Source organism: Pseudomonas oligotrophica, assembly GCF_021726475.1.
In the GTDB taxonomy this organism is placed as follows: Bacteria; Pseudomonadota; Gammaproteobacteria; order Pseudomonadales; family Pseudomonadaceae; genus Stutzerimonas; species Stutzerimonas oligotrophica.
On record NZ_JAKJRU010000009.1, the window covers coordinates 108,195 to 153,719 of the forward strand.

At 68.8% G+C, this 45,525-nt stretch carries 35 protein-coding genes and 1 pseudogene (1 of these 36 cut by a window edge); 24 read left to right on the forward strand and 12 right to left on the reverse strand.

Features of this window, described 5'->3' with window-relative positions; all coding sequences use genetic code 11:
• The 3 genes from L3N39_RS18030 to L3N39_RS18040 all read right to left on the reverse strand — a co-directional run.
• Positions 1-671, reverse strand: partial view of a ribose-phosphate diphosphokinase gene (locus tag L3N39_RS18030; RefSeq protein ID WP_237258798.1) — the 5' portion only. 226 nt of this gene lie to the left of the window's left edge; the window shows 671 of its 897 coding nt (coding positions 1-671); it begins with the start codon at positions 669-671; its stop codon lies off the left edge, out of view.
• Positions 671-2,251: a thymidine phosphorylase family protein gene (locus L3N39_RS18035; protein ID WP_237258799.1), complete on the reverse strand. Its 1,581-nt coding sequence runs from the start codon at positions 2,249-2,251 to the stop codon at positions 671-673. The genes L3N39_RS18030 and L3N39_RS18035 overlap by 1 nt, the downstream gene beginning before the upstream one ends.
• Positions 2,252-2,616: 365 nt before the next feature.
• On the reverse strand, positions 2,617-4,017 hold the full coding sequence (locus tag L3N39_RS18040) for a sigma-54 interaction domain-containing protein (protein ID WP_237258800.1): 1,401 nt from the start codon (positions 4,015-4,017) through the stop codon (positions 2,617-2,619).
• A gap of 303 nt (positions 4,018-4,320) precedes the next feature.
• Between L3N39_RS18040 and L3N39_RS18045 the strand changes: the two genes are divergently transcribed.
• Entirely contained in the window at positions 4,321-4,752 is a 432-nt protein-coding gene (locus tag L3N39_RS18045; protein WP_237258801.1) for a DUF192 domain-containing protein, read from the forward strand.
• A 199-nt stretch (positions 4,753-4,951) separates the two neighbouring features.
• On the opposite strand, the gene L3N39_RS18050 is transcribed toward L3N39_RS18045, so the two are convergent.
• Positions 4,952-5,419, reverse strand: a complete 468-nt coding sequence (locus L3N39_RS18050; protein ID WP_061339970.1) for an Lrp/AsnC family transcriptional regulator — start codon at positions 5,417-5,419, stop codon at positions 4,952-4,954.
• A 198-nt stretch (positions 5,420-5,617) separates the two neighbouring features.
• Here L3N39_RS18050 and L3N39_RS18055 point away from each other — a divergent pair, with 198 nt between their 5' ends.
• The 10 genes and pseudogenes from L3N39_RS18055 to L3N39_RS18095 all read left to right on the forward strand — a co-directional run bounded on the left by L3N39_RS18055 (position 5,618) and on the right by L3N39_RS18095 (position 19,621).
• On the forward strand, positions 5,618-9,088 hold the full coding sequence (locus L3N39_RS18055) for an indolepyruvate ferredoxin oxidoreductase family protein (RefSeq protein ID WP_237258802.1): 3,471 nt from the start codon (positions 5,618-5,620) through the stop codon (positions 9,086-9,088).
• Positions 9,089-9,371: 283 nt separating this feature from the next.
• Positions 9,372-10,457, forward strand: coding sequence for a Glu/Leu/Phe/Val dehydrogenase dimerization domain-containing protein (locus tag L3N39_RS18060; RefSeq protein WP_237258803.1), 1,086 nt, complete (start codon positions 9,372-9,374; stop codon positions 10,455-10,457).
• A gap of 78 nt (positions 10,458-10,535) precedes the next feature.
• The gene (locus L3N39_RS18065) at positions 10,536-11,945 is read left to right on the forward strand and encodes a sodium-dependent transporter (protein WP_237258804.1); all 1,410 of its coding nucleotides are present in this window, start codon (positions 10,536-10,538) and stop codon (positions 11,943-11,945) included.
• A gap of 370 nt (positions 11,946-12,315) precedes the next feature.
• Positions 12,316-13,410, forward strand: a complete 1,095-nt coding sequence (hppD, locus tag L3N39_RS18070) for a 4-hydroxyphenylpyruvate dioxygenase (protein ID WP_237258805.1) — start codon at positions 12,316-12,318, stop codon at positions 13,408-13,410.
• Positions 13,411-13,525: 115 nt separating this feature from the next.
• Positions 13,526-14,509, forward strand: coding sequence for a fumarylacetoacetate hydrolase family protein (locus tag L3N39_RS18075; RefSeq protein ID WP_237258806.1), 984 nt, complete (start codon positions 13,526-13,528; stop codon positions 14,507-14,509).
• 87 nt (positions 14,510-14,596) lie between these two features.
• On the forward strand, positions 14,597-15,247 hold the full coding sequence (maiA, locus tag L3N39_RS18080; RefSeq protein ID WP_237258807.1) for a maleylacetoacetate isomerase: 651 nt from the start codon (positions 14,597-14,599) through the stop codon (positions 15,245-15,247).
• A gap of 82 nt (positions 15,248-15,329) precedes the next feature.
• Positions 15,330-16,793, forward strand: coding sequence for a sodium-dependent transporter (locus tag L3N39_RS18085; protein WP_237258808.1), 1,464 nt, complete (start codon positions 15,330-15,332; stop codon positions 16,791-16,793).
• 169 nt (positions 16,794-16,962) lie between these two features.
• Positions 16,963-17,994 (forward strand): annotated as a pseudogene (locus L3N39_RS19080) (HAMP domain-containing protein); the annotation flags it as partial.
• Between the two features lie 93 nt (positions 17,995-18,087).
• Entirely contained in the window at positions 18,088-18,852 is a 765-nt protein-coding gene (locus L3N39_RS19085; RefSeq protein WP_431978047.1) for a methyl-accepting chemotaxis protein, read from the forward strand.
• A gap of 85 nt (positions 18,853-18,937) precedes the next feature.
• Positions 18,938-19,621, forward strand: coding sequence for a type 1 glutamine amidotransferase domain-containing protein (locus L3N39_RS18095; protein WP_237258810.1), 684 nt, complete (start codon positions 18,938-18,940; stop codon positions 19,619-19,621).
• Here L3N39_RS18095 and L3N39_RS18100 read toward each other — a convergent pair whose 3' ends face one another.
• The 4 genes from L3N39_RS18100 to phhA form a co-directional block, all read right to left on the reverse strand.
• Positions 19,622-20,410: an EAL domain-containing protein gene (locus L3N39_RS18100; protein WP_237258811.1), complete on the reverse strand. Its 789-nt coding sequence runs from the start codon at positions 20,408-20,410 to the stop codon at positions 19,622-19,624.
• 171 nt (positions 20,411-20,581) lie between these two features.
• Entirely contained in the window at positions 20,582-21,775 is a 1,194-nt protein-coding gene (locus L3N39_RS18105) for an amino acid aminotransferase (RefSeq protein ID WP_237258812.1), read from the reverse strand.
• A complete protein-coding gene (locus L3N39_RS18110; RefSeq protein ID WP_011914586.1) occupies positions 21,775-22,131 on the reverse strand; it encodes a 4a-hydroxytetrahydrobiopterin dehydratase in 357 nt (118 codons plus the stop codon). The genes L3N39_RS18105 and L3N39_RS18110 overlap by 1 nt, the downstream gene beginning before the upstream one ends.
• 223 nt (positions 22,132-22,354) lie before the next feature.
• On the reverse strand, positions 22,355-23,140 hold the full coding sequence (gene phhA / locus L3N39_RS18115; RefSeq protein ID WP_237258813.1) for a phenylalanine 4-monooxygenase: 786 nt from the start codon (positions 23,138-23,140) through the stop codon (positions 22,355-22,357).
• A 435-nt stretch (positions 23,141-23,575) separates the two neighbouring features.
• On the opposite strand from phhA, the gene L3N39_RS18120 reads away from it, so the two are divergent.
• From L3N39_RS18120 to L3N39_RS18145, 6 genes are all read left to right on the forward strand, one after another.
• Entirely contained in the window at positions 23,576-24,550 is a 975-nt protein-coding gene (locus tag L3N39_RS18120; protein WP_237258814.1) for a Bug family tripartite tricarboxylate transporter substrate binding protein, read from the forward strand.
• A 171-nt stretch (positions 24,551-24,721) separates the two neighbouring features.
• Positions 24,722-25,654, forward strand: coding sequence for a LysR family transcriptional regulator (locus L3N39_RS18125; RefSeq protein ID WP_237258815.1), 933 nt, complete (start codon positions 24,722-24,724; stop codon positions 25,652-25,654).
• 130 nt (positions 25,655-25,784) lie between these two features.
• Positions 25,785-27,239, forward strand: coding sequence for an FAD-dependent tricarballylate dehydrogenase TcuA (gene tcuA / locus L3N39_RS18130; protein ID WP_237258816.1), 1,455 nt, complete (start codon positions 25,785-25,787; stop codon positions 27,237-27,239).
• On the forward strand, positions 27,220-28,407 hold the full coding sequence (gene tcuB / locus L3N39_RS18135; RefSeq protein ID WP_237258817.1) for a tricarballylate utilization 4Fe-4S protein TcuB: 1,188 nt from the start codon (positions 27,220-27,222) through the stop codon (positions 28,405-28,407). Before tcuA ends, tcuB begins: the two co-directional genes overlap by 20 nt.
• A gap of 31 nt (positions 28,408-28,438) precedes the next feature.
• Positions 28,439-29,413, forward strand: coding sequence for a D-2-hydroxyacid dehydrogenase family protein (locus L3N39_RS18140; RefSeq protein WP_237258818.1), 975 nt, complete (start codon positions 28,439-28,441; stop codon positions 29,411-29,413).
• A gap of 121 nt (positions 29,414-29,534) precedes the next feature.
• The gene (locus L3N39_RS18145) at positions 29,535-31,106 is read left to right on the forward strand and encodes a sigma-54-dependent transcriptional regulator (protein WP_237258819.1); all 1,572 of its coding nucleotides are present in this window, start codon (positions 29,535-29,537) and stop codon (positions 31,104-31,106) included.
• On the opposite strand, the gene L3N39_RS18150 is transcribed toward L3N39_RS18145, so the two are convergent.
• The 3 genes from L3N39_RS18150 to L3N39_RS18160 form a co-directional block, all read right to left on the reverse strand.
• Positions 31,075-33,438 carry a hybrid sensor histidine kinase/response regulator gene (locus L3N39_RS18150; RefSeq protein ID WP_237258820.1) on the reverse strand — a complete coding sequence of 788 codons (2,364 nt, stop codon included), beginning with the start codon at positions 33,436-33,438 and terminating at the stop codon, positions 31,075-31,077. The genes L3N39_RS18145 and L3N39_RS18150 overlap by 32 nt on opposite strands.
• 86 nt (positions 33,439-33,524) lie before the next feature.
• Entirely contained in the window at positions 33,525-34,901 is a 1,377-nt protein-coding gene (locus L3N39_RS18155; RefSeq protein WP_237258821.1) for an L-serine ammonia-lyase, read from the reverse strand.
• Between the two features lie 30 nt (positions 34,902-34,931).
• Positions 34,932-35,900 (reverse strand): NAD(P)/FAD-dependent oxidoreductase, encoded by a 969-nt coding sequence (locus L3N39_RS18160; protein WP_237258822.1) that lies wholly within the window; start codon positions 35,898-35,900, stop codon positions 34,932-34,934.
• 298 nt (positions 35,901-36,198) lie between these two features.
• Between L3N39_RS18160 and L3N39_RS18165 the strand changes: the two genes are divergently transcribed.
• A complete protein-coding gene (locus tag L3N39_RS18165; RefSeq protein ID WP_237258823.1) occupies positions 36,199-37,194 on the forward strand; it encodes a TRAP transporter substrate-binding protein in 996 nt (331 codons plus the stop codon).
• Between the two features lie 57 nt (positions 37,195-37,251).
• On the opposite strand, the gene L3N39_RS18170 is transcribed toward L3N39_RS18165, so the two are convergent.
• Positions 37,252-37,647 carry a DUF488 domain-containing protein gene (locus L3N39_RS18170; protein ID WP_237258824.1) on the reverse strand — a complete coding sequence of 132 codons (396 nt, stop codon included), beginning with the start codon at positions 37,645-37,647 and terminating at the stop codon, positions 37,252-37,254.
• A gap of 188 nt (positions 37,648-37,835) precedes the next feature.
• On the opposite strand from L3N39_RS18170, the gene L3N39_RS18175 reads away from it, so the two are divergent.
• The 6 genes from L3N39_RS18175 to L3N39_RS18200 form a co-directional block, all read left to right on the forward strand.
• Entirely contained in the window at positions 37,836-38,183 is a 348-nt protein-coding gene (locus tag L3N39_RS18175; RefSeq protein WP_237258825.1) for a hypothetical protein, read from the forward strand.
• An 82-nt stretch (positions 38,184-38,265) separates the two neighbouring features.
• On the forward strand, positions 38,266-38,706 hold the full coding sequence (locus L3N39_RS18180) for a CopD family copper resistance protein (RefSeq protein ID WP_237258826.1): 441 nt from the start codon (positions 38,266-38,268) through the stop codon (positions 38,704-38,706).
• 163 nt (positions 38,707-38,869) lie between these two features.
• Complete coding sequence (locus L3N39_RS18185) at positions 38,870-40,117, forward strand: acyl-CoA dehydrogenase family protein (RefSeq protein WP_237258827.1); 1,248 nt, start codon at positions 38,870-38,872, stop codon at positions 40,115-40,117.
• Positions 40,118-40,390: 273 nt separating this feature from the next.
• Entirely contained in the window at positions 40,391-42,514 is a 2,124-nt protein-coding gene (gene nosR, locus L3N39_RS18190; protein ID WP_431978045.1) for a transcriptional regulator NosR, read from the forward strand.
• A 71-nt stretch (positions 42,515-42,585) separates the two neighbouring features.
• Positions 42,586-44,496 (forward strand): TAT-dependent nitrous-oxide reductase, encoded by a 1,911-nt coding sequence (gene nosZ / locus L3N39_RS18195; protein ID WP_237258829.1) that lies wholly within the window; start codon positions 42,586-42,588, stop codon positions 44,494-44,496.
• A gap of 95 nt (positions 44,497-44,591) precedes the next feature.
• Positions 44,592-45,525: NosD domain-containing protein (locus L3N39_RS18200; RefSeq protein WP_431978046.1), on the forward strand; the 934-nt coding region annotated here is incomplete at its 3' end.

The following is a 45,525-nucleotide window of genomic DNA, read 5'->3' on the forward strand; positions in this document are numbered from 1 at the left end:
GCGACGTCATCGAGCAGCACCACCCGGCGTCCGGCAAACGGCAGCTCGGGCAGGGCGATCTCCACCTGATGGTCGCCGTGGCGCACCTTGTGGCACACGCCATGCTCGAAGCCATGCTCGGCCGCGGCCGCCTCGATCCATTGTTGCGCCTCGGCATCCGGGCCGATCAGCAGCGCGTCGGGGTGCCGCTCGGCGATCAGCCGCGCCAGCGCCGGCGCCGCGCAGAGGGTCACGGCATCGGCCAGCGGCACGGCTTCCTGCAGGGTGGCGACGCGGTGCAGGTGCGGGTCGACGGTGATCAGGCCGTCGAAATGGTCGGCGAGGAGGCGTCCGATCACCCGCTGGCTGACCACTTCCCCCGGGTTGAAGGCGATGTCCTGGCGCATGTAGGCCAGATAGGGCGTGACCAGCAGCAGCCGCCTGGCGCCCAGGCGGCGCGCTTCGCCGGCCACCAGCAGCAGTTCGACGAGCTTCTCGTTGGGATGGTCGAGGCCGCGGTAGAGCACCAGTTGCCCGGCGATCGCCTGGCCCTCGGCCAGCGGCAGGCGCAGGCGCAGTTCGTCGTCAGGGAAGCGGTGGCGCTCGACCGCGGCAGCGGGCAGGCCGCAGGCCTCGGCCAGGCGCAGCGCGGCGGCGCGTTCGTCATCGAAATACAGCAGCAGGCTTTGCATCAGAACTCCACGAATACGGTCGGCACCTGGTCGGCGCGGCCGAGGCTGACGCCATTGGCCCGTTCGGTGGCCTGGCGGGCGAAGGCGAGGTCGGCGGGAAAATCCGCGTAAACGCGATACAGACAGTCGCCCGCATGCACCGGTTCGCCGAGCTTGCGCAGCAGGTCGACCCCGGCGCCCTGCACCTTGGGCGCGCCGGCCAGGTTGGCGATGCGCGCCAGCTGCAGGTTGTCGATGCCGGTGACCACGCCGTCGCGCTCGGCGAGCACGTCGAAGCTGAGCCTGGCGAGCGCCGGCTGGTTGTGGTCGAACGGACGTGCGCCCTGGGCGACGATGATCGATTGCATCTTCTTCAGTGCGCGGCCCGACTCGAGGATGTCGCGGGCGATGGCGTAGCCGTCGCCGCCGCGCACGTCCGGGTCGAACTCGAGCATGCGCCCGGCCAGGCGCAGGGCCTTCTGCCGCAGGTCGTTCGGCGCGCGTGGGTCGTTCTGCAGCACGCGCATCACATCGCGCGCCTCAAGCACCGGGCCGATGCCGTTGCCGATCGGCTGGCGGCCGTCGGTGATCACCACGTCCAGGGCCAGGCCCAGGCGCGCGGCGACGAATTCGAACAGCTTGCGCAGGCGCTGCGCCTCGGCCATCGAGCGCACCTTGGCGGTCGGGCCGATGGGGATGTCGAGCAACAGGTGGCTGGAGCCGGCGGCGACCTTCTTCGACAGGATCGAGGCGACCATCTGCCCGGGCGAGTCGATCGACAGCGGGCGCTCGACGGCGATCAGCACGTCGTCGGCCGGCGACAGGTCGCTGCTGCCGCCCCAGGCCAGGCAGCCACGTTCCTCGCGGACCATCTCGCAGAGGCGCTCGAACGGCAGTTCGACGTTGGCCAGCACTTCCATGGTGTCGGCGGTGCCGGCCGGCGAGGTGATCGCCCGCGAGCTGGTCTTCGGGCAGAGCATGCCGTGCGCCGCGACGATCGGTACCACCAGCATCGAGGTGCGGTTGCCGGGGATGCCGCCGATGCAGTGCTTGTCCACCACCGGGTGCTCGCGCCAGTCCAGCTGGCGGCCGACGCGGATCATCGCGTCGGTGAGGAAGTACACCTCCTCGCGGTCCAGCTCGCCCTGGTTGCAGGCGACGACGAAGGCGGTCAGTTCGATCTTCGAATAGCGGTGCTCGGCGACGTCGCGCACGATCGCCAGGAAGTCCTCGCGGCTCAGGCGCTCGCCGGCGATCTTGCGGTGCAGCGCCGGGATCGACAGCGCCGGCTCGGCCTGGGCGATCGAGGCGGGCACGCCGGCCTCGGCGCCGAGCTGGGCGAAGGCGTCCTCGGACAGGCCCAGCTCGTTGCAGCCGACGATGCTCGGGTCGTCCACCAGGTTGAGGCTGGCCAGGATGCGCTTGCCGTTGACCCGCACCTCGACCTTGGCCAGCGCCTGGAAACCCTCGGCACGGCAGGCCGCGCAATCGCGGTGCAGGTAGGCGACGTTCTCGCGGTAGGTGTCGATGGCGACCCGCCGCAGCGCCAGGTGCACGGGTTGCAAGCTGGCGCTCGGGGTCTGGTTGGAAAGGCTGGTCATGGCAAAGGTCCCTTGCGGTTTCGGCGCGGCCGCGTGGTGGCGCAGACGGAGCGCAACGCGCCGGCCGGCCTGGATCGTCGTCCAGCGGCATGGCGCCGGGTGGCCTGCCGTTGCGCCGAACGCCGGCCCGGCAGCGAAGGCTTCGCTGCTATGTAACGCCAGCGCAACGGCTTGCCAAGCGGCACGGCGTGTTTTTCGCGGCCGTGCTTGTTCCATGTCATGAACCGGCATCGTCGCGGCCCCGGTGACGGCTTGGATCGGGCTATCGCGGCGGCTCTATGGTGCGCATGGCGCACCCTGCGGGAGTGGGTGACGGCGCGCCGCGCACGCCGACGGGGCAGGGCTGGTTCGGCGTAGCGCTGTGTTCAGCTGCCGAGGCCGAGCTCGGCCATCTTGCGGTACAGCGTCGAGCGGCCGAGGCCGAGCGCGCGGGCCGCCGCGACCACGTTGCCGTCGTGCTGCACCAGGGCGCTGGCGATCAGCTCGCGCTCGAAGGCCATGCGCGCCTGCTGGAAATCGCCGACCGGCGCCGCGCTCGCCACGCCCGGGGCGATGTCCAGCGGTTGCAGCGTGCCGATGGCTCGGCGGATGTCCGCCTCGCCCAGCTCGGCGGCATCGGCGTGCAGCGCGGCGCGCTCGAGCACGTTGCGCAGTTCGCGGATGTTGCCCGGCCAGGCGTGGCGGGCGAGCAGGGCGAGGCCGGCCGGGTGCAGCCCGTGGTCGCCGGGCAGCTCGTCGAGGATCGCCTCGCACAGCGCCGGCAGGTCGGCCAGGCGCTCGCGCAGCGGCGGCACGCGGATCGGCAGCACGTTGATGCGGTAGTAGAGGTCGGCGCGGAAGCTGCCGCGGGCGACCGCCTGTTCCAGATCGATGGAGGTCGCGGCGATCAGGCGCACGTCGCTCTGCAGCATCTCGTCGGAGCCGACCGGCTCGAACTCCTTCTCCTGCAGCACGCGCAGCAGCTTGCTCTGCAGTGCCAGCGGCATGTCGCCGATCTCGTCGAGGAACAGCGTGCCGCCCTGGGCGATCTGCAGCTTGCCCGGGCGGCCCTTGCGCGTGGCGCCGGTGAAGGCGCCCGGCGCGGTGCCGAAGAATTCGGCCTCCAGCAGGCTCTCGGGAATCGCCGCCGCGTTGATGCTGACGAACGGCTTGTTCGCCCGCGGCGAGGCGGCATGGATGGCGTGCGCGAGCAGCTCCTTGCCGGTGCCGGTCTCGCCGAGCAGCAGCACCGGCGATTCCACCGTGGCGCTGCGCCGGGCGTGGCGCTTGACCTCCAGGCTCTGGGCGCTGGTGCCGATGAAGTGGGCGAAGCTGTACTTGGCCTGGCGCGCGCGCAGCAGCGAGCGGGTCGAGGCCAGCTCCTCCTGCATGCGCTGGTAGCGGGTCAGCAGCGGCGACAGCGCGCGCAACTCGTCGAACAGGGCGAAGCCGATGGCGCCGATGATCTGCCCGTCGTCGTCGTGTACCGGCAGGCGCATGACCACCACGGGGCTGTCCGGCGTGTCGAGCATGTCCAGCAGCATCGGCTTGCCGGTGCTGACCACCTCGCGCAGCAGGCTGCCGGGGATCACCGTCTCGCAGGGCTTGCCGATCGCCTGCTCGGGGCTGTCGAGGCCGAAGCGGCGCGCATAGCGTTCGTTGATCCAGACGATGTTGGCGTCACGGTCGACGATGATGGTGCCTTCGCTGGAATGCTCGAAGATCTCGAACAGCGAGCGGATCGCCAGCTGGCGGATGTGCGGGTAGTCCTTGAGGTTGTGGTCCATGCGGCTCCGTGCGCCCGGCAGAAGGGCGGTTGAAGGAAATGCACCGGCCGGCGAAGGCCCGGGGCGGCAGGCGGTCGCCCATGATGTCACGCGCGCCGTGCCCGGCAATACCCGGCAGCGCCGGCAGGAGGAAGTGAGCGGCGAGGGCTGCAAGCACGGCGCCAGGAGGCGCTGGTGGCGGTTATTCTTTGCGCATCATGCGGTCCTCGATGGTCGTTCTTGACCATGGCGGGGGTGCCCGCTTCGCTTAAGAAGTGCGACGCGAGGATCGCCGCTCCCCCGGATTCGTCAAAGGTTCATGGCATGCGCGCACTGGTTTCGCTGATCGTCTCGACCGCTCTGCTCTGGCGCCTGCCGCCTGCGCTGGCGCAGGAGGACGGCTTGGCGCTGTGCATCGAGGGGGCATCGCTATGGGTGGAACTGGCCGCCAGCGACCTTGCACGCGCCCGCGGGCTGATGGAGCGCCGCGAGCTGGCGGCCGACGGGGGGATGCTGCTGCGCTTCGAGCGCCCCGGGCGGCATTGCCTGTGGATGCGCAACACGCCGCTGCCGCTGTCGGCGGCGTTCGTCGATGACGCCGGGCAGATCCTCGAGCTGATCGATCTCGAGCCGCTGAGCAGCGAGATCCGTTGCTCGAAAGAACCGGCGCGCTATGCGCTGGAGGTCAACCAGGGCTGGTTCGCCGAGCACGCCATCGACCCCGGCGCATGGGTGGAAGGGTTGCCGAGGGAGTAGCGGCGCGCCGCTCGGTGGATGCCGGCGCAGGATCCTGGCGGACGCGTGGAAAAGGCCGTTGGCCGTTTTCCACCCTACGTGCGGTGAGAGCGGTGGGTTGCAGCGATCCGTAGGGTGGGCTTCAGCCCACCAGCCAGTACGCCGTGGCTTGCGGGGGGCTAAAGCCCACCCTACGGCGGCCTCGCGAACCACTGACCCCTTAGTCCAGCGGCAACTCCGTGGTCCGCTTCACCTCGCTCATGGCGATGTGCGAATGCGCTTCCTGTACGTGCGGGCGCTGCAGCAGCTGGTCGCGCAGGAAGCGTTCATAGCTGTCGATGTCCCTCGCGACCACCTTGAGTAGGTAGTCCGACTCGCCGGCCATGGTGTGGCACTCGAGCACCTCGGGGTAGCCGACCACCGCCTGCTCGAATTCGTCGAGGTTGCTGCGCCCATGGGCCGAGAGCTTGATGTTGACGAACACCGTCATGTTCAGCCCGAGCTTCTTCGGGTTGAGCAGGGCGACCTTGCGCTCGATCAGCCCCTCTTCCTGCATGCGGTGGATGCGTCGCCAGCAGGGCGACTGCGAGAGCTCGACCTTTTCGGCGATCTCGGCGGCCGACAGGTCAGCGTTGTGTTGCAGCAGGCGAAGGATCTTGCGATCGACGGTACTCAGCGGGGTCTGCATGTTCATTCCGGTTTTGTTGTTGTCGGCGCATCGTTCATGCAAGCGAATGCGGTTCTAGCGCAAAAGTAGAAAGAAAATCTCCGTTCGTCACGGCCAGACTGTAAACAAGTGTCGGCGGGGCGATCCCCTGCCGCGAAAAGGCGGGTGGCGCCGAGCGCGACCACCCTGACTCCGATAACAACAAATTAGGAGCGCCCCATGTCTCTGGCCGAGATCCGTCTGGACGACAAGTACCGCCTTGCAACAGGGCACCTGTACCTCACCGGTACCCAGGCCCTGACCCGCCTGCCGATGCTGCAGCATCAGCGTGACCAGGCCCGCGGCCTGAACACCGGCGGCTTCATCTCCGGCTACCGCGGCTCGCCGCTGGGCGGGCTGGACAAGAGCCTCTGGGAAGCCCGCGACTACCTCAAGCAGAACGCCATCCACTTCCAGCCGGGGGTCAACGAAGAGTTGGCCGCCACCGCCGTGTGGGGCAGCCAGCAGACCAACCTGTTCCCGGGCGCCCGATACGACGGCGTGTTCGCCATGTGGTACGGCAAGGGGCCGGGCGTCGACCGTGCCGGCGACGTGTTCAAGCACGGCAACGCGGCCGGCGTCTCCGCGCACGGCGGTGTGCTGCTGCTGGCCGGTGACGACCATGGCTGCAAGTCCTCGACGCTGCCGCACCAGAGCGAGCATGCCTTCATCGCCGCCTCGATTCCGGTGCTGAATCCGGCCAACGTCCAGGAAATCCTCGACTACGGCATCATCGGCTGGGAGCTGTCGCGCTACTCCGGCTGCTGGGTGGCGCTGAAGACCATCGCCGAGAACGTCGACTCCTCCGCCGTGGTGGAAGTCGACCCGCTGCGCGTCGAGACGCGCATCCCCGAGGACTTCGAGCTGCCCGAGGACGGCGTGCACATCCGCTGGCCGGACCCGCCGCTGGCTCAGGAAAAGCGCCTCAACCTGTACAAGATCTACGCCGCGCGCGCCTTCGCCCGGGCCAACAACCTGAACCGGGTGATGCTCGATTCGCCGAATCCGCGCTTAGGGATAATCACCACCGGCAAGTCCTATCTCGACGTGCGCCAGGCGCTGGATGACCTCGGCCTCGACGAAGCGCTGTGCGCGCAGGTCGGCCTGCGGGTGCTCAAGGTCGGCATGAGCTGGCCGCTGGAGCCGGTCTCGGTGCACGAGTTCGCCCAGGGGCTGGACGAGATCCTGGTGGTCGAGGAGAAGCGCAGCATCATCGAGGACCAGCTCACCGGGCAGCTCTACAACTGGCCGGTCAGCAAGCGCCCGCGGGTGGTCGGCGAGTTCGACGAGCAGGGCAACTCGCTGCTGCCGAACCTCTCCGAGCTGACCCCGGCGATGATCGCCCGGGTGATCGCCAAGCGCCTCGCGCCGATCTACACCAGCGACAGCATCCAGACCCGCCTGGCCTTCCTCGACGCCAAGGAGAAGGCCCTGGCCGCGCGCAGCTACAGCACCGTGCGCACCCCGCACTACTGTTCCGGCTGCCCGCACAACACCTCGACCAAGGTGCCCGAGGGCAGTCGCGCCTCGGCCGGTATCGGCTGTCACTACATGGTGCAGTGGATGGACCGGCGTACCGAGACCTTCACCCAGATGGGCGGCGAGGGCGTCAACTGGATCGGCCAGGCGCCGTTCACCGACACCCCGCACATGTTCCAGAACCTCGGCGACGGCACCTACTTCCACTCCGGCAGCCTGGCGATCCGCGCCGCCGTGGCGGCGGGCGTCAACATCACCTACAAGGTGCTCTACAACGACGCCGTGGCCATGACCGGCGGCCAGCCGATCGACGGCGAGCTGCGCGTCGACCAGCTCAGCCGGCAGATCGCCGACGAGGGCGTCCGGCGCATCGCGCTGGTCAGCGACGAGCCGGACAAGTACCCGAGCCGCGACGGCTTCGCGCCGATCACCAGCTTCCACCATCGCCGCGAGTTGGACGCCGTGCAGCGTGAGCTGCGTGAGTTCAAGGGCGTCTCGGTGATCATCTACGACCAGACCTGCGCCACCGAGAAGCGCCGCCGGCGCAAGCGCGGCAAGCTGGAAGACCCGGCCAAGCGCGCCTTCATCAACCCGGCGGTATGCGAGGGCTGCGGCGATTGCGGCGAGAAGTCCAACTGCCTGTCGGTGCTGCCGCTGGAGACCGAACTGGGGCGCAAGCGCGAGATCGACCAGAACGCCTGCAACAAGGACTTCTCCTGCGTCGAGGGCTTCTGCCCGAGCTTCGTCACCGTGCACGGCGGCGGGCTGCGCAAGCCGGAGGCGGTCGGCCATGGCATCGAGGCCGGCGCGCTGCCCGAGCCGCGGCACCCGTCGCTGGAGCGGCCATGGAACGTGCTGATCCCCGGCGTTGGCGGCAGCGGCGTGACCACCCTCGGCGCGCTGCTCGGCATGGCTGCGCACCTGGAAGGCAAGGGCTGCACCGTGCTCGACCAGGCGGGTCTCGCGCAGAAATTCGGCCCGGTGACCACCCACGTGCGCATCGCCGCCAGGCAGAGCGACATCTACGCGGTGCGCATCGCCGCCGGCGAGGCCGACCTGCTGCTGGGCTGCGACCTGGTGGTCGCGGCGGGCGATGAATCGCTGACCCGGCTCAACGAGCAGATCAGCAATGCCGTGGTGAACAGCCACGAATCGGCCACCGCCGAGTTCACCCGCAACCCCGATGCCCAGGTCCCCGGCGCGGCCATGCGCCGGGCGATCAGCGACGCGGTCGGCGCCGACAAGACCCATTTCGTCGACGCCACCCGCCTGGCCACGCGGCTCTTGGGCGACAGCATCGCCACCAACCTGTTCCTGCTCGGCTTCGCCTATCAGCAGGGGCTCTTGCCGATCAGCGCCGAGGCGATCGAGAAGGCCATCGAGCTCAATGGCGTTGCCGCCAAGCTGAATCTGCAGGCCTTCCGCTGGGGCCGTCGCGCGGTGCTGGAGCGTGAAGCGGTGGAGCAACTGGCGCGCCCGGCCGAGGCCGCCGAGCCAGTCTGCAAGACTCTGGAAGAGATCGTCGACTGGCGCGTGGACTTCCTCACCCGCTACCAGAACGCCGCCCTGGCGCGCCGTTATCGCCAACTGGTCGAGCGCGTGCGCGAGGCCGATACGGCGGACGACCTGGCGCTGTCCAAGGCCGTCGCCCGCTACTACTTCAAGCTGCTGGCCTACAAGGACGAGTACGAGGTGGCGCGGCTCTACAGCGAGCCGGAGTTCCGCCAGCAGCTCGAAGCGCAGTTCGAGGGCGACTACAAGCTGCAGTTCCACCTGGCGCCGGCCTGGCTGAGCAAGCCCGATCCGAAGACCGGCGAGCCGCGCAAGCGCGAGTTCGGCCCGTGGATGCTCGACGCTTTCGGCGTGCTGGCCAAGCTGCGCTTCCTGCGTGGCACGCCATTCGATCCGTTCGGCTACGGCCACGACCGCCGCGTCGAGCGCCAGCTGATCGCCGAGTACGAGAAGACCGTCGACGAGCTGCTGGCCCAGCTCAAGCCGACCAACTACCGCACCGCCGTGGCCATCGCCGCGCTGCCGGAGCAGATCCGCGGCTACGGCCCGGTGAAGGAGCGCTCCATCGCCAAGGCCCGCCAGCAGGAGAAGTTGCTCCGCGAGCAGCTGGCCAAGGGCGACGAGGTGCAGAGCGTGCGGCTGTTCCAGCCGGCGGCGTAGCGGGGTGGGGTTCGCGGTCGAGACCGCTCCCACGGCTTGCAGGAGCATCGTGGAAGCGGCCTTGGCCGCGAAGGAACCTGCGGGAGGCACCCGCGCGGGGTGGGCTTCAGCCCACCCAATTGAGCGCTTCGGCTGCGTCCCGCTGGGCTGAAGCCACCGCCAGGGCGTCGGCTCCGAACCGCCCAAGGCCAGATGAACACACCGGGCGCATGTTCCCGGCGATACCGACAAGAAGGCCCTGTCCAGAACAGGGCGCCAGACCCACAGGAACGAGGTACTCAAAATGTCCGTTTTCGCGCACCCCGACTTCGATCATCACGAACAGGTGGTCTTCTGCCACGACAAGGCTTCGGGGCTCAGGGCCATCATCGCCATCCACGACACGCGCCTGGGCCCTGCGCTGGGCGGCTGCCGGATGTTCCCCTACGCCAACGACGACGATGCCCTGCGCGACGTGCTGCGCCTGTCGCGCGGGATGACGCTGAAATCCTCGCTGGCCGGGCTCAAGCTCGGCGGCGGCAAGGCGGTGATCATCGGCGACCCGCACACCGGCAAGAGCCAGGCGTTGCTGCACGCCATGGGCGACTTCGTCGACAGCCTCGGCGGGCGCTACATCACCGCCGCCGACTCGGGCACCGGCGATGCCGAGATGCAGGCCTTCGCCCAGCGCACCCGCCATGTGGTCGGCGCCACGCCGCGTGCCACCCTCGACGGCAGCATCGCCAGCGGCGACCCATCGCCATCCACCGCGCTCGGCGTGTTCGTCGGGCTCAAGGCCGCGGTGCGCCATCGCCTCGGCCGCGACGACCTCAGCGGGCTGAAGGTGGCGATCCAGGGCGTCGGGCATGTCGGCCTGGGGCTGGCGCGGCACCTGAAGGCGGCCGGCGCCGAACTCTGGATCGCCGACATCTTCGATGCCAACGTGCGCCAGGCGATGGACGAGCTGGGCGCCAACGTGGTTCGCCCGCAGGACATCTACGGCCTGGACGTGGACGTTTTCGCGCCCTGCGCCATGGGCGCCATCCTCAACGAGCAGACCCTCGAGGTGCTGCGCGCACCGGTGATCGCCGGCGCCGCCAACAACCAGCTGGCCACCGCCGAGATCGGCGCCGAGCTGCAGCGGCGCAACCAGCTGTACGCGCCGGACTACGCGATCAACGCCGGCGGCATCATCGACGTCTACTACCAGCGCATCGGTGGCAGCGCGGCGCAGATCGACAGCCACGTGCACGCCATCGGCGACACCCTGCAGGAGATCTTCACCCGCGCCGCCGCCAGCGGCGAGCCGACCTCGGTGATCGCCGACCGCCTGGCGCTCGAGCGCCTGGAAAGCGGCCACGAGCCGCCCGCCCTCAGGCTGCACGCCTGATCCGCACGGGCGGCCCAGGCGCCGCCCGTCTTCTGTCACTTCGCCAGACCTGACAAAAACAACAAGCAGGAAACCGCAATGACCGAACCAACCCGTCTTGCCGCCGGCAGCTTCGCCGGCGCGTCCGCTGCCGTCCGTCCGTCCGCCGCCCGAGGCCTGTGGTCCTCGCGCTGGGTGTTCTTCCTCGCCGCCACCGGCTCGGCCGTGGGGCTGGGCAATATCTGGAAATTCCCCTACATCACCGGCGCCAACGGCGGCGGTGCCTTCGTGCTGGTCTACGTGGCCTGCATCCTGACCATCGGCATCCCGCTGCTGATGGCCGAGGTGATGATCGGCCGCCGCGGCCGGCAGAACCCCGCCGGCGCGGTCGGCCGGCTGGCCGAGGAGGCCGGCGCCAGCCGCCACTGGCGCAAGGTCGGCTGGCTCGGCGCCTTCACCGGTTTCCTGATCCTCGGCTTCTACCTGGTGGTGGCCGGCTGGGCGCTGGCCTATGTGCCGACCGCCCTGAGTGGCGCCTTCAGCGGAGTCGACGGCCAGGCCAGCGGCGCGCTGTTCGACGGCCTGCTGGCCGATCCCGGGCGCCTCGCGCTGTCCGGCCTGCTGGTGCTGGCGGTGACCCTGCTGATCGTCGGCCTCGGCGTGCGCGACGGCCTGGAGCGTGCGCTGCGCCTGCTGATGCCGGGGCTGTTCGTGCTGCTGCTGGGGCTGGTCGGCTATGCCGCGGTGGCCGGCGACTTCGCCGCCGCGCTGCGCTTTCTGTTCGTGCCGGATTTCTCCCAGCTGAGCGCCGAGGGCGTGCTGCTTGCCCTGGGCCATGCCTTCTTCACCCTCAGCCTGGGCTGCGGGGCGATGATGGCCTACGGCTCCTACCTGCCGGAGGGCACTTCGATCGCGCGTACCTCGCTGTTGGTGGCGCTGGCCGATACGGTGGTGGCGCTGCTCGCCGGGCTGGCGATCTTCCCGCTGGTGTTCGCCAACGGCCTGGAGCCGGGCGCCGGGCCGGGGCTGATCTTCGTCACCCTGCCGATCGCCTTCGGCCAGATGCCGCTCGGCCAACTGGTCGGCGGGCTGTTCTTCGTCATGCTGGTGCTGGCCGCGGTGACCTCGACCATCTCGCTCTCGGAACCTGGGATCGCCTGGCTGACCGAGCGCTTCGGCCTGCGCCGCGGCCGCGCGGTGCTGCTGACCGGCGCACTGCTCGCCCTGATGGGCACGGCCTGCCTGCTGTCGTTCAACCACTGGGCCGAGTACCAGCTGTTCGGCCGCACCGTGTTCGACACCATGGACTACCTCACCGCCAACTGGCTGATGCCCCTCGGCGGCCTCGGCACGGTGCTGTTCACCGGCTGGGTGCTGCGCCGCGAGCTGGTGCACGAGGCCATCGGCATCGCCCGCCCGGGCTGGTTCGGCCTGTGGTGGAACCTGCTGCGCTACGGCACCCCGGTGGCCATCGTGCTGGTGTTCCTCAATCTGGTCGGCGTGCTCTAACGGACGCCTGGATGGCCCTGGAGGACAGGGCCTTGGTGGGCTGAAGCCCACCCTGCAGGGGCGGGCTGGCAGCAGCCCCTTTGTAGGGTGGGCTTCGGCCCATCTCGTTTCGGCCACTTCGTGCGTGGCTGTGCGGCAGCTTGTCGCAGGGCGTTGTCAGCTTTTCGTTACGCCTGGAAAGCGAAATGGACGCGCCGGGCCCCGGCCGGCGCGGTGTAAGGAAAAGCTGACGCCGCCAGCGTCGGCGGGCCCGCCGGCCAGGCCCTGAGGCCGCTTGTTTCGCCGCCTGCGCTGGTTTGTCATGGCCCCAGCCATGCGTGCAGGGCGTCTGCGGACCCCTGCCAACCGATAACAAGAACCAGGAGGCGAGATGAACGCCGTGACCAAGATCGAGCAGCACAACCCCATCGGCACCGACGGCTTCGAGTTCGTCGAATTCACCGCGCCGAACGCCGAAGGCATCCAGCAGCTGCGCACGCTGTTCACCCAGATGGGCTTTACCGAGACCGCCAGGCACCGTTCCAAGGATGTCTGGCTGTTCCAGCAGCACGACATCAACATCGTGCTCAATGGCAGCCCCAGCGGCCACGTCCACGAGTTCGCCGAAAAGCACGGGCCGAGCGCCTGCGCCATGGCCTTCCGGGTGAAGAATGCCGCCCAGGCCGCCGCCTACGTCGAGTCCCAGGGCGCCAGGCTGGTCGGCAGCCACGCCAACTTCGGCGAGCTGAACATCCCCTGCGTCGAAGGCATCGGCGGCTCGCTGCTGTATCTGGTCGATCGCTACGGCGACAAGAGCATCTACGACGTCGACTTCGAGTTCATCGAAGGCCGTTCGCCGAACGACAACGCCGTCGGCCTCATGTGCATCGACCACCTGACCCACAACGTGCGCCGCGGGCAGATGGACGTCTGGTCCGGCTTCTACGAGCGCATCGCCAACTTCCGCGAGATCCGCTACTTCGACATCGAGGGCAAGCTCACCGGCCTGTTCTCCCGCGCCATGACCGCGCCCTGCGGCAAGATCCGCATCCCGATCAACGAGTCGGCCGACGACAAGTCGCAGATCGAGGAATTCATCCGCGAGTACCACGGCGAGGGCATCCAGCACATCGCGCTGTCTACCGACGATATCTACGAGACGGTCCGCCAGCTGCGTGCCAACGGCGTGGACTTCATGACCACCCCGGACACCTACTACGAGAAGGTCGACAGCCGCGTCGCCGGGCATGGCGAACCGCTGGACCAGCTGCGCGAGCTGAACCTGCTGATCGACGGAGCGCCGGGCGTCGGTACGCCCGGCGATGACGGCATCCTCCTGCAGATCTTCACCAACACGGTGATCGGCCCGATCTTCTTCGAGATCATCCAGCGCAAGGGCAACCAGGGCTTCGGCGAGGGCAATTTCAAGGCGCTGTTCGAATCCATCGAGGAAGACCAGCTGCGCCGTGGCGTGATCTCCGAGTAACCATGATGCGCCTCGCTGCAGGGCGCGCCGCGCGTACCCTGCGGCCTGCGCCGATAGCTGATTGCCAAGGGGCGCACCGCCTAGGCGGCCGCGCGACTCCCCACGAGGTTTGACCATGAAACTCGCATCACTGAACCAGGGCCGCGACGGCGTTCTTGTCGTGGTCTCCCGCGACCTGACCCGCGCCGTGCGCGTGCCGCAGATCGCCGCTACCCTGCAGGCCGCGCTGGACGACTGGGCCGCGACCCGGCCCAGGCTTGAGGCGGTCTACCAGCGCCTCAACGACGGCCTGGAGGCGGGTGCCTTCGCCTTCGACCAGGCCGCCTGCCACAGCCCGCTGCCGCGTGCCTACCACTGGGCCGACGGCAGCGCCTACGTCAACCACGTCGAGCTGGTACGCAAGGCGCGTGGCGCCGAGATGCCGGAATCCTTCTGGCACGACCCGCTGATGTACCAGGGCGGTGCCGATGCCTTCATCCCGCCGCACAGCCCGATCCGCCTGGCCGACGAGGCCTGGGGCATCGACCTTGAAGGCGAGCTGGCGGTGATCACCGACGACGTGCCGATGGGCGCGACGCCAGCCGAGGCCGCCGCGCACATCCGGCTGCTGATGCTGGTCAACGACGTGTCGCTGCGCAACCTGATCCCCGCCGAGCTGGCCAAGGGCTTCGGCTTCTACCAGAGCAAGCCGTCGTCGAGCTTCTCGCCGGTGGCGGTGACCCCGGACGAGCTGGGCGATGCCTGGAAGGACGGCAAGGTCCATCGCCCGCTGGTCTCGCACATCAACGGCGCGCTGTTCGGCCAACCGGATGCCGGCACCGACATGACCTTCAACTTCCCGACCCTGGTCGCCCACGCCGCGCGCACCCGGCCGCTGGGCGCCGGCACCATCATCGGCTCGGGCACGGTGTCGAACTACGACCGCAGCGCTGGCTCCTCCTGCCTGGCGGAGAAGCGCATGCTCGAGGTGATCGAGCACGGCGAGGCGCAGACGCCGTTCCTGCGCTTCGGCGACCGGGTGCGCATCGAGATGTTCGACGCCAGCGGGCAGAGCGTCTTCGGCGCCATCGACCAGGCGGTGGAGAAATATGAAGGCTAGGGCGGCTGCCGTTTTTCACTTCCACCGGGGCCAACGGATATCCGGTGGAAACCGCTTCGCGGCTTTCCATCTTGCGAGGGAGCCGAAATGCTGACGCTCTATTCCTACTGGCGCTCCAGCGCCGCCTATCGGGTGCGCATCGCGCTGAACCTCAAGGGTCTGGCCTATCGCCAGGTGCCGGTGCATCTGGTCAAGGACGGCGGCCAGCAGCATGGCGCCGACTACCTCGTGCTCAACCCGCAGGGGCTGGTGCCGCTGCTGGTCGACGAGGTCAATGGCGGCGCGCGCATCGGCCAGTCGCTGGCGATCCTCGAGTACCTCGACGAGGTGTTCCCGGTGCCGGCGCTGCTGCCGGACGATCCGGTGCGCCGCGCCCAGGTGCGCGCGCTGGCGCTGCACATCGCCTGCGACATCCACCCGCTGAACAACCTGCGCGTGCTCAAGTACCTGTCCGGCGAACTCGGCGTCGACGACGAGGCGAAGAATGCCTGGTACCGCCACTGGGTCGCCCTCGGCCTGGCGGCGGTGGAGCAGGGGCTGGAAGCCTTCGGCGACGAGCTGTCGCTGGGCCAGCGCCCCGGCTACCTCGAAGCCTGCCTGGTGCCGCAGGTGTACAACGCCCGTCGTTTCGACTGCCCATTGGACGCCTATCCACGTATCCTCGCGCGCGTTGCCCGCTGCGAGGCGCTGGAGGCGTTCGCCAACGCCGCCCCGGAGGTGCAACCCGACGCTGGCTGACTACCCCAACCTTGCGTGCCATTCCGCTGCGTCACAAGCGCGGCGGGTTCGATCCGTCACGATAAAAACAAGCAGGTGACGCATGACCCGTGAAAAACCCAAGAACCTCTGGCTGTCCCGCTGGGGCTTCATCCTTGCCGCGACCGGCTCGGCGGTCGGCCTGGGCAATATCTGGAAATTCCCCTACATCACCGGCGAGTACGGCGGCGGCGCCTTCGTGCTGATGTACCTGGCGTGCATCCTCGCGGTCGGCATCCCGGTGATGATGACCGAGATCGCCATCGGCCGCCGCGGCCGCGGCAGCCCCATCGACGCCATCGCCCGGGTGGTGCGCGAGAACGACGGCAACCCGGCCTGGAAGCTGGTCGGCGGCATGGCCATGCTGGCCGGCTTCATGATCCTCTGCTTCTACGTGGTGGTGGCCGGCTGGGCCTTCGCCTACACGGTCAAGATGCTCGACGGCTCGCTGGCGGCGACCAGCGTCGAGGGCCTGGCGCAGACCTTCGAGGCGCACAACGCCAACCCCTGGGCGCTCGGCGGCTGGAGCGTGCTGGTGGCGCTGCTGACCCTGGCGATCGTCGGTCGCGGCGTGCAGGCCGGGGTCGAGCGCGCCTTCCGCTGGATGATGCCGGGGCTGGCGGTGATGCTCTTGGTGCTGGTCGGCTATGGCCTGACCAGCGGCGGCTTCGACGAGGGCTTCGCCTTCCTGTTCAGCTTCGACACCTCGAAGATCACCGGCGAGGCGCTGCTGGCGGCGCTCGGGCATGCCTTCTTCACCCTGAGCCTGGCCTCCGGCGCGATCCTCACCTACGGCTCCTACCTGCCGGATGGCCAGTCCATCGCTCGGACCACCTTCATGGTGGCGATCGCCGATACCTGCGTGGCGCTGCTGGCGGGGCTGGCGATCTTCCCGGTGATCTTCGCCAACGGCATGAGCCCGAGCGCCGGCCCGGGGCTGATCTTCATGAGCCTGCCGCTGGCCTTCCAGCAGATGCCGTTCGGCACCCTGTTCGGCGTGCTGTTCTTCGCCATGGTCTCGGTCGCCGCGCTGTCCTCGGCGATCTCGATGATCGAGGCGACCGTCGCCTACCTCAACGAGAAGCACGGCATCAGCCGGGTCAAGGCGGCCATTGGCTCGGGTACGGTGCTGCTGGTCATCAGCCTGTTGGCGATGCTCTCGTTCAACGTCGGCGCCGAGTGGAAGCTGTTCGGCAGCACACTGTTCGACGCGCTGGACTACCTGACCTCGCGCTGGATGATGCCGCTGGGCGGGATCTTCATGGCGGTGCTGGCCGGCTACTGCCTGCGCGGCGAGATCCTGCGCGACGAGCTGGGGCTGTCGCCGGCCGGCCATGCGCTGTGGCTGTTCATGGTGCGCTACGTCAGCCCGGTGCTGATCCTCATGGTGTTCCTGCATGCGCTCGGCTGGCTGGGCTTCGACCCGCTCGAGCGCTGGTACTGGATCGCCAGCGCCATCGCCGCGCTGACCATCGTCGGCGAGGGCCTGCGCCGCTGTCGGCAGATGCCGGTGCTGGCCGGGCGCTGAGTCCGGTCGCCGGGGCCACAGTCCAGACGCCAGCCGCGAGGCTGGCGTTTTTCGTTGCGCGGCAGAGGCTCAAGTTCCTGACCAAGCGGCCGAAATATTGACCAAGATCAATGGAATGCACCGAGCGCAGGGAGCGATCACCCGTTCAGCCATTCCGGACATCCGCCCAATGCCCAAGTCGCTCAAGTTCAGCCACAAGATATTGCTGGCCGCCGCGCTGGTGGTGATCGCCGCCTTTGCGCTGTTCACCCTCTACAACGACTACCTGCAACGCAACGCCATCCGCGCCAACCTGCAGAGCTACCTCGACGAGATGGGCCAGGTCACCGCCGGCAACATCCAGAACTGGCTGAGCGGGCGCATCCTGCTGGTCGAAGGTGCCGCACAGTCGATCGCCAACGACAGCGAGCCGGCCAGCGTCAGCCGCCTGCTCGAACAGAAGGCGCTGGCCTCGTCGTTCATGTTCGCCTATGTCGGCACCGAGGACGGCGCCTTCGTCATGCGCCCGCAGGAAGACATGCCGGCCGACTACGATGCGCGCACCCGCCCGTGGTACCGCGATGCCCTCGCCGCCGGCGGCTCGACGCTCACCGAACCCTATGTCGATGCAGCCTCCGGCGGCCTGATCATGACCATCGCCACGCCGGTGCAGCGCGCCGGGCAGACCCTCGGCGTGGTCGGCGGCGACCTGGCGCTCGACACCCTGGTCAGGATCATCAACGCGCTGGACTTCAACGGCATGGGCCACGCCTTCCTGATCAGCGCCGACGGCAAGATCCTCGTGCACCCCGAGGCAGGCAAGGTCAACAAGACCCTCGGCGAGCTCTACCCGCAGGATACCCCGAGCCTGACCAGCCGCTTCGCCGAGGCCAGTCTCGGCGATAGCCGGCGCATCCTCGCCTTCAGCCCGGTCGAGGGCCTGCCCTCGGTGAAGTGGTACGTCGGCGTCTCCATCGACCGCGACAAGGCCTACGCCAGCCTGGCCAGCTTCCGCGCCTCGGCGTTCGTCGCCACCCTGGTGGCGGTGGCCTTCATCATCGCCCTGCTGGGCATGCTGATCCGCGTGCTGATGCGCCCGCTGACCGACATGGGCCGCGCCATGGCCAACATCGCCGAGGGCGAGGGCGACCTGACCCGGCGCCTGGCGGTGCAGTCCAACGACGAGTTCGGCCAGCTGGCGGCGGCGTTCAACCGCTTCGTCGAGCGCATTCATGGCTCGATCCGCGAAGTCTCCTCGGCGACGCTGCAGGTCAACACGCTGGTCAGCCGCGTGCTCTCGGCCTCGCATTCGTCGATGGCCAACTCCGGCGAACAGGCCAGCCGCACCAACAGCGTGGCGGCGGCGATCAACGAGCTCGGCGCCGCCGCCCAGGAGATCGCGCGCAACGCCGCCGACGCCTCGCAGCAGGCCAGCGGCGCCAGCGGCGAAGCCGATGACGGCCGCCAGGTAGTCGAGCACAACATCGCGGCGATGCGCGAGCTGTCGGCGAAGATCAGCGACGCCTGCCGGCAGATCGAGGCGCTCAACGCCAAGACCGTGGACATCGGCCACATCCTCGAGGTAATCAAGGGTATCTCCGAGCAGACCAACCTGCTGGCGCTCAACGCGGCCATCGAGGCGGCGCGGGCCGGCGAGGCGGGGCGCGGCTTCGCCGTGGTGGCCGACGAGGTGCGCAACCTGGCGCACCGCACGCAGAGCTCGGCGCAGGAAATCCAGCAGATGATTGAGCAGCTGCAGGTCGATGCGCGGCAGTCGGTGAGCACCATGACCGAGAGCCAGCGCCAGAGCGACAGCAGCGTGAGCATCGCCGACCAGGCCGGCGAGCGGCTGGTGGCGGTGACCCGCAGCATCGGCGAGATCGACGCGATGAACCAGTCGGTGGCCACCGCCACCGAGGAGCAGACCGCGGTGATCGAGTCGCTGAACATGGACATCATCGAGATCAACACCCTCAACCAGCAGGGCGTGGAGAACCTGGAAGCCACCCTGCGCGCCTGTGGTGACCTCGAGCAGCAGTCCGGGCGCCTCAAGCAACTGGTCGACAGCTTCCGCATCTAGTGCCCGTCCGTCCGGCCGCCACGGAGCAGCGGCGGCCGGCTGCGGTCCATACTTCCCAGGGCTACATGACCATGGGAGGTTTTTCATGAAGGTACTGATCGTTCTCACCTCGCACGACCGCCTGGGCGACACCGGCAAGCCCACCGGCTTCTGGCTCGAGGAATTCGCCGCGCCGTATTTCGTGCTGCGCGACGCCGGCGCCGAGATCACCCTGGCCTCGCCCAAGGGCGGGCAGCCGCCGCTGGACCCCAAGAGCGATGCGCCCGACGCGCAGACCGACGCCACCCGGCGCTTCAAGGAAGACGCCGAGGCGCAGCGCGCGCTGGCCAGCACACGCAAGCTCGCCGAGCTGTCGGCCGGGGACTACGACGCGGTGTTCTACCCCGGCGGCCATGGCCCGCTGTGGGACCTGGCTGGCGACCGCCATTCCATCGCCCTGATCGAGGCCTTCGCCCGCGCCGACAAGCCGGTGGCGGCGGTCTGCCATGCGCCGGCGGTGCTCGGCGAGGTGCGCGGGGCCGATGGCGAATACCTGGTCAAGGGCCGCGCGGTGACCGGCTTCACCAACAGCGAGGAAGCGGCGGTCGAACTGACCGAGGTGGTGCCCTTCCTGCTCGAGGACCGGCTCAAGGAGCGCGGCGGCAACTACAGCAAGGGGCCGGACTGGGCGTCCTACGTGGTGGTCGACGGCCGCCTGGTGACCGGGCAGAACCCGGCGTCTTCCGAGGCTGCCGCCGAGGCGCTGCTGGAGTTGCTGCGCGCCGGCTGATCAGCCGGGCAGCTGCGGCCAGGCCAGGCTCTCGGCGCGGGTGCAGGCGCCGAGCAGCGGCTTGCCGAACAGGTAGCCCTGCATCAGGCCGATGCCCTGGTCGGCCAGGCAGAGGTATTCGTCGAGGGTCTCGACGCCCTCGGCGATCAGGCGGATGTCCAGCTCGCGGCAGATTTCGCCGACCCCGCGCACGATGGCCTGCCGCGGGCGGCTGGCGTCGATGCCGCGGATCAGGTCCATGTCCAGCTTGATCAGGTCCGGCTGGAAATCGGCGAGCAGATTGAGCCCGGCAAAGCCGGCGCCGAAGTCGTCGATGGCGGTCAGGAAGCCGATGCGCTGGTACTCGCGCAGCACCTCGGCCAGCCATTTGCCGTCGCTGATCTCCTCGCCTTCGACCGTCTCGAAGATGATCTGCTCGATGGGAAAGCCATGCGCGCGCGCGGCCTCCAGCGTCGAGCGGATACACAGCTCCGGACGGTAGATGGCGTTGGGCATGAAGTTGATCGACAGCCGGCTCTGCATGTCGAGCGCCGCGGCGGTGCGGATCGCCTCGACCCGGCAGGCCTGGTCGAAACGGTAGCGGTTTTCCTCGGTGACGTGCGCCAGCACGCTCGCGGCCGGCTCGCCGGCCGGGCCGCGCACCAGTGCCTCATGGGCGAACACCTGGCGGCGGCCGATGTCGACGATCGGCTGGTAGGCATAGGCGAAGGCGAAATCCAGCGGCTGGCCGTTGCGGCAACCCGCGCAGGACGTGGCAGGAGCGAGCGGGTCGCTGGCGGGGCGGGGCATGGGGAGTCCTCGGGGTGGCGGCCGCGATGCCTGGCAGCAGGCATGCGGCGCTGGAGTCTTCTCCCTGTGTCGGTCGCCGCGGCGCTTTCTTGACCGCAGACCCGGACAAACGTCGGCCCGCCAACCCCGGCGCGGGGCTGGCGACGGCCTGCTGCGTACGCGCGAGATCGCTCAGGCGACCACCCGGGCGAGCGCCGCGGCCAGCGCGTCGAGGCGCTCGGCATCCAGCCCGGCGACGCTGGCGCGGCCGCTTTCGACCAGGTACACCGAATGCTCGGCGCGCAGCCGACGCACCTGCTCGGCGCTCAGCCCGGTGTAGGAGAACATGCCGCGCTGCTCGGCGATGTGCGCGAAGCGCCCGGCCAGGCCGTAGGGCATCAGTGCCTCGACCAGGCCCTGGCGCAGGCTGGCGATGCGCCGGCGCATGCTTTCCACCTCGTTCTGCCAGATCTGCCGCAGCGGCTCGTCGGCCAGGATGGTCGCCACCACCGCCGCGCCATGCGCCGGCGGCGTCGACCACAGGCCGCGCGCCAGGGCGGCCAGCTGGCTGCGCACGTCGAGCAGCTGCTCATGGCCGGCGGCGACGACGATCAGCCCGCCGGTGCGCTCGCGGTAGAGGCCGAAGTTCTTCGAACAGGAGCTGGTCACCAGCACTTCCGGCAGCGTTTCGGCGAACAGCCGCACCGCCCAGGCGTCGTCCTCCAGGCCGTCGCCAAAGCCCTGGTAGGCGAAGTCGAACAGCGGCAGCAGCTCGCGGCTGCGGACGATGTCGAGCACCCGCAGCCAGTCGTCGTGGTTCAGGTCGAAGCCGGTCGGGTTGTGGCAGCAGGCGTGCAGCAGCACCACGTCGCCGCTGGGGATGCGCTCCAGCGCGGCGAACAGGCCGTCGCGGTCCAGGCGGTTGTCGGCGCCGACGTAGGGATAGTGGCGCAGCGGTACGCCGGCGGCGGCGAACAGCGTTTCATGGATCGGCCAGGTCGGGTCGCTCAGCCAGAGGCTGCGCCCGGGCAGGCACTTGGCGATGAACTCGCCGGCCAGGCGCAGCGCACCGGTGCCGCCGGGCGCCTGGGTGCAGCCGGCGCGCTCCTCGGCCAGCGCCAGCGCGCGCGGGCTCAGCACCAGGCGCAGCAGCTGCGCGCCGAACTGCGCATCGCCGTGGCCGCCGATGTAGCTCTTGGTCTCTTCGCTGTCGACCAGGCGCTGCTCGGCCAGCTTGACCGCCCGCGGGATGGGGGTCAGCCCGCGGGCGTCCTTGTAGACGCCGACGCCCAGGTCGAGCTTGGCCGGGTTGGGGTCGGCGCGGTAGGCATCCAGCAGGCCGAGGATCGGGTCGCCGGGCACGCGGGGTATCTGGCCGAAGTGCATCACTTGCGACCCTCGGCGCTGGCAGCGAGCTGGTCGGTGCGCGCGGCCATGATGAAGTCGTTGCGATGCAGGCCGCGCATCTCGTGGCTCCACCAGGTCACGGTGACCTTGCCCCATTCGGTGAGCAGGGCCGGATGGTGGCCGACTTCCTCGGCGATGGCGCCGACCGCGTTGGTGAAGGCCAGGGCGTGGCGGAAATTGCGGAACAGGAACACGCGTTCCAGCTCCATGTGGTCGCCGCGTACCTCGATGTTCCAGTCGGGAATCTCGCGGATCAGCTCGGCCAGTTCTTCGTCGGATACCTTCGGCGCATCGGCGCGGCAGGCTTCGCATTGGGCTTGGGCGAGGGCGGTCATGGTGTCGTTCCCTTTGGTCTGTTGGGTGAAGGTCATTGGAAAGCCTAGGCGAATGGAAGGCCGTAGGGTGGACAACGCCGCAGGCTTGTCCACGCGTCGGGTTCGCTCCGCCTCGCTGTCGATAGATCGGGTTGCGGTCGGTGGATGAGCCTTGCGGCGTCATCCACCCTACGGCTTGGTGGCAGCCGAACCGGCGCGTGGAAAACGCGTTGCGGTTTCCACCCTACGCCGCCTTGGGTGGAAACTTCGGCTGGTGCAGGCCCAGGCGCATGGCCTGCCGGACCAGCGCCATGATGTCCTGGCCGGCCAGTTCGAACAGCCGGTGCAGGTCCGGCAGCACGAAGTACAGCGGCTGCAGGATGTCGATGCGATACGGCGTGCGCATCGCCTCCAGCGGGTCGAAGGCCTGCTGTTCGGGTTCGCTGGACAGGCTGTAGAGCGTCTCCTTCGGCGAGGAGAGGATGCCGCCGCCGTAGATGCGCCGGCCGGCCGGGGTGTCGACCAGGCCGAACTCTACGGTCATCCAGTACAGCCGCGCCAGGTACACGCGTTCCTCCTTGCTCGCCGCCAGGCCCAGCTGGCCGTAGGTGTGGGTGAACTCGGCGAACCAGGGGTTGGTCAGCAACGGGCAGTGGCCGAAGATCTCGTGGAAGATGTCCGGCTCCTGCAGGTAGTCCAATTCTTCAGGCGTGCGGATGAAGGTGGCCACCGGGAAGCGCTTGCTGGCCAGCAGCTCGAAGAAGGTCTGGAAGGGAATCAGCGCCGGCACGCGGGCGACCTGCCAGCCGGTGGCGCGTTCGAGCACGCGGTTGATCTCGCCCAGCTGCGGGATGCGCTCGCGCGGCAGGGCGAGCTGCTCGAGGCCGTCCAGGTACTCGTCGCAGGCGCGCCCCGGCAGCAGTTTCAGCTGGCGCTCGATGAGGGTGTTCCACACCGCATGCTCGCTGTCGGGGTAGTGGATGTGCCCGGTGGCGTCCGGCTCGCGGGCGACGTAGCGCGTGGTTTTCATCTGACCTCCTGGCCCGACGCGGCAAGGCGCGTCTGTGAGGCAATGTTGTTGTTATCGGATGCCCCATTTGAACCCGCGCCGCATGCCGTCGGCGAGGCCTGCTGCGGCGCGATGTCGCAGTGGCGGGTCGCTCATCTGTAAGGAATAGCTGACGAATCCGACCAGGCCTGCAATTCTGCCGTCACCGAACGCACCGCCTGGCAACTTATCTTGACGATTATTTGCATGCGCCCGCCTTGCCGCGGCCCTGGTAGCGCCAAGGCGCCGGCCCGGCAGGCTTCTTTAGCGAAACTGAAGACCCCCGTGGCGGGCCGGCCTTTCGGTTGCTCGGCCGGGAACCCTATGGTTCGTCCTGTCGCGTATCGCCGGCGCTGCAGGCAGCGGAGGTCGACGCCGGGCGCGCCGCCACCAGAACAAGAATTCGAGGAGAACGCCATGAAACATGCACTCGGCCGGCTGACGCTGGTTGCCTCCGGCCTGTTGCTCAGCACCCAGCTGTGGGCCGAACCCAAGCGCCCGGAATGCCTGGCGCCGGCCAAGCCCGGCGGCGGTTTCGACATCACCTGCAAGCTCGCCCAGGGCGGCCTGCGCGAAGCCGGCCTGCTGCAGGCGCCGATGCGCGTGACCTACATGCCGGGCGGCATCGGCGCGGTGGCCTACAACGCGGTGGTGGCGCAGCGCGCCGGCGAGCCGGGCACCATCACCGCCTGGTCCAGCGGCTCGCTGCTCAACCTGGCGCAGGGCAAGTTCGGTCGCTACGACGAGAAGGCGGTGCGCTGGCTGGCGGCGATCGGCACCGACTATGGCGCGGTCACCGTGCGCGAGGATTCTCCGCTGAAGGACTTCGACGACCTGGTCGAGGCGCTGCGCAAGGACCCCACCGCCCTGGTGGTTGGCGCCGGCGGCACCATCGGCAGCCAGGACTGGATGCAGGCGGCGATGGTCGCCCGCGCCGCCGGCGTCGACCCCAAGCAGCTGCGCTACGTCGCCTTCGAGGGTGGCGGCGAGCCGATGACCGCGCTGCTTGGCGGGCACGTGCAGGTGATCACCAGCGGCATCGGCGAGGCCACCGCGCAGCTGGCCGCCGGCAAGGTGCGGGTGCTGGCGGTGCTGGCCGACGAGCGCCTGCCCGGTGCGCTCGGCAAGATCCCCACGGCGAAGGAGCAGGGCTTCGAGGTCAGCTGGCCGATCGCCCGCGGCTTCTATGTCGGGCCTGAGGTCAAGGACGAGGACTACGCCTGGTGGAAGCAGCAGTTCGACACCCTGCTGGCCAGCGACGGGTTCGCCAGGTTGCGCGAGCAGCGCGACCTGCAGCCGCTGGCGCTCACCGGCGACGAACTGCAGGCCTACGTCTACCAGCAGGTGGCGCAGTACAAGGCGCTGGCCGCGGAGTTCGGCCTGGCACAGTAGCCGTCGGCCAGGGATGAGGAAGGTGCGTATGCGCACCTTCTTCGTTTGTGCAGCGGCGTGGTTGGAAGTGCCGGCGGGCTCCCTTACCCTGCGTCGACTGCCGGCCCCGCTGCGTGTCGGCGCAGCGGTCGCATGGGGTGGCCGGCTGCTTGACCAGGAACAGGCACCGTCATGGAGCTCAGGCAACTTCGCTATTTTCTTGCCGCGGTGGAGCACAAGAGCCTCGGCCAGGCCGCGCTGGAACTGGGCATCGGCACCTCGGCGCTGAGCCAGCAGATCAGCAAGCTGGAGAGCGAGCTGTGCACCCGCCTGCTCAGCCGCACCAGCACCGGCGTGGTGCTGACCAGCGCCGGCATCGCCTTCCAGCACCATGCGCGGCTGACCCTGCGCCAGGCGGAAAACGCCATCCAGGCCGCGCAGCGCGGACGGATGAGCGGCTACGTCAGCGTCGGCCTGCCGCCGACCACCGCCTCGGTGCTCGCCCTGCCGCTGATCGACGCGATGCGCGAGCGCTACCCGGATATCCAGCTGCACCTGGTGGAGATGCTCTCCGGCTACCTGGCCAACCAGCTGAGCACCCGCCAGCTCGACCTCGCCGTGCTGTTCCAGGCCGACAGCGGCCGCAAATGGGGCATCCGGCCCTTGCTCGACGAGCAGCTGTTCGTCATCACCTCCTCCAGACTCGAAGGCGCGCCGACCGGTGAAAGCGTGCGCCTGGCTGACCTCGGGCAGCTGCCGCTGGTGCTGCCCAGCCAGCACCACGGGCTGCGCACCACGCTGATGGCGACCTTCGAGCGCTCTGGCATCGAGCCGAACATCGTCATGGAGATAGATGGCCTGGCGCTGCTGATGCAGGCCGTGCGCGGCGGCTACGCGGCGACCATCCAGCCCGGCGCCGCGGCGGCGCATTCGGGCGAATGCGGGCTGCGGGTGGTGCAGATCGAGGACGCCCACGTGACCCGGCGCAACCTGCTGGTGACGCTGCCCGAGGAGGAGCTGTCGCCCGCCGCGCTTGCGGCTCGCCTGGTGATCGCCGATGTCGCGCGCGACCTGGTGCGCCAGGGCCTCTGGCCGGGTGCGCGGCTCTACGAGGCGCAGGACTGATCGCCGCCCTTTAGCAAAACTAAAGACCCTTTGCCGCCCGCCGCCTTTCGAGCCGTCGGCCCGCTCCCTACAGTCGTGGTCAACCAGAGGGGAGGCCGGAGCGGCTCTCCTCGCCAGTGAGGAGAGGCTGATGATCGATGTTCTTGTCGTGGGGGGTGGCAACGCCGCCCTGTGCGCCGCGCTGATGGCCCGCGAGGCCGGTGCCAGCGTGCTGCTGCTGGAGGCCTCGCCGCGCGAATGGCGCGGCGGCAATTCCCAGCACACGCGCAACTTGCGCTGTATGCATGATGCGCCGCAGGACGTGCTGGTCGATGCCTACCCCGAGGAGGAGTACTGGCAGGACCTGCTGCGCGTCACCGGCGGCATCACCAACGAGCGCCTGGCGCGCATCGCCATCCGCGCCTCGTCCACCTGTCGCGGCTGGATGCGCCGCCACGGCGTGCATTTCCAGCCGCCGCTGTCCGGCGCGCTGCATGTGGCGCGCACCAATGCCTTCTTCATGGGCGGCGGCAAGGCGCTGGTCAACGCCTACTACCGCAGCGCCGAGGCGCTCGGCGTGCAGGTCCGCTACGACACGCCGGTCGAGTCGATCGAGATGGCCGGCGGCCGCTTCGTCGCCGCCCGGGTGCCGGCGCGCGAGGTGAATGGTCGCGCGTTGCCGGCCGAGCGCATCGAGGCGCGCAGCTGCGTGCTCGCCGCCGGCGGCTTCGAGTCCAATCGCGAATGGCTGCGCGAGGCCTGGGGACAGAACGAGCGCGGCGAATGGCCGGCCGACAACTTCCTGATCCGCGGCACGCGCTTCAACCAGGGCGTGCTCTTGCGCAGCCTGCTCGAGACCGGTGCCGACGTGATCGGCGACCCGACCCAGGCGCACATGGTCGCCATCGACGCGCGCGCGCCGCTGTACGACGGCGGCATCTGCACGCGCATCGACTGCGTGTCGCTGGGCGTGGTGGTCAACCGCGAGGGGCGGCGCTTCTATGACGAAGGCGAGGATTTCTGGCCCAAACGCTACGCCATCTGGGGCCGCCTGGTGGCGCAGCAGCCGGGGCAGGTCGCCTATTCGATCATCGACCAGAAGGCCATCGGCCGTTTCATGCCGCCGGTCTTCCCCGGCACCACCGCCAACAGCCTGGCCGAGCTGGCACGCAAGCTGGAACTGCCCGAGGCGGCCTTCGTCGAGACCGTCGAGGCCTACAACCGCGCCTGCCGGGTCGGTCAGTTCGACCACACCAGCCTGGACGACTGCCATACCGAGGGCGTCGAGCCGGCCAAGACCCACTGGGCGCGGCCGCTGGATACGCCGCCGTTCTACGGCTACGCGCTCAAGCCGGGGGTGACCTTCACCTACCTGGGGCTGAAGACCGACGAGAACGCCGCCGTGCATTTCGCCGGCAAGCCCTGCGCCAACCTGTTCGTCGCCGGCGAGATGATGGCCGGCAACGTGCTCGGCAAGGGCTACACCGCCGGGGTCGGCATGAGCATCGGCACCGCGTTCGGCCGCATCGCCGGCACCCGCGCCGCGGCCGCGGCCGGCCATCACATTTCCGCCGAGAACGAAGGACATGACCATGCAGTTGCGTGAACCCATCGCCGTGGATGCCGGCGCCCAGGGCGAGGCCTACCCGTTGATCCCGGTGCTCAGCGTCGCCGAGGCCGAAGTCGATCGCCAGATGCACATCTGCAATGCCTGCCGCTACTGCGAGGGCTTCTGCGCGGTGTTCCCGGCCATGACCCGGCGCCTGGAGTTCGCCAAGGCGGACATCCACTACCTGGCCAACCTCTGCCACAACTGCGGCGCCTGCCTGCATGCCTGCCAGTACGCGGCGCCCCACGAGTTCGCCGTCAACGTGCCGCAGGCGATGGCCAAGGTGCGCGTCGACACCTACGCCGACTACGCCTGGCCGGCGGCGCTCGGCGCGCTGTACCGGCGCAACGGCCTGACCATGGCGCTGGCCAGCGCCGCCGGGCTGGCGCTGTTCCTGCTGCTGACCCTGCTGGTCAGCGGCACCCTGTTGCCCGGGCGCCTGGCCGGCGACTTCTACACGATCTTCCCGCACAACACCCTGGCACTGATGTTCGGCGGCGCCTTCGGCTTCGCCGTGCTGGCGCTGGGTATCGGCGTGCGGCGTTTCTGGAAGGGCATCACCCCTGCCGAAGCCGAGGCCATCGCCACCGGCGCGGCGACCCTGGAAGCCACCGGCGCGGTGCTCAAGCTCAAGTACCTCGACGGTGGCCACGGCCAGGGCTGCAACAACGAGAGCGACCGCTTCACCCTCTGGCGGCGGCGCTTCCACCACCTGACCTTCTACGGCTTCATGCTCTGCTTCGCCGCCACCTGCGTCGCCACGCTGTACCACTACCTGCTCGGTGCCGCGGCGCCGTACCCGGTGCTCAGCCTGCCGGTGCTGCTCGGCATCGCCGGCGGCATCGGCCTGGTGATCGGCCCGGCTGGATTGCTCGTGCTCAACCACCGCCGCGACCCGGCCCATGGCGACGTGGCCCAGCGGCCGATGGACCGCGGCTTCATCGCCCTGCTGCTGGCGATCAGCCTGACCGGCTTCGCCCTGCTGATCGGCCGCGACACCGGCGCCATGGCGATCCTGCTGGCGGTGCACCTGGGCGTGGTGATGGCCTTCTTCCTGACCATGCCCTATGGCAAATTCGCCCATGGCGTCTTCCGCAGTGCCGCGCTGCTGAAATATTCGATCGAGAAGCGCCAGCCCGACCGGCTCAAGCTGGGCAGCGAGTGAGGCCGGCTGGCCCGTGACCCGAGGAGCGCCCATGCATATCGTCATTCCCGATGACTACCAGAACGTGATCCGTTCGCTGGACTGCTTCGCCCTGCTCGACGGCCACCGCGTCAGCCTCTACCACGACGCCGAGCGCGACCCCGCGCGGCTGGCCGAACGCTTTGCCGAGGCCGACGCGCTGGTGCTGACCCGCGAGCGCACCTGCATCGACGCAGCGCTGCTGGCGCGGCTGCCGCGGCTCAGGCTGATCAGCCAGACCGGCAAGGTCGCCGGGCATATCGATGTCGCCGCCTGCACCCGCCACGGCGTGGCGGTGATGGAAGGGCGCGGCTCGCCGATCGCGCCGGCGGAGCTGGCCTGGAGCCTGCTGCTGATGGCGCGTCGCCAGCTGCTGCCGGCGATCCAGGCGCTCTACGCCGGGCAATGGCAGGTCAACCTGGGCGATCGACTGTACGGCCAGACCCTGGGTATCTGGGGCTACGGCAAGATCGGCCAGCGCCTGGCGCGCTACGCGCAGGCGTTCGAGATGCCGGTGCTGGTGTGGGGCAGCCAGGGCTCCCGCGAGGCCGCCGAGCGCGACGGCCACCGCGCCGCGCCAAGCCGCGAGGCATTCTTCGCCGAGGCGGACGTGCTCAGCCTCAACCTGCGCCTGGTCGAGGCCACCCGGCACATCGTGACCGCCGCCGACCTGGCGCGGATGAAGCCGAGCGCGCTCTTGCTCAACATCAGCCGTGCCGAGCTAATCGCGCCGGGCGCGCTGCTCGACGCGCTCGACCGCGGCCGGCCCGGGTTCGCCGCGCTGGACGTGTTCGAGCAGGAACCGCTGGTCGACCCTGCGCACCCCTTGCTGCGTCACCCGCGGGTGCTGTGCACGCCACACCTGGGCTACGTCGAGCGCCAGGGCTACGAGCTGTACTTCGGCGATGCCTTCGCCAATGTGCGGGCCTTCTTCGCCGGCGAGCCCTGCAGCTTCGCCGATCCGCAGGTCCATGCCCGTCGCGGCTGAGGCGGTTGTCAGCTTTTCGCTACGCCTGGGTTGCAACGGCGCGGCAGGGCGCTTGTCGAAGCGCCAGGCTGTCAACTAGGGTTGACGCCTGTGGCCGATAACGACAAGAAGGTTGCCTCCCGTGCGTATCCGAATCCTCTGCCAGAACCGCGTCGGCATCCTGCGCGACATGCTCAACCTCCTGGTCGACTACGGCATCAACGTCGCCCGTGGCGAAGTGGGCGGCGAGCAGGGCAATGCCATCTACCTGCACTGCCCGAACCTGATGAACCTGCAGCTGCAGGCGCTGCGGCCGAAGATCGAGGCGCTGCCCGGGGTCTTCGAGTTGCGCAAGGTCGGGCTGATGCCCAGCGAGCGGCATTCGCTGGAGCTCAACGCGCTGCTCGGTGCGCTGGATTTCCCGGTGCTGTCCATCGACATGAGCGGCGCCATCGTCGCCGCCAACCGCGCCGCCGCGCAGCTGCTCGGCGTGCGCGTCGACGAGGTGCCGGGCATGAACCTGTCGCGCTACGCCGAGGATTTCGACCTGCCCGAACTGGTGCGCGCCAACAAGGCGCGGATCAACGGCCTGCGGGTGCAGGTCAAGGGCCAGGTGTTCCTCGCCGACATCGCGCCGCTGCAGTCGCAGCACGACGACAGCGAGGCGCTGGCCGGCGCGGTGCTGGCGCTGCATCGCGCCGACCAGCTCGGCGAGCGCATCTACAACGTCAGGCGCCAGGAGCTGCGCGGCTTCGACAGCATCTTCCAGAGCTCGAAAATGATGGCTGCGGTGGTGCGCGAGGCGCGGCGCATGGCGCCGCTGGACGCGCCGCTGCTGATCGAGGGCGAGACCGGCACCGGCAAGGAACTGCTGGCGCGCGCCTGCCACCTGTCCAGCCCGCGCGGGCAGGCGCCGTTCATGGCGCTCAACTGCGCCGGGCTGCCCGAATCCATGGCCGAGACCGAGCTGTTCGGCTACGGCCCCGGCGCCTTCGAGGGCGCGCGCCCGGAAGGCAAGCTCGGCCTGCTCGAGCTGACCGCTGGCGGCACGCTGTTCCTCGACGGTGTCGGCGAAATGAGCCCGCGGCTGCAGGCCAAGCTGCTGCGCTTCCTGCAGGACGGCGGCTTCCGTCGGGTCGGCAGCGACGAGGAGGTCTACCTCGACGTGCGGGTGATCTGCGCGACCCAGGTCGATCTCTCCGAGCTCTGCGCCAGCGGCCAGTTCCGCCAGGATCTCTACCACCGGCTCAACGTGCTGTCGCTGCACATCCCGCCGCTGCGCGAATGCCTGGACGGCCTCGAGCCGCTGACCCGTCACTTCATCGACCAGGCCAGCCGGCAGATCGGCTGCCCGCTGCCGCGGCTGTCGCCGCAGGCGCTGGAACGGCTGGCCGGCTACCACTGGCCGGGCAACGTGCGCCAGCTGGAGAACACGCTGTTCCAGGCGGTCTCGCTGTGCGATGGCGACAGCATCAAGCCCGAGCACATCCGCCTGCCGGGCTACGGTGCGGCGCAGCCGCTGGGCGAGTTCTCCCTCGACGGCGACCTGGGCAGGATCATGGGGCGCTTCGAGAAGGCGGTGCTGGAGAGCCTCTACAAGCAGCACCCGAGCAGCCGCCTGCTGGGCAAGCGCCTCGGCGTGTCGCACACCACCATCGCCAACAAGCTGCGCGAATACGGCATCACTGGCGGCGCGCCTGGCGCACCGCTCTGACCAGCGAATCCAGGTCGATGGGTTTTTGCAGATGCTGGTCGAAGCCGGCGGCGCGGGCCTGCTCCAGGTCCTCGCGCGCCGCGTAGCCGCTCAGGGCGATGGCCGGGGTGTCGCGGTTGGTGGCCTGCGCGCGGATCGCCGCGATCATCCGGTGGCCGTCCATGCAGGGCATGCCAAGGTCCGAGACGATCACGTCGTAGCGTTGCCGCGCGGCCAGCTCCACGGCCTCGGCACCGCTGCGCGCGGTGTCCACGCTGGCGCCTTCGCTGGCCAGCAGGTCGTCGAGCATTTCCAGCACGTCCGGCGAGTCGTCCACCAGCAGGATGCGCAGCCCGTCGAGGTCGCCCGGGCTAGCAGGGGCCGCGTCGTCGGCCAGCTCCAGCTGGGTCTGCAGGTGCAGCGGCAGCCAGACGCTGAAGCGCGCACCCTGGCCGGGACCGTCGGAATGCGCCTCGATGCGGCCGTGGTGCAGCTCGACCAGTTGCTGCACCAGCGCCAGGCCGATGCCCAGGCCATGGCGCGCGCGCGGGCTGTGCGGCGTCTCCGCCTGGCCGAACAGTTCGAAGACCCGCGGCAGGAAATCCGCGCTGATGCCCTGGCCGGTGTCGCTCACCTCGAGCCGCGCCAGCTCGCCCTCGCGGCGCAGCACCAGGCTGATGTGCCCGCCGGCGGGGGTGAACTTCCAGGCGTTGTTCAGCAGGTTCCAGACGATCTGCTCCAGCCGCGTGGGGTCGGCCTCGACGTACAGCGGCTCGTCGTCGTGCTGGCTGTCGAAGGTCACGCCTTCGCCCTGCGCCAGCGGCCGGAACACCGCCTCGAGACCTTCGAGCAGCTCCTGGTAGTGCAGCGTGGTGAAGTGCAGCTTGAGCTTGCCGGTGCGCAGGCGCGACACGTCCATCAGGTCGTCGATGATCCGCGACTGGCTGCGCACCGCGGCCTGGATGCCGCGCGCCGCCTTGCTCAGCGCCGCCGACTGCCTGACCTCCGGCGCGCGGATCAGCAGGTCGCTGTTGAGCTGGATGAGGTTCAGCGGGTGCTTGAGCTCGTGGGACAGCACGGCGAAGAACTGGTCCTTCTGCTGGCTGGAGGCCTGGGCCTGTTCCAGCTGGTCGGCCTGGGCGCTGCTCTGGCGCTTCTGCTCGGTGAGGTCGCGGGCGATCTTGGCGAAGCCCAGCAGGCGATCGCCGTCGATCAGCGGATTGACCAGCCCGCTGAGGTAGATCTGCTCGCCATCGGCGCGCACGTGCCAGCGCTCGTCCGAGGCTGAACCGGCGCTCAGCGCGCGCTTGCGCTCCTTGAGCGCGATCTGCAGGTGGCGGTCCTCCTCGCTGTAGATGCGCTCGATCGGCTCGCCGAGCATGTCCTGCTCGCTGAAGCCGAAAATGCGCTCGGCGGCGCCGTTCCAGCTGGTCACCCGGCCCTCGGGGTCGGTGGTGATGATGGCGAAGCCGCGGGTGCTCTGGGCCAGCAGGCGCATGTGCGTCTGGCCGGCGCGGGCGCGCTGTTCGGCCAGGTGCTGCTCGCTGATGTCGAGCAGGCAGAGCACCGCGCCGGCGAGGCGGTCGCCGCGACGGTAGGGCGACAGCCGCACCCGGTACCAGCGCGCGTCGCGCCCGGGCACCTCGCGCTCGCGCGCATGGCCGCGGCCGGCCTGGCGCAGGTCGGTGAGCAGCTCGGGGTAGTCGAGCAGGCGGGCCAGGGCCTCCAGTGCCTGCTCGACGGGCTCGTCGAGCCCGAGCAGCTGGCGCAGTGGCGCGGTGCCGGTGCGCGGCCGCAGCTGCTCGTCGACGAAGAGCGCGGCGACCTCGCTGGCGGCGACCAGGTTGTGCAGGTCGTCGGCGGCCTGGTCGGTGGCGCCGGCCCGGGCCGGCAGGCGCTCGCGAGGCGCGTGCAGCTCGCCGGCAGGCGGCGCCTGGTGCCTGCCGCGCAGCTCATCGAACAGCACCAGCAGGTAGTCCTGGCCCTGCTCGCTGCGCACCGCGCGTACCGCGGCGACGACGCTGGCGGGCGTGCCGTCGTGCTCGAACGGCAGCGGCGGGGTCTCGACGCTCGCGCCGCTGCGTGCAGCCTCCAGCAGGGCTTCTTGCAGTTCGGCTCGCCACTCGGGCCGCACCCGGTGCACCAACTGTTGCGTGGACTCGTCGAGCGCCGCAAGCAGGTACTGCCCGGCATGCTCGCTCATGTGCAGGATGTTGCCCTCGCGGTCGACCAGCACGCTCGCCGGCGCATGGCGGCACAGCGCCACGCGATGCAGCTCGGCCTCCCGCGGTCGTTCGTCAGGTACCGCGGAGCGGTCGCCGTTGCGGCCGCTCTTGGTGGGGGCGCTGCACATCGACCGAGGTCCTCTCTGTCTGGGCATGTGAGTTAGGGACAGCGGGCGAGGGGGGCGAATTTCCGCCGTCCATCGAATCGCTGCGCTCAGCACTCGATGATGTTCACCGCCAGGCCGCCGCGAGCGGTCTCCTTGTACTTGCTCTTCATGTCGGCGCCGGTCTGGCGCATGGTGCGGATCACCTTGTCCAGCGAGACGAAGTGGCGGCCATCGCCACGCAGGGCCATGCGCGCGGCGTTGATGGCCTTCACCGCGCCCATGGCGTTGCGCTCGATGCACGGCACCTGCACCAGCCCGCCGATGGGGTCGCAGGTCAGCCCGAGGTTGTGCTCCATGCCGATCTCGGCGGCATTCTCGACCTGCTGCGGCGTGCCGCCGAGCACTTCGCAGAGGGCGCCGGCACCCATCGAGCAGGCCACGCCGACCTCGCCCTGGCAGCCGACCTCGGCGCCGGAGATCGAGGCGTTCTCCTTGTAGAGGATGCCGATGGCCGCGGCGGTGAGCAGGAAGCGCACCACGCCGTCGTCGTTGGCGCCGGGCACGAAGCGCATGTAGTAGTGCAGCAGCGCCGGGATGATGCCGGCCGCGCCGTTGGTCGGCGCGGTGACCACGCGGCCGCCGCCGGCGTTCTCCTCGTTCACCGCCAGGGCGTAGAGATCGACCCAGTCGAGCACGTTGAGCGCATCGCGCAGGTTGGCCTCGGGGTGTTCGCGCAACTGGCGGTAGAGGCCTGCGGCGCGGCGCTGCACCTTCAGCCCGCCGGGCATGATGCCCTCGGTACGGCAGCCGGCGGCGACGCAGTCCTGCATCACCTGCCAGATGTGCAACAGGCCCTGGCGGGTCTCGGCCTCGGGGCGCCAGACGGCCTCGTTGGCGAGCATCAGCTGGCTGATCGAGCGGCCGTGCTCGGCGCACAGGGCGAGCAGCTCGGCGGCACTGCGAAACGGGTAGGGCAGGCGGGTGTCGTCCTCGACGATGCGCCCGCCCTCGGCGGCGCTCTGGTCGAGGACGAAGCCGCCGCCGACCGAGTAGAACTCGCGGCTGGCCAGCTGCAGGCCGGCGGCATCGAAGGCGCGGAAGATCATGCCGTTGGGGTGGAAGGGCAGCGGCCGGCGGATGAAGGCGAGCTGCTGGCGCGGGTCGAAGGCGATCTCGCGCTCACCGAGCAGCTTCAGCCGCGCCTGCTGGCGGATCTGCGCCAGGCGTGCGTCGATGCCGCCGGTGTCGACGCTTTCCGGCTGCTCGCCCTCCAGCCCGAGCAGCACCGCCTTGTCGCTGCCGTGGCCCTTGCCGGTGGCGCCGAGCGAGCCGTACAGCTCGACCTTGAGCGCCGCGACCTGCTCGAGCAGGTGCTCCTCGCGCAGGTGCTGGGCAAAGCGCAGGGCCGCGCGCATCGGCCCGACCGTATGCGAGCTGGACGGGCCGATACCGATCTTGAACAGGTCGAAGACGCTGAGGGCCATGGCGGGCTCCGGCTGGGATTTGCCTTGAGCCTAGCGCGTCCGGCTGGCTGCCGATACCGGGCCGGCCGCCGGCTGCCAGGGGTTGGCTTCCAGGCTGTTGTGCACCGCGGTGGCGCCCTGGGCGGCATGGCCGATGGCCACGCTCATCTGCTTGAGGCCGGCGACCACGTCGCCCAGCGCATAGAGCCCGGGTATGGAGGTCTGCTGGTGGGCGTCGACCAGCAGCGCGCCGCTCTCGTCGCAGGCCGCGCCCAGGGCCCGGGCCACCTCCGAGCGCATGCGCGCGCCGAGGCAGGGGTAGAGGATGTCGAAGCGGTGCCGCGCGCCGCCGCGGGTGCTGACCTCGATGCCGTCGTCCAGCGGGTGCAGCCGTTCGACGTCGTCGAACAGCAGGTGGATGTCGTAGTGCCGGGCCAGCTGCAGCGCGGCATCGCGGGCCGGCTGGTCGCCGCCCGGGGCGATCACCGTCACCCGGTCGCTGAAGGTGCGCAGGAACGCCGCGTGGCCGATGGCGCACTCGGCCTCGCCGTACACCGCGACGTTGTCGCCGTCGACCTCGTAGCCGTCGCAGATCGCACACAGGCGCAGGTGCCCGCGGGCGATCGCCGCCTGCGGGTCGTCCATCGTCGGCAGCTCGTCCTCGATGCCGGTGGCGAGGATGACGCGCCGGGCGATGCGGCTCTGGCCGTCGAACGCCACGCGAAAGCCCAGCGCGTGCGGCTCGATGCGCTCGACCCGGCCGTCCAGCAGTTCGGCGCCGTAGCCCCGTGCCTGCTCGCGCAGGCGGGCCAGCAGGTCGTTGCCGGAGATTCCCGGCGGGAAGCCCGGGTAGTTGCGCGAGCGCGGGATCAGCGAGGCGCGGCTGCAACCGGCGTCGACGACCAGGCAGCTGCGGCGGAAACGCGCGAGATAGAGCGCTGCGGTCAGGCCGGCGGGGCCGCCGCCGACGATCAGGCAGTCGAGATCGGCGCGCTGGCCTGGGTGGTCGGGCAGATTCATCGGGACGGCGGAGCCTCGTACGCGGAAAACCCCTCAGTAGAAGTGTGAAGACCGGCAGAAGTTCGCCGGCCATGCCCGAGCGAGATTGTCGGAAATGAGCGATCGGTCAGGTTTTTCGAGTTGTCCTGCGCCGGACGATCGCCAAGACTGCACGCCCCGCGCCCGGCCGAGTCGTCTGCGTCGGGCATTCCAACAGGCCGGCGGCAGCCCCGCGCTGCACACGAAGGCCGCCAGTACAGCCAATCATCCTTGCCGGACGCGCTCACGCGCGCGCCCGGTCTTTTGCCTTGGGGGCCCTATGTTCAAGTCCTGCGTCATGGCGGCGGTCGCTGCCTTCACTCTCCTGGCCGGCCCGGCCGTGGCGGCCGGGGAGTCGCCGATCGTCATCCGGTTCGCCCACGTGGTGGCCGACGACACGCCCAAGGGCAAGGGCGCGCTGCTGTTGCAGAAGCTGGTGCACGAGCGCCTGCCCGGCCGGGTGAAGGTCGAGGTCTACCCCAATTCCAGCCTGGTCGGCGACGCCGACGAGATGCAGGCGCTGCTCGACAACAAGGTGCAGCTGCTGGCGCCCTCGCTGTCGAAGTTCGACAAGTACACCCGCCAGCTGCAGGTGTTCGACCTGCCGTTCATGTTCGACGACCAGGCCGCGGTGGACCGCTTCCAGAAGCGCGAGAAGAGCCGCGAGCTGCTGCGCTCGATGGCCGGCCACGGCATCTACGGGCTGGCCTACTGGAACAACGGGCTCAAGCAGCTCTCGGCGACCAAGGCCCTGCACGGCCCGGGCGACGCCGCCGGCCTGGCCTTCCGCGTGCAGCCGTCGAAGGTGCTCGAGGCGCAGTTCGAGGCGGTCGGCGCCAAGCCGGTGCGCCTGCCGTTCGGCGAGGTGTTCAAGGCGCTGCAGGCTGGCACGGTGCAGGGCGCGGAGAACCCCTGGTCGAACATCGCCAGCCAGAACATGCACAAGGTCCAGCCGTATATCACCGAGAGCAACCACGGGGTGCTGGCCTACATGCTGGTGACCAACGCCGAGTTCTGGCGCAGCGTGCCCTTCGCGATCCGTTCCGAGCTGGAGGGCATCATCCTCGAGGTTACCCAGGTGGTGAACCGCGAGGCCGAGGCACTCAACCAGCGCGACCGCGAGCGCATCCTGGCCAGTGGCAGCAGCAAACTGATCAGCCTCGGCGATGCCGAGCGCCAGGCCTGGCGCGAGAAGATGCTGCCGTTGTGGAAGGCCTACGAGGCGGAGATCGGCGCCGACGTGATCCGCGCCGCGCAGATCGTCAACCGCCGCTGAGGCGCTGCGACCCGGCCGGGTGCGCGGCGGCGCCCGGCCAGCGGTGTGCGGCGCAGCCTACGTCTTGCCGGCCAGGCAGGTCGGCGAGTTCGGTTCGGCCTGGCGCTCGAGCGCTTCCTCCAGCCATTCGGCCAATACCTGCGCGTTGTTCTGCTGTTCGTCGCGGGCCGCGTAGACCAGCGTCAGCACGCCGTTCTGCGCCGGCTCCAGCAGCGCCCACCAGTGCTCGGGATGCGCCGCGAGTTCGCTGCGATAGCGCTGGCGAAAGGTCGCGAAATCCACTTCGCCGCCCTTGAACGCACGGCGCAGCGGCGTCGAGGGCGCGACCTCGCGCCGCCATTCACTCAGCATCAGGCTTTCCTTGCGGCAGTTGCGCGGCCACAGGCGATCGACCAGCACACGCTGGCCATCGGCGGGTGTCGGCGGGTCGTAGGCGCGGCGGCATTGGATCATGGGCAGCCTCTTCGCTGGGGTAATAGTGACTATGGTTATAGAGACCATATATATAGGTAATTATTACTTTTCTTGTTCGGGTTTAATTTACCTTTATTTCGTTAACTCTTTGAAAAGAAAGCCCATAAAAGGCGGCACGATTCATGACTGCTCTACCCGTGCAATGTCACACACTCTAGGAGCATGAAATGAAAAAGGCGATGGCAGTGGTACTGGGTACGATGCTGGCGGTTGGTGCGGCGAATGCCGACGAGATCCTCGAGGTGCGCCGCGACACCATGGTCGGCGGCGGCTTCGGCGGGCTCAGCGGCTTCATGCTCGGCGCGGTGGCCGGGCCGATCGGCGCGCTGGTCGGCGGCGGGCTGGGCTACCTGGCCGGGCAGGGCGTGCAGCAGGGCGCGGGCCTGGAGCAGACGCTCTACGTGGTGCGCCGCGAGGACGGCAGCATCGACCGCATCCGCAGCTCCGACGGCGGCTTCCTGGTTGGCCAGCAGATCCGCCGCGACGACGGGCATGTCACGGCGATGCAGCCCTGAGCACGGCGCGGCCCGCTGGGCCCTTTGCCTGCGGCCGCGCTTGGAGGATGATCCGCCGCTCCAGCCTACGAAGGAGTTCCTGATGAGTTATCCCCTGCTGCATGTGGTGCATCTGCTGGCAGCGATCGGCTTCATCGGCACGCTGTTCTTCGAAGTGGTGATCCTCGCCCGGGCCAAGCGCGAGCTGGCCGCCGACAGCGTCCCGGCGCTGGAGCGGGCGGTCGGCGCGCGCTCGCGGGTGGTGCTGCACTGGGTGGTGCTGTTCGTCTACGGCGCCGGCATCGCCCTGGCCTGGCAGCATCGCCAGTTGCTGGCGGCGCCGCTGGAAAGCAGCTTCGCCACGCTGCTGTGGCTGAAGATCCTGCTGGCCGCCGGGGTGTTCCTCAGCTTCGGCCTGGTCGCCGTGCTGCTGCGGCGTGGCGGCATGACGCCGGAGCGCTACCGGGCGCTGCACTGGGCGATCCTGGCGCAGATGATCGGCATCGTGGTGCTGGCCAAGGCGATGTTCTACCTGCACTGGTAAGTACCGCGCACATAGCAGCGTGGCGCCCGGACGTGATGATTTCGGTCAAGTGCGGCGCGGTTTTCGCGGCGGTTATCGGCGTCGATTCAGCAAGTGCAGTCTCGTTGCGTTCGCACCGGCGCGGGCTAAGGTTGGCCGATCGCAACCCGCACCGGAGCCCTTCATGGATTTCGCCTACAGCCCCCGCGTCGAGGCGCTGCGCCAGCAGCTGCGCGACTTCATGGACCAGCACATCGTGCCGCGCATCGGCGCCTGGCATGCCGAGGTCGATGCCGGCCACTACCCGGTGTCGTTCATGGACGATCTCAAGGCGCTGGCGCGCGAGGAGGGCCTGTGGAACCTGTTCCTGCCCTCGCTCGGCGCGAACGAGCCAGGCATGGGCTTGAGCAACCTCGAGTACGCGCCCTTGGCCGAGATCATGGGCCGGGTGCACTGGGCCTCGGAGGTGTTCAACTGCAACGCGCCGGACACCGGCAACATGGAGCTGCTGCACCTGTTCGCCACGCCGGCGCAGCGTGAGCGCTGGCTCAAGCCGCTGCTCGAGGGGCAGATCCGCTCGGCCTTCGCCATGACCGAGCCGGACGTGCCGTCCTCGGATGCCACCAACATCCAGACGCTTATCCGCCGCGACGGCGACGACTACGTGATCAACGGCCGCAAGTGGTTCATCACCAACGCCTCGCACCCCAATTGCAAGTTGTTGATCGTGATGGGCAAGACCGACCCGGATGCCGAGACGCACCGCCAGCAGAGCATGATCCTGGTGCCCTTCGACACGCCCGGCGTCGAGCTGGTGCGCAACATCCCGGTGATGAACCACATCGCCCCCGAAGGCCACAGCGAGCTGCTGCTGCGCAACGTGCGGGTGCCGGCCGGCAACCTGCTCGGGGCGCAGGGCGAGGGCTTCATGATGGCCCAGGCGCGGCTGGGCCCGGGGCGCATCCACCACTGCATGCGCTCGATCGGCATGGCCGAGCTGGCGCTGGAACTGATGGTCGAGCGCGCCCAGGAGCGCAAGGCCTTCGGCCGATACCTGCAGCAGTATTCCAACATCGCCGACTGGATCGCCGAGTCGCGCATCGAGATCGAGCAGGCGCGCCTGCTGGTGCTCAAGACCGCCTGGATGATCGACGCGGTCGGCGCCAGGGCTGCGCGCAAGGAGATCGCCATGATCAAGGCGCTGGTGCCGCGCATGCACACCCGCGTGGTGGACCGGGCCATGCAGGTCTACGGCGCCATGGGCCTGACCCCCGACACGCCGCTGGCCGACATGTGGATCGGCGGCCGCGCGCTGCGCTTCGCCGACGGCCCGGACCAGGTGCACCTGCGCAGCGTGGCGAAGATGGAACTCAAGGCCAGCGAGGCGGTGCGCGGCGCCGGCGCGGCCTACCTCACCCCCGGGCGCCACTGAGGCGCCTGCGAACCGGTTCAAACCGCCGGGCACGATGTACCGGCACGGTCATTTTTATGGTCTAGCCTTGCTCGGTATCGCAGTTGCCGAGGCGTTTTGTTGACATGGCGCAATGGAATCAGACCACCCGTCCCCCCCTTGATCCCAGTCAAGGGGGGCAGGCCGGCCGCTCACCTACCATGCGCGCCACACCCCGTAGTGCAAGTAGGTAACGACATGAAAGCTCATCGTTTTTCCGGCCGCGACGCCTGGCGCGCGTGGGGAAACGGCCTGATGATTCTTCTGGCCCTGATGTTCTGCAGCCTGCAGCTCCAGGCCAGGGAGTATGAAGTCGAGCGTCAACGCATCGAGCAGTTCTTCCCCAAGGTCACCCAGATCTCCGAGCCGGAAGGCGACTACCAGGTGCGCACCCTCGCCGATGGCGTCGGCACCGTCTACGGCTACGCCTACCAGAGCATCAACGTCACGCCGATCCCGGCGTACTCGGGCAAGCCGATCAATATGCAGGTGCTGCTCGACCCGAAGGGCACCATCGTCGACGCCTACGTGCTCGAGCACCACGAGCCGATCCTGCTGATCGGCATCCCCGAGCAGAAACTCCACGACTTCGACCTCAAGTACGCCGGCATCAAGGCTGACCAGCGCGTAGTGGTCGGCCGCTCCAGCGACAAGAACGCCGTGACCATCGATGCCGTGACCGGCGCGACGGTGACGGTGATGGTGGTCAACGAGATCGTCATGGGATCGGCGCACAAGGTCGCCGCCTCGCTCGGGCTGGTGAAGAACAACCTCGAGGCGCGGCAGAAGCCGGCCACCGTGCGTGCCGACGTCTACCAGCCCGCCAGCTGGGCCGAGCTGACCGGCAACGGGGCGATCCGCCGCCTGCACCTGACCAACGGCCAGATCAGCGAGGCCTTCAAGGGCACCGACGCCGAGGGCGTCGACGAGCCGTCGGCCGAGACCGTCGACGAGACCTTCATCGACCTCTACGTGGCCCCGCTGAACCCGCCGACCATCGGTCGCAACCTGCTGGGCGACAACCAGTACCGCTTCCTGATGGAGGAACTCAAGCCGGGCGAGCACGCCATCGCCGTGCTCGGCAGCGGCGAATACTCGTTCAAGGGCTCGGGCTATGTGCGCGGCGGCATCTTCGATCGGGTGCAGGTGCGCCAGTTCGGCAACATCATCAGTTTCCGCGACCTCGACTTCCAGCGCCTCAACGACGTCTACGCCGAGGGCATGCCGGAATTCCGCGAGATGGCGATCTTCGTCATCCGCGAGCCGGCCGGCTTCGATCCCGGCACGCCCTGGACGATGGAACTGCTGGTGCGTCGCCAGACCGGCCCGGTGGACGGCATCTTCACCAGCTTCGAGCTGCCCTACCAGATCCCCGAGGAGTACATCGAGCGGCCGCAGCCGACCGCCGAGGAACTGGCCGCCATCGAGGAAGCCAACCGGCCGATGTGGGTCAACATCTGGTACCAGAAGAGCTTCCAGATCGGCGTGATCGTCGCCGCCCTGGGCCTGCTGACGGTCATCCTGTTCGCGCAGGACAAGTTCACCCAGCACCCGAACTTCCTGCACTGGCTGCGTCGTGGCTACCTGATCTTCACCGTGGTCTTCATCGGCTGGTACGCGCTGGGGCAGCTCTCGGTGATCAACGTGCTGACCTTCGTCCACGCGCTGTTCCAGGACTTCCGCTGGGAGCTGTTCCTCTCCGACCCGGTGATCTTCATCCTCTGGACCTTCACCGCGGCGACCATCCTGCTCTGGGGGCGTGGCGTGTTCTGCGGCTGGCTGTGCCCCTTCGGCGCGCTGCAGGAGCTGATCAACGAGGCTGCGCGCAAGCTGAAGATCCCGCAGTACGAGCTGCCCTTCGCGGTGCACGAGCGGCTCTGGGCGATCAAGTACATCGTCCTGCTGGTGCTGTTCGGCATCTCCCTGGAGTCGATGATGGCCGCCGAACGGGCCGCCGAGATCGAGCCGTTCAAGACCGCGATCATGCTCAAGTTCGACCGCCAGTGGTGGTTCGTGCTCTACGCGGTGTTCCTGCTGGTGATCAACATCTTCACCCGCAAGGTGTACTGCCGCTACGTCTGCCCGCTGGGCGCGGCGCTGGCGATCCCCACCAAGCTGCGCCTGTTCGACTGGCTCAAGCGCCGCAAGGAGTGCGGCAGCCCCTGCCAGCTGTGCGCCAAGGAATGCGAGATCCAGGCGATCCACCCGGATGGTCACATCAACGCCAACGAGTGCCACTACTGCCTCGATTGCCAGATGACCTACCACAACGATCACAAGTGCCCGCCGCTGGTGAACAAGAACAAGCGCAAGAAGCGCGACAAGAAGGCTCCGGCCGACGCCAACCTGATTCCCGTCGTTGAAGTCGTTGAACCCTGAGTGCCCGCCGCCGGCGAGTCGCTCGCAACCAACACACCCCTGTGTTTGTGAGTCAAAAGGAGCAACACCCCATGAGTGACAAGAGCAAGAATCCAGAGACCCTGGACAAGGGCGGCATCAGCCGTCGCAGCTTCCTCGGTGCCTCCGCGGTGACCGGTGCAGCCGTCGCGGCGACCGCCTTCGGCGGCGCGGTGATGACGCGCGAGTCCTGGGCGGCCGCGGTGAAGGAATCCAAGCAGAAGATCCACGTCGCGCCGGGCGAGCTCGACGAGTACTACGGCTTCTGGAGCGGCGGCCACCAGGGCGAGGTGCGCGTGCTGGGCATTCCGTCCATGCGCGAGCTGATGCGCATCCCGGTGTTCAACGTCGACTCGGCCACCGGCTGGGGCCTGACCAATGAAAGCCGCGCGATCATGGGCGACAGCGCCAAGTTCCTCAACGGCGACTGCCACCACCCGCACATCTCGATGACCGACGGCAAGTACGACGGCAAGTACCTGTTCATCAACGACAAGGCCAACACCCGCGTCGCACGTATCCGCCTGGATATTATGAAGTGCGACAAGATCCTGACCGTGCCGAACTGCCAGGCCATCCACGGCCTGCGCCTGCAGAAGGTGCCGCACACCAAGTACGTGTTCGCCAACGCCGAATTCGTCATCCCGCACCCGAACGACGGCAAGGTGTTCGACCTGCAGGATGAAAACAGCTACACGATGTACAACGTCATCGACGCCGAGAAGATGGAGATGGCCTTCCAGATCATCGTCGACGGCAACCTGGACAACACCGACGCCGACTACACCGGCCGCTTCGCCGCTGCCACCTGCTACAACTCCGAGAAGGCCTACGACCTCGGCGGCATGATGCGCAACGAGCGCGACTGGGTCGTGGTGTTCGACATCGAGGCGGCCGAGAAGGCGGTCAAGGCCGGCAAGTTCACCACCCTGGGCGACTCCAAGGTGCCGGTGCTCGACGGCCGCAAGAAGGGCGACAAGGACAGCGAGTTCACCCGCTACATCCCGGTGCCGAAGAACCCGCACGGCTGCAACACCTCGCCCGACGGCAAGTACTTCATCGCCAACGGCAAGCTGTCGCCGACCGTGACCATGATCGAGATCGCCCAGCTGCCCGACCTGTTCGCCGGCAAGCTGAAGGATCCGCGCGACGTGGTCGTCGGCGAGCCCGAGCTGGGCCTCGGCCCGCTGCACACCACCTTCGACGGCCGCGGCAACGGCTACACCACGCTGTTCATCGACAGCCAGGTGGTCAAGTGGAACATCGAGGAAGCCCGTCGCGCCTACAAGGGCGAGAAGGTCAACTACATCAAGCAGAAGCTCGACGTGCACTACCAGCCGGGCCACATCCACGCCTCGCTCACCGAAACCAGCGAAGCGGACGGCAAGTGGCTGGTCGCGCTGTGCAAGTTCGGCAAGGACCGCTTCCTGCCCACCGGCCCGCTGCACCCGGAGAACGACCAGCTGATCGACATCTCCGGCGACGAGATGAAGCTGGTGCACGACGGCCCGACCTTCGCCGAGCCGCATGACTGCATCATGGCCCGTCGCGACCAGATCAAGACCAAGAAGATCTGGGACCGCAACGATCCGTTCTTCGCCCCCACCGTGGAGCGCGCGAAGAAGGACGGCATCAACCTGGAGACCGACAACAAGGTCATCCGCGACGGCAACAAGGTGCGCGTCTACATGACCTCCATGGCGCCGAGCTACGGCGTGCAGGAGTTCACCGTCAAGCAGGGCGACGAAGTCACCGTGACCATCACCAACATCGACCAGATCGAGGACGTGTCCCACGGCTTCGTCATGGTCAACCATGGTGTGAGCATGGAGATCAGCCCGCAGCAGACCTCATCCATTACCTTCGTGGCCGACAAGCCCGGCCTGCACTGGTACTACTGCAGCTGGTTCTGCCACGCGCTGCACATGGAGATGGTCGGCCGCATGATGGTCGAGCCGGCCTGATCCGGGCCGCCCCCGGCCTGGCCGGGGGCACGGATCGATGCGGGCGGTGCCTGAGGCACCGCCCGCGTCACCCCAGGAACCTGCCCGAACGCCGAATGAGGTTAAATGCTGTGCTCGCAACTCGGACCAACGGCAACTTCCGCCCCGCGGCGCTCATCGCGCTGCTCGTATTCGCCGGCGCCGCCCAGGCGGCGCCGCAACCCCTCTCGACCCTGCCGCTCGAGCCGCAGGGCGACAATCGCTGGCTGCTGCCGGCCGGCCAGTACCAGGGCCAGTTCCGCGTTGAGCAGCCCATGGTGCTGCGCTGTGCCGAAGGCGCGGTGCTCGATGGCGCCGGCCAGGGCAACGCGCTGACCATCAGCGCCGCCGACGTGACCATCGAAGGCTGCACCATCCGCAACTGGGGCCGTGACATGACGGCGATGAACTCGGCGATCTTCGTCGAGCGCAGCGCCCGCGGCACGACCCTGCGCGACAACCAGCTGACCGGCGCCGGCTTCGGCATCTGGCTCGACGGCGTGGCGGACGTCAGCGTGATCGGCAATCGCATCCAGGGCGACCCCAGCGTGCGCTCGCAGGACCGCGGCAACGGCATCCACCTGTATGCGGTCAAGGGCGCGAGGGTGATCGGCAACCAGGTGCGCGAGACCCGCGACGGCATCTACATCGATACCTCCAACGGCAACCACCTGGAGAACAACTTGCTGGAGGACCTGCGCTACGGCGTGCACTACATGTTCGCCAACGACAACAGCGTGATCGGCAACGTCACACGGCGCACCCGCACCGGCTTCGCCCTGATGCAGAGCCGCAAGCTGACCGTCATCGGCAACCGCTCCGAGCACGACCAGAACTACGGCATGCTGATGAACTACATCACCTACTCGACCATCCGCGACAATTTCGTCAGCGACGTGCAGTCCGGCGATACCGATGGCGACAGCATGATTTCCGGCGGCGAAGGCAAGGCCCTGTTCATCTACAACTCGCTGTTCAACAGCATCGAGAACAACCACTTCGGCAACAGCG

Bases quoted from the DNA above. Each gene is read 5' to 3' on its own strand.
- L3N39_RS18035 (WP_237258799.1), bottom strand. From the start codon at position 2,251: ATGACCAGCCTTTCCAACCAGACCCCGAGCGCCAGCTTGCAACCCGTG.
- L3N39_RS18040 (WP_237258800.1), bottom strand. From the start codon at position 4,017: ATGGACCACAACCTCAAGGACTACCCGCACATCCGCCAGCTGGCGATC.
- L3N39_RS18045 (WP_237258801.1), top strand. From the start codon at position 4,321: ATGCGCGCACTGGTTTCGCTGATCGTCTCGACCGCTCTGCTCTGGCGC.
- L3N39_RS18050 (WP_061339970.1), bottom strand. From the start codon at position 5,419: ATGCAGACCCCGCTGAGTACCGTCGATCGCAAGATCCTTCGCCTGCTG.
- L3N39_RS18055 (WP_237258802.1), top strand. From the start codon at position 5,618: ATGTCTCTGGCCGAGATCCGTCTGGACGACAAGTACCGCCTTGCAACA.
- L3N39_RS18060 (WP_237258803.1), top strand. From the start codon at position 9,372: ATGTCCGTTTTCGCGCACCCCGACTTCGATCATCACGAACAGGTGGTC.
- L3N39_RS18065 (WP_237258804.1), top strand. From the start codon at position 10,536: ATGACCGAACCAACCCGTCTTGCCGCCGGCAGCTTCGCCGGCGCGTCC.
- hppD (WP_237258805.1), top strand. From the start codon at position 12,316: ATGAACGCCGTGACCAAGATCGAGCAGCACAACCCCATCGGCACCGAC.
- L3N39_RS18075 (WP_237258806.1), top strand. From the start codon at position 13,526: ATGAAACTCGCATCACTGAACCAGGGCCGCGACGGCGTTCTTGTCGTG.
- maiA (WP_237258807.1), top strand. From the start codon at position 14,597: ATGCTGACGCTCTATTCCTACTGGCGCTCCAGCGCCGCCTATCGGGTG.
- L3N39_RS18085 (WP_237258808.1), top strand. From the start codon at position 15,330: ATGACCCGTGAAAAACCCAAGAACCTCTGGCTGTCCCGCTGGGGCTTC.
- L3N39_RS19085 (WP_431978047.1), top strand. From the start codon at position 18,088: ATGGCCAACTCCGGCGAACAGGCCAGCCGCACCAACAGCGTGGCGGCG.
- L3N39_RS18095 (WP_237258810.1), top strand. From the start codon at position 18,938: ATGAAGGTACTGATCGTTCTCACCTCGCACGACCGCCTGGGCGACACC.
- L3N39_RS18100 (WP_237258811.1), bottom strand. From the start codon at position 20,410: ATGCCCCGCCCCGCCAGCGACCCGCTCGCTCCTGCCACGTCCTGCGCG.
- L3N39_RS18105 (WP_237258812.1), bottom strand. From the start codon at position 21,775: ATGCACTTCGGCCAGATACCCCGCGTGCCCGGCGACCCGATCCTCGGC.
- L3N39_RS18110 (WP_011914586.1), bottom strand. From the start codon at position 22,131: ATGACCGCCCTCGCCCAAGCCCAATGCGAAGCCTGCCGCGCCGATGCG.
- phhA (WP_237258813.1), bottom strand. From the start codon at position 23,140: ATGAAAACCACGCGCTACGTCGCCCGCGAGCCGGACGCCACCGGGCAC.
- L3N39_RS18120 (WP_237258814.1), top strand. From the start codon at position 23,576: ATGAAACATGCACTCGGCCGGCTGACGCTGGTTGCCTCCGGCCTGTTG.
- L3N39_RS18125 (WP_237258815.1), top strand. From the start codon at position 24,722: ATGGAGCTCAGGCAACTTCGCTATTTTCTTGCCGCGGTGGAGCACAAG.
- tcuA (WP_237258816.1), top strand. From the start codon at position 25,785: ATGATCGATGTTCTTGTCGTGGGGGGTGGCAACGCCGCCCTGTGCGCC.
- tcuB (WP_237258817.1), top strand. From the start codon at position 27,220: ATGACCATGCAGTTGCGTGAACCCATCGCCGTGGATGCCGGCGCCCAG.
- L3N39_RS18140 (WP_237258818.1), top strand. From the start codon at position 28,439: ATGCATATCGTCATTCCCGATGACTACCAGAACGTGATCCGTTCGCTG.
- L3N39_RS18150 (WP_237258820.1), bottom strand. From the start codon at position 33,438: ATGTGCAGCGCCCCCACCAAGAGCGGCCGCAACGGCGACCGCTCCGCG.
- L3N39_RS18155 (WP_237258821.1), bottom strand. From the start codon at position 34,901: ATGGCCCTCAGCGTCTTCGACCTGTTCAAGATCGGTATCGGCCCGTCC.
- L3N39_RS18160 (WP_237258822.1), bottom strand. From the start codon at position 35,900: ATGAATCTGCCCGACCACCCAGGCCAGCGCGCCGATCTCGACTGCCTG.
- L3N39_RS18165 (WP_237258823.1), top strand. From the start codon at position 36,199: ATGTTCAAGTCCTGCGTCATGGCGGCGGTCGCTGCCTTCACTCTCCTG.
- L3N39_RS18170 (WP_237258824.1), bottom strand. From the start codon at position 37,647: ATGATCCAATGCCGCCGCGCCTACGACCCGCCGACACCCGCCGATGGC.
- L3N39_RS18175 (WP_237258825.1), top strand. From the start codon at position 37,836: ATGAAAAAGGCGATGGCAGTGGTACTGGGTACGATGCTGGCGGTTGGT.
- L3N39_RS18180 (WP_237258826.1), top strand. From the start codon at position 38,266: ATGAGTTATCCCCTGCTGCATGTGGTGCATCTGCTGGCAGCGATCGGC.
- L3N39_RS18185 (WP_237258827.1), top strand. From the start codon at position 38,870: ATGGATTTCGCCTACAGCCCCCGCGTCGAGGCGCTGCGCCAGCAGCTG.
- nosR (WP_431978045.1), top strand. From the start codon at position 40,391: ATGATTCTTCTGGCCCTGATGTTCTGCAGCCTGCAGCTCCAGGCCAGG.
- nosZ (WP_237258829.1), top strand. From the start codon at position 42,586: ATGAGTGACAAGAGCAAGAATCCAGAGACCCTGGACAAGGGCGGCATC.